Here is a 42831-nt window from a genome sequence, read left to right on the forward strand (position 1 = left end):
AATACCGAATACCGAATACCGAATACCGAATACCGAATACCGAATACCGAATACCGAATACCACATGCAGTCATAACCTTTTTAAAACGAAATCTCTTTTAAGGGAGATGGCATGCTTAAATACCTTTACGCTCAACAAAAGAGCAAACTAATATTCTTTGTAGTCTTCTCTCTTTTAAGTAGTTTGTTTGAAATTGCACTTTCATTTGTAATGCTTCAATCCGTTAATCTTGCCATGGATGGCAATTTGTCGGATGCACTGAATGATGGACTCTGGTTTGGCCTTTATATATTCTGCTATTTTGTTATCGACTTAATTTGCAGACGTTTGCGCTGGTCAGTTATACAGGGCTGCCAAACGCATCTGCGTGATGAGCTGATAAAAAAGATATTCAATCGTTCAATTCCTGAGTTCCACTCATTCAATACAAGTCATTGGCTCTCAATCCTTACTAACGACCTTGATTTACTTGAGGAAACATATTTCCGCGTCTTTATTGATCTCTTGATAGATGTCTTTTCTGGTGTAGTAAGCCTAATAATCTTGCTGTTTATTTCGCCGTGGCTCGTACTGTTCATTTTATGCATGATAGCTGTTCAGATGTTTGTTCCCAACACAATGTCCGGAATCATTTCTAATAAACGAAAAGCACAATCTGAGTCAGCTGAGCATTTTATAGCTACAGCAAATGAGCATCTTGAAGGGTTTGATTTGCTTAGAAGCTTTCATCTAACAGAGGCCTCACGGGTTGCCATGAGCAGTGCGAATCAGGCTTGGGAAAAGCAGAAATTTGGTGCTCGGTACTTTAGTTCCTTGGCACGTTTGCTTTCATTTACTGTGGGACAAATTATTTACATTGGAATTTATTTTATTGGCGCCATTCTTACCCTTAATGGATTGATGACAGTAGGAATGATGGTGGCCGCATCTCAGCTTGTTGTCTACATAGCAAATCCTATTCAAAACATAAGTGATTCAATTACTGATATGAGAAGCGCAAAAGAGATAATTACTAAAATACAAACGCTTCTTAATGAAGCCCCAGCTACAGAAAGTGGGGCAGAAAATACCCCTGAGCGTTTTGCAAATCTAACGGTCAATCATGTTTCGTATGGCTATGACAAGGACAAATTAGTTTTATCGGATATTAGTTTTAATTTGGAACGTGGCGGAAAATATCTTCTTGAAGGAAGTTCGGGAAGTGGAAAGACAACACTAATTAAGCTGCTGACAGATGCTTTGAGCCCAGATAACGGAGACATTTGTTTGGATGGCGTGCCAATCAAGCAATTCAAAAGTGAGCAATATGCTCGATTCATAATCCCTTGCTCTCAGCAAACGTTTATTTTTAATGCAACTATCAGGGATAACGTAACGTTGTTTTGTCATGACTTTACTGATGAAGAAATTATTGACGCTATTACGAAATCGGGCTTTTCTGAGATTCTTACCAGATATCCAGACGGAATTGATCATGTGATTGATCAAGCCGGAAGCAGTCTTTCTGGTGGAGAACGACAGAGACTTGCTCTTGCACGAATCTTTTTGTTTAAGCCACAAATTGTGATTTATGACGAGAGCTTTGCTCATTTGGATGCCGACTCAGTTCAGAGCCTCATTGATTTGATCTTAAAAGATAAGGAAAGAACCGTTATTATGACGTCTCATCAAGTGACCCCTGAAATAAGAAATCGCTTCCACTCTCTTGTTTTAAAAGACGGAAGCATCCAGTCAGAAACCGTTTAATCAGCGCTCCTTGACCTAGTTGTAATACGTGAATACAATGATATAACTAGGTAAAGGAGTGGCTATGGACAGCATTGTAACTGCTCGTATTCCTGTTGAAGTCAAAAATCAGGTTTCCGAGGTTCTTGAATCGCTTGGGTCAAACACCACCAAGCTGATTAATGCAGCGTTTGAATATGTGCTGGTAACAGGCAAGCTTCCTGATGCTCATGAAAGCGCTTCGCTAGAATCTCCTGCTAAAGGGTCTTCTCGTCAATTGAGCGAGAAGGACAAAGAGCAGCTTGCGTCACTTTTTGGAAAGATTTCAGTTCCCGCGCCGGCGTCGTTTTGGAATGATTTAGGCGATAGCACCTACAAAGAAGCAATCAGCGAGTGGAGGTCACATGACTATGAAGCTCTTGATTGATACTAACGTTTTGCTGGACGTCTTTTTGTGTAGGGAACAGTTTGTTGCTGATGCAAAAAAGCTTTTCATAATGAAGCAGTTTAGAGATGCCGAACTGTGGATAGCAGCTCAGTCATACACAGATCTCTACTATGTGGGTGCTAAGGCTCACGGCTCTGCTCACATGCAAGAAATCCTTAAAGAAGTATCTCCGCTGCTTAACGTATGTTCTATTGATGGAGCGGATATTTCAAATGCGCTGTCTGAGCAGTGGGAAGACTTTGAAGACTGCCTTATTTGGCGCGCTGCTAAGAAGATAAAGGCAGATTATATCGTCACAAGAAATACGGCAGATTTTGTTCGCTCGGATATACCAGTACTTACACCTCATGAGTTTTTCTCGACAATAGAAGCTAAGCAAAATCTTGTCTATGAAGAGGCTGAATTTTAGAAGTAATAAGGCGCGGGGTAGGGCTGAAAAAGTTCAAAGCTGGGTAACGCAAAAGCTCAGCATAGTGCGATAAGAAAATCTACTACAAACACACTTAGATATGTATTAAAAGTCGTGCTTGGGGGTATATAGAATCCGATGAAGATTCAGTCCCCGGCACGATTTTGTTTGGGGTAGGAGGGTGATTTTATGAGACTAGATAAATGGGCCGTAACCGCCCAGGAAGCACTGCAGGCAGCTCTTGGTATTGCTGGTGATGTAGAGGCTTCCGAGGTTGCACCAACGCACCTGCTCAAGGCGCTGCTGGACAGCAATGAGCGCAACCTGCGTTCTATCTTGGAGAAGATTGGCGCAGATTCTGACACCATTGCCACGCAGGTAGACCAGGCAATTTCCAAGGCTCCAAAAGTAAGCGGAGCACAGATTGGCATTGGCAACGACCTTCTCAAGGTTATCAATGAGGCCGAGAAACTTGCCACTAAGCTGGGAGATTCCTACGTTACCTCTGAGCACCTGCTCACTGCGCTGGCAAATGACAACACCGACGCAGGCAGGATTCTTCGCGATGCCGGCGTTACCGCTAAGCGTGTGGAAGAGGTCTACAACGACCTTCGTGGTGATGAGCGCGTAACCTCTCAGGATGCAAAGCCGCAGTTCGAGGCGTTGGAGCAGTACGGTCGTAACGTGACCGACCTTGCTCGTCAGGGAAAGCTTGATCCAGTTATTGGCCGCGTCGAAGAGATTCGTCGCACCATTCAGGTTCTGAGCCGTCGCACCAAGAACAACCCTGTTCTTATCGGCGAGCCTGGTGTTGGTAAGACCGCAATCGTGGAAGGCCTGGCAGAGCGCATTGTTTCTGGCGACGTTCCAAGTACCCTGCGCGACAAAGAGCTTGTTGAGCTTGATATGTCCGCCCTGGTAGCAGGTGCAAAGTACCGTGGTGAGTTTGAGGACCGCCTGAAGAGCGTGGTAAAAGAGGTGGCCAAGTCTAACGGCCAGATTATCCTCTTCATTGACGAGCTTCACACCATCGTGGGCGCTGGCGCTTCCGAGGGCTCCATGGACGCTGGCAACATCTTAAAGCCAGCACTTGCCCGCGGCGAGCTTCGCGCAATTGGTGCCACTACGCTGGATGAATACCGCAAGTACATCGAGAAAGACGCTGCTCTTGCACGTCGTTTCCAGACCGTACTTGTCTCCGAGCCTACTGTTGAGGACACCATCTCTATTTTGCGTGGCCTTAAGGAGAAGTACGAGCAGCACCACCGCGTCCGTATTACGGACTCCGCCCTGGTTGCGGCAGCAGATCTCTCTAACCGCTATATTTCTGACCGATTCTTGCCAGATAAGGCAATTGACCTGGTAGATGAGGCAGCGTCAAGGCTTCGTATGGAGCTTGATTCCATGCCAGCAGAGATTGATGCGGTTGATCGTCAGCTCACTCAGATGCAGATTGAGGAGCAGGCTCTGATGAAGGAGGAGGACGCTGCTTCAAAGGAGCGCCTGGAGAATCTCCGCGCAGAGATTGCTACGACGCAGGAGAAGCTTGATGGCATGAAGGCCAACTGGCAGAACGAACGTGGCGCAATTGATCTGGTACAGGACTTGAAGTCCCAGATTGAGGATGCAAAGACGCAGATGGAGCGCGTGACCCGCGAGGGAGATTTGGCGCAGGCATCTGAGCTTCGTTACAGCACTATTCCAGAGCTTGAGCGCAAATATGATGAGGCAGAAAAAGCCCTTCTCGCCAAGCAGGAAGACGGTGGAATCCTCAAGGAAGAGGTCACCACAGACGAGATTGCCGAGGTAGTTTCTTCGTGGACCGGCGTACCTGTTTCTAAGATGATGCAGGGCGAGATGGACAAGCTCAAGAACCTTGAGGACCAGCTTCACCTGCGCGTTATTGGTCAGGACGACGCTGTTTCCGCAGTTGCCGCAGCAGTCCGCCGTTCTCGCGCAGGTCTTGCAGATCCAAACAAGCCTCTGGGCAGCTTCTTCTTCCTGGGCCCAACCGGTGTAGGTAAGACTGAGCTAGCAAAGGCACTGGCAGAGCTACTGTTTGACGACGAGCGCTCACTGGTCCGCATTGATATGTCTGAGTACATGGAGAAGTTCTCGGTCCAGCGTCTTATTGGCGCACCTCCAGGATACGTGGGCTATGACGAGGGCGGCCAGCTTACCGAGGCAGTTCGTAGGCATCCATACTCCGTCATCTTGCTGGACGAGATGGAGAAGGCTCATCCTGACGTCTTCAACATCTTGCTGCAGGTTCTGGACGACGGTCGCCTGACCGACGGTCAAGGTAGGGTAGTGAGCTTCAAGAACACCATCATTATCATGACCAGTAACGTTGGCTCACAGTTCATTGCTGGTGCCGGCGCGGAAGGCTTCAACGATGAGTCTAGAAAGCAGGTCATGGAGGCGCTGCGCAGCTCCTTCCGTCCTGAGTTCTTGAACCGTATTGATGACGTGGTAATCTTCCAGCCTCTTGGCCTTGAAGACATTGAACGCATTGTGGACATTCAGCTCAAGGATGTTCGTAGCAGGCTTGCTAACGAGCGCATGACGCTGGAACTTTCTGAGGCTGCAAAGCAGTCGCTGGCTCTTGACGGTCTGGACCCTGTTTACGGCGCTCGTCCTCTGAAGCGACTGATTCAGCGTCGCGTTGTCGACCAGGTAGCAAACTTGATTATTGCAGGTGAGCTGCATGAGGGTGATACTGTTCTGGTTGATACTGACGAGAACGGCAACTTGGTTGCTCGCAAGAAGTAAGTGAGGCTGCACATGTGCGATAAGGCAAACAGGGCCGAGAAACCCGAGCTGCAGGTCGCGGCACGCGAGGACGCTACGACGGCCGCGACGCAGGTCACAGCACGCAAGGACGCGGATTCCAAGAAAGCGCAGGTTGTTGACCCGGAGTTTGCTCGCGCAGAAAACGAGGACGATGACGGCTACGATCCGTATTCTGATCGTCGTCCCGTGAGTGAGCCTCTCTTTGAGCGCGATCCCTGGAGCTAGACCACCGGGTTTTTCGCCAGGCGCTTCTCGGCACACGCAAAACTATACAAACGAAAGCCGCTGGTACATGACGTATCAGCGGCTTTTTTGTGTGGCTCGGCGTTACGTTCACGATTGCGAGCCTGAAAAGCTCATCATGTCTGAGTAAATTTACTCAGACATGGTGAGAAAAATCGGCAAATAGCTCAGACTTGGTGCACTTTTCCGGCAAATCATTCAGACATGGCGAGAAAAACAGGCTCCATGTGAGCGCCAATGGAGCCGTCAGAAAAACGCTTCAAAATCCGCCTGAAAAGTACAAAGAATCTGTGTTTGAGTCACCGATTCTTTTGCAAAATCAGGCAAATCCACAGATTCTTTGATGCTTTTAGGCAAAAGTTACAGATTCTTTGCAGAAATCAGGCGCGCACTGGATGGCTCAGCTGCTGACACACCGCACGACATCGCGACTTTGCAGCTACCGCTGGCGAACAGCGCGTTTAGCGAATCGCAACGCCCCAGTTGGTGGACATCCAGGTCCAAAGGAAATAGAAAACTGCGGCAATGATGGCCAAAACGATGATGGCGGCAATCAGCGAGCCTGCATTTGAGCGGCGCTCTTTCCTGACAAAAATGTCGCGCTGGCCCTTAGGAACCTGCAGGTATTGGCCATAGTGAACGTCTTTGCGAAGGTGAGCAATCTCGTTCTTTGGCTTGCGCCAACCCTTCTTCGCATAAGCGCCCTTGCTGGATTCAAAGCCAGCAGCTTGGTTCTCTGGAATTTCGAGTTTCTCGCCCGGCATTGTAAAGTCGCTGATAGGTTCCACTGTTTTGTGATGGCGATGCTGGCGGACGTATGGCTGCTTTGCAGCGTCCTCGCTCGCATGCTCAGAAATCTCAGATGATGAGAAGTGCTGTGCACCAGTTGCGTGAAGCTCGGCATCATCAGCTGGCTGGGCTTCCTGCTCAAAAGATTCAGCGTATTCAAACTCCTGCTGAGCGTCAGAACGAGGGTCCTGATTCGCAGGTGAAACGTTATTTTCAAGGTTGTTCGAGGTGTCCACGATGGTCCTTTTGTCGTAGTCTCGCAAAACATTGATATAAAACATGATACCGCAGCGCGCACAATCCTGCACAGTTTTGCTTGGATATTTACGCGACTGCGTCAGACAGACGTGTGAGACGGACGAGTGATTTGGCGTCGACTCACGCGCATCTACGTGGTACATAACTGCAGGATAATCTTAGTCATTAAGACTTAAAAATTTTATAAAAAGTTGTATAAATTCGTGCAAGCAGGGTACAACAGATGATGAACAACGAAGTGCCAATAACGGCATCTACCAGTAAAAGAGTGGTTACTATGAAGAATGTAGTTCCCTATGATCGTATTGCAAGGAATCTGAGCACGTGGCCATTTGGTTCATTTGATTCTTTCTTTGACGCGCCTTATTCCGCTCTGTCTTCCGTATCGTCCGATGCATTTGTTATGAACGTTGAGGATGCAGGTCAGTCTTACGTGGTAACAGCCGAGCTCCCTGGCGTTTCTAAGGAGAACATCGACGTCGAGCTCAATGAGGGTAGGCTTTCAATCACCGCTACTCGCAAGGAGTCCGAGGAGGAGAAGGCCAAGAACTACCTGCACAAAGAGTCTTCTGAGTGGCAGGCAACTCGTGGCGTGTATCTGAAGGACGCAGCTCGAGAGGGTCTAACTGCAAAGCTTGATGGCGGCATCCTGACCATTACTGTTCCAAAGCAGGATCAGCAGGCTAGCGTCACAAAGATTGTAATCGACTAATACTAGTGCTCTGAGCGGCGGCTTTGACGGTCAGTCAAGCTGCTGCTCAGGCAGTAAGGTGCCTGGTAGTTGACCTGCCAGGCACGTATAGCTGCAGCCGAGCGTACGGCTAGACGTGCCTGTTCAACGCCCGATTACAGGCACCTCGCATAGCGAGAAGATCTTGGAACTCCAAGGTTTTCTCGCTTTTTTGTTGTCTCGAAACCGGGACGCGCGGTGTGTCAGCGTACACGCGCAGCTTAGAGCGACATCGTCGAGAGGCGCGCAGCTTACAGCGACATTGGCCAATCTTGACTGGCAACACAGACGGCAAGGGAACCGTCGGGAGTCTGCGCCTCGGTGAACGCATCGTTGAGCGGCTGCGCACCAACCGCTTCAGCAAGCGTTCTAACTGCGATGCTTGGACGGTTATTCTCGTGAGAAAGATGCATGCCAACCACGCAGCGTGTATTTGGGCCAACAAGCTGCGGCAACGCCTGCGCGGTGTACTCGTTTGATAGGTGACCGGAGTCTCCGTGGACGCGCTGCTTGAGCATGTAAGGATAGGGTCCCGTGAGCAGCATGTGCTCGTCATGATTGGACTCGATAGCAAGAATGCGCACGTCAGAGAGGCACTCGAGAGCCTTGGGCGTCAGAATACCCGTGTCGGTGCAGTAGCCCACGGAGTCCACGATGCGCCTATCAGGACCAGCAAGATAATCAAAGCGCATGCCCATAGGCTCGCAAACATCGTGCGAGGTGGGGAAGATGCTTACCTCAATGTCTGGAGCGGCGTCAATATGGACAGAACCTGCCTGGTCAACAAGGGTAAAGGTGACGTTGGAACAGGGCTTTCTTGAAAGTACGGCAGCAGTTCCTGTTGTAGCGAACACGGGAACATCAAAAGTTTTACTTACTACCGAAAGGCCCGCGACGTGATCGGTGTGCTCGTGCGTAATAAAGATGGCCACAAGCTCAGAGAGGTCAACGTTCAGCTCTTTAGACCGACGCAGAATTTCTTTTCTAGAGATTCCGCAATCAATCATAATGAGACCATCAGGCGTTTCTAGCAGGCTGCAATTACCTTTTGATCCGCTGGCAAGAATATGTAGGTGAAACGTGGGATTCATGAATTTCTTTCTACTGAGTAACTTTCGGGTATAACTGTAACAAACACACCGGACAGAAATTGGTGCTAAGTGCCATCCGTACATGCATACTTCAATAAAAAGAACGTTCTCGCCGCAAAAGACCAGGCAGAAGGCTTGCGCCGAGACCAGGCAGAAGGCTCGCGCCGAGGCCAGGTCGCCGCGCCCGTTATCCTTATGGTCTCGGGCGGAGCCGACTCGATGGCACTGCTTCACATGGTGGTAACGGAGCCGCTTGATCTTGGCGACGGCGCAGGACTTGCGCGCATCGCAAAAGAGCGCCTGCATGTGTTGCACGTAAACCACCTGCTTCGCGGAGACGATGCGGACGCTGACCAGCACTTTGTTCAAGAGACTTGCGACTCGCTAGGCGTTCCCTGCACCGCGTTGCGCGTGGACGTGGCAAAGTTCGCGCAGGAGCGTGACGGCAACGTGGAAGATGTTGGTCGTCGGGTGCGGTATGACGCTGCGCGAGAACTCACTCAAAAACTTTGCACTGAGCAGGGGGTTTCTCGCCAGAAGGCAAAGATTTTGACGGCGCACACGGCGGACGATCGCGCGGAGACGTTCATGATGAACGTGATGCGCGGGTCCGGCATGAGCGGCCTGGCGTCGATTCCTAGGCACCGCGGGCTGATTTATCGTCCGCTGCTCGACTACACGCATGACCAGCTCAAAGACTGGCTGAAGGCTCGCGGCCTGGACTGGCACGAGGACGCCACCAACACCGATACCCACTATTTACGTGCGTATATGCGCCATAACGTTCTCCCTCTGCTGAAGGCGAGAAACCCGATGTTGGTGCAGACGGTGTGTAAAATTGCAGATCTGATGACTGACGAAGACGATTATCTTGAGGCGAAGGCCGCTCGCAAGCTGAGGCAGATTACGCTGCGCAAGAGCGAGTCTTCGCTGGTACTTGACGCGTTGAAGCTCAGTTCTACCGACGTAGTGATTGCTCGTCGCGTGGTGAGGATTGTGGCTCGGCAACTAATCCCCGAGGCATGGCTAGAGTTCAGGCACGTAGATGCCGTGCTCGAAGCGGTTTCTGCGGGAGTTGGCGTGGCTAACCTGCCGCAAAACCTTGAAGCGCGCGTTCGATTGGGCACCGTGACATTCTCGTTCACGGGCGCCGCGAGAAGTGCGGCTGCGGTCGCGGGCGGCGTGGTCGCAACCAACGGCGAACCCGCAGCTACGTCGCATGCTACAGCAACGTTTGGCGAGCACCTTGCGGTCCCGGGAACACTGGAGCTGGCAGACGGCCGAGTGCTTTCGGCGCGCATTCTCCCTGTGGAGCACGGCTTTGACGTCGTGTCCTATGCAACTGCGCATAGCCAGGAATGGTTGGGCGAGTCGGTTCTTCTCGACGCAAAAGCCTGCGGGGTAGATCCGGTTCACGGCGGCAGCCTGTGGGTCTCGGGGCCCGAGGCTGGAGACACCATGCAGCCTCTGGGCATGCACGGGCAGTCAAAAAAGATCTCTGACCTGCTGGGCGAGGCGGGCGTTCCCGTTGAATCCAGGAGCATGATGCCTATTGTGCGTACAAATATTCGTGGACATGTAGTGTGGGTTGCGGGAATTCGTCCCGATGAACGAGTAAAATGTACGCAAGATACAAAACAGCTGCTAGAATTGAACATCTATTCTGGTCACAAGCCATTTGAGAGGAGCCAGTAATGGCGGAGCTTCACCCTGATATTGAAGAGATTCTACTTGACGAACAAGACATCAAGGACATCGTCAAAAAGGTGGGTGCAGAGATCACGCGTGACTACGCGGACAAGAACCCCCTGGTCATTGCTGTTCTTCGCGGAGCCGTTGTATTCATGGCCGACATCATGCGTGCCATTGAGTGCCCACTCTCCATCGATTTTATGGCTGTTTCCAGCTACGGCGACGGTGTTAAGAGCTCTGGCGTCGTGCGCATTGTAAAAGATCTTGATACCAAGATTGAGGGCCGTCACGTCATCATTGTTGAGGACGTCCTGGACTCCGGCCTGACCCTCTCTTACCTGGTCCGCATGCTCCAGTCTCGAAACCCCGCTTCCATTGAGATTGCCGCTTTCCTGGTCAAGGACATTGAGGGCAAGCGTCCAGCTGTTGATCCTCGTTACGTAGGCACTCACGTACCCGACAAGTTTGTTGTTGGTTACGGCCTGGACTATGCAGAGCGCTACCGCAACCTGCCATTTGTTGGTGTTCTGAAGCCTTGCGTGTACGAATAGGCTGAAGTTACGCGGTCGAGCTCGCAGTGAAGTCACGCGGTCAAGCCACGCGGTTGAACTTGCGGCCACGCGGTCTGCTTCAAAAATTTGCCGCAAGACCGTGCAATAGATACAAATTTGTTAAAACTTTTAAAGTTGGGCGAGAAGATCGATCTTCTCGCCCAATATGCTATCTATCAAAGGTTGTGTGAGGCCAGATGCGCGGCGGCGTCATCCACGCCTCTACCCAACGTTTTACCAGGTAGGCATTGTAGGCTTCGAGAGAATTGAGAAACCATGGTCAATCAGACAAGTCTTGCATACGGATCAGAAAAGTCTGCAATCCGTGAGATTGCAGGTTATGCGATGCAGCGTCGTGCTGAGATTGGCGCTCAGAATGTGTTTGATTTCTCGATTGGCAATCCTTCCGTACCTGCTCCTGAGTCTGTTCGCACCTCTATCGAGGCCGCCATGCAGCTGCCTCCCCAGCAGGTTCACAGCTACACACCTGCAATCGGCATTCCCCAGGCCAGGGAGGCAATTGCTGCGTCGCTCCGACGTCGCTTTGGAGATCACGCAGCACAGGCAGACGATCTTATCTTGACTTGCGGAGCTGCAGCTTCCGTTTCTATGGCGCTCAATTCCATTGTTTCTCCAGGTGAAGAGGTTATTGTCATTGCACCATACTTCCCGGAGTATCGCGTGTGGATTGACCACGCTCAGGCTACCTGCGTTGAGGTTTTGGCTGACGAGAAAACCTTCCAGATTGATGTTGACGCTGTTTGTGCAGCTCTTACGTCTAAGACTCGCGCGGTGATTATTAACTCTCCAAACAATCCTGTTGGTGCTGTGTATACCAGGGAAAACCTTGATGCATTTGCCAATATGCTCCGCAAACGCTCCACTGAGCTGGGAACTGACATTTACGTCATCTCCGACGAACCTTATCGCGAGATTGTTTTTGGCAACATTGAGGTTCCTTGGGTTCCTGACGTCTACGAGCGCACTATTGTGTGCTATTCCTACTCCAAGTCACTTTCGCTTCCTGGTGAGCGTATTGGTTGGGTGCTGGTTCCCGCTTCTAATCCGGAGCAGAAGGAGATTTACGCAGCTTGTGCGGGTGCCGCTCGACTGTTGGGCTTTGTTTGTGCGCCAGCGCTTTTTCAGCGCGTCATTATTGACTGCGTTGACGAGCCAGCGGATGTTGAGGCCTATGCAAAGAATCGAGAAGTTCTGACCGAGGGCCTCACCAAGCTTGGTTACGAGTACATCCAGCCTGATGGTGCATTCTACCTGTGGGTTCGTGCTCCTGGTGGAGATGCTCAGGCGTTCTGCGATGTGGCTAAGCAGTTTGAACTGCTCCCTGTTCCATCCGATTCGTTCGGCTGCCCAGGTTGGCTGCGCGTGAGCTACTGCGTTGCGTACCAGACCTGCGTGGACTCGCTTGCTGCCTGGGAAAAGACTCTTGCTGCAATGAAATAAGCGCTGCAACAGGCGAGAAAATCACCTGGAGAAGGCCAGCCGTCAATGGCGAGAAACTCAATCGACCTCAAACGACAAAGTGAATTACCTCCCATTTCTTATGTCCAAGAAATGGGAGGTAGTTCATATGCAGGTGATTATGATTCTGCAGCGCGTTAGCGTAGGCTTTTAGGCCTGGCGCACAAAATAGCTCAGCTTTGGTAGGTTCTGCTGAAGAATCGACTAGCTCTTAATCAAGATAGCAGGCAGCTAGGCGGTCGCACTACCTGATATGCGTCTCTATGCATAAACTTCATCTAATATGCTTAAACATGAATAGCGTCATATAAAAGATTTAACTATAGGTAAATTCCGCACCTACGGAACACACCTAAGTCGGATATTCTGCTCAGATAAGGGCATTTTACACATCTAATGACGATAATCTGCATGTTTGTGGTAATTTCAGCGTCATGTATACGTCTTTTTGACAGATTATCCGACTTAGGTGTGTTTTGAACTGCCTCCCATTTCTCGTGTCCAAGAAATAGGAGGCAGTTCAAAGCCGCGTAAAAAACGCGGCTTTGTTTCTTTGTGCGATGTTGTTGTGAGCTGCAGTTTTCCGTCTTAATATCCCTGCTTAGAGGCTGGAATCTTTGCGTCAGCGATGGTGTCCAAAAACGTCTGGGCATCGCGACAAGCCATAAGCTCCTCGGGGAAGTCAACCTCTTCAAGCAGCTTAATAACAGAATGCGCATCAGCAATGCGGGTTGCAATGTGAGCATCTGAGCCAAAAGAAATCTTGCATCCCAGTTCAGCGCAGGTCTCAGCGATCACACGACAACGCTCAATAGCAACCTCACGCTGGCCTTCGTCGTGTGTGGCCTCGTTCATCTCGATGAGCTTACCGCGATCGCGGCACTCTCTGACAAGTGTAGGAACATCAAAATCTAAACCACTGCGACCAAGGTGGCCAAGAATCAAAACATGTGGATTATCCAGCGCATTTACGTACATCTGGGTAATCTGCTTCTGCGAGGCGCCAGCTGCCCACTGCTTGCTATGAATGCTTGCAACCGCATAATCGCAGGTACCTAGGATGTGCTCACCAAGAATATGAGGCTGGCGGAGTTTATCGCCATTAATACCCTGGTCAAACGTAATATCGTAGGCAAACAGATTGCCCTCAAGGTCAACAATATCCACCTCAGCACCGTGGAGCAGCCTGACGCCGTACCAGGTTTCTGGCCAAATGGCGGTGTTCATAAAGAACTGGAAGTTCTTAATGGTCTGCTGGTCATACAGCATGGACGAGAAGTGATCGGTGATTCCAAGTAGCTCATAACCACGCTCAGAAGCTGCGCGAACGTTCTCCTCAACGGTTGAATAGGCGTGCCTTGAGTACAGGCTGTGAGTATGAACGTCGCAAGTAATGCGCATGACGTGCTCCTTCGAATCTCAAACGACAACTCTAGTTAATCATGGCCGCCATCATGAGGCAGCCCTGGCGAGAAGACCGGTCTTCTCGCCATCCGCGCGATCTACAGATCAATGCTCAGCTCAACGGGGCAGTGGTCGCTGCCGTAGACCTCGCTCAAGATGGATGCGCTTTTGACCTGCTCAGCAATGCGATCGGAGACCAGGAAGTAGTCGATGCGCCAGCCGGCGTTGTTCTTGCGAGCGTTGAAGCGGTAGCTCCACCAGCTGTAAGCGCCGGTCATGTCGGGATGGCGATACCTAAATGTATCGGTAAAACCCGCGTCCAAAAGCTTGGTAAAGCTCTCGCGTTCCTCGTCAGAGAAACCTGCATTTTGCCTGTTGGATGAGGGGTTCTTAAGGTCAATCTCGTTGTGTGCAACGTTAAAATCACCGCAGGTAATCACTGGTTTTTGCTCAGACAGCTCTGCCAAGAACTCACGATAGCGCTGATCCCACTCAAGACGCTCATCCAGGCGTGCAAGCTGGTCTTTTGAGTTTGGCGTGTATACGCACACAAACCAGAACTTCTCAAACTCCAGCGCACAAACGCGACCCTCGTCGTCAGCAACAGGGCATCCAATCTGGCGAATCACCTGCAAAGGGGTTTCTCGCGAGAAAACCGCTGTACCCGAATAGCCTTTTCTTTCTGCGTAGTTCCAGGTTTGAACGTAGCCGGGAAGATCCAGCTCAACCTGGCCTTCTTGCAGCTTAGTTTCTTGAAGGGCAAATACATCAGCATTTATGGTTTCAAAAATTTCCGTGAACGAAGGCTCTTTCTTGAGCACGGCGCGCAGACCGTTAACGTTCCAGGAAATCAGCTTGTACTCTCGAGTATCGCTCATAACTCCTCTTTCATACTGTGACCTGGTGGTTTAGACCACAGTGGATATATATCACAGTAGCCGCGAGTGGCGCGCGTTCCACGCTCCAGTTACGGCGCCAAGCGGTGCGTTTGCGGCAATAAACTTTCAATAAATCCATGGTATACGACTAGTAGCCACCAATACCGCTACAATAGAAACATTCATAGCTGGCAAGGAGGATTCATGCTTCGTCAAAGCTACAACACCTGGCAATGTGGAACTCACACTATCTCGTTGGCGCGTCCTAGGATTATGGGCGTTCTCAACGTCACTCCAGACTCGTTCTCTGATGGCGGAAAGAACTTTGATCCAGAGGCTGCAATTGCACGCGGTCTACAGATGCTGGATGAGGGCGCTGACATCATTGACGTTGGGGGAGAGTCTACTCGCCCAGGTCACACGCCTGTTCTGCCTACAGAAGAGGCTGAGCGTGTAGTGCCTGTGGTGCGTGCGCTGGTGGCTGCTGGAGCAATTGTCTCCATCGACACGCGCCATGCCGAGGTAGCAAAGATGTGCGTCCGTCTTGGAGCCTCTATCATCAACGACGTTTCCGGCTTCACCGATCCAGAGATGGTTGCCGTAGCTGCGGAGTCTGACTGCGGCTGCATTGTGATGCACTGGAATAAGGACGGCCTTGGAGCTCGTGTTGAGCGCAAGCAGGTGCAGCTGGACGACATGCGCCCTTCTCGCCCTACTGGTAGCGCAGCTGCTCGAGCCGCAGCTACAGGAGCTGAGACACGCACGCTGAGCTCGCAGCGTCGTTTTACCCTGCCAGAAGAGGCGCCTATTATGCGCCAGATTATGGGCTTTTTGGGCGACCAAGCTCGCGGTCTGATGCGTGCTGGCGTTTCCAAGGACCGCATCTGCATTGACCCAGGTCCGGGCTTTGACAAGTTTGCCGACGAGGACGTTGTTATTCAGCGTGCCACTCGTTCGATGGCTTCTATGGGATATCCGCTGCTCTGTGCCGTGTCCAGAAAGCGCTTTGTCGGCGCTGTTTCTGGCGTAACTGAGGCTACGCAGCGCGACGCAGCTACGCATGCAATTTGCATTGCCGCAATCACCAACGGTGCCCGTATCCTGCGCGTTCACGATGTTGCGGGAACCGCTCAGGCTATCAACGCTTACTGGGCTATGACCGAGCGTGATCCTCGTCAGGGATTTGTGGCGCTTGGCTCTAACGTGGGTGACCGCGTGGGTTATCTGGCCCGCGCAACGCAGCTCATCGATGAGATTCCGCTGACCTGCGTTGTTTCTCTCAGCCACGCCTACGAAACTGAGCCTGCATACGGTATTGCTACACCCGTGGTAAATGCTGTTGCCGAGATTAGAACTGAGCTCCATCCTCTGGTGCTGATGGATAAGCTGCTTGAGGTTGAGAACGCTCTCAACCGCACACGCAAGAAAGGCGAGGAGGGCCATGGACCTCGCACTATCGACTGTGACCTTCTGTGGGTTGAGGGCGAACAACACGCAGGTAAACACCTCACTCTGCCTCATCCACGCATGGGTGAGCGCGATTACGTACTTGTTCCTATGGAGGACCTGATGCATGATCCGGTGCGCTTCTTCTCGCACGGTGGCGTAGAGATTGCCCCTCCTGACCAGCGTGTTGGTCACGTAACTGAGGACTTGGGAGCTATTACGTGGGAGTAGCACAAGAAGCTCTGGAGCTAGCACGCGACGGTGCCCAAACGGGCGAGTTTGTGTATCGCATCTCTGACGTGCAGGAATGCACTGACCAGAGCCAAGACGAGCGCTCTGAACTGACCTTCGATCCAGCGTCCGCATCAGTATCCCCATCATCTGGCGAGAAACCCTTTGAGGTTGCAACTGTTGTGCGCTTAGGGGTCTCGATGCCCTATGTACCAGCGGTTCCATACGTTGTGGCGCTGGGGCTCTGTCAGTTCTTGCGAGCCGCAGATGAGGACTTTGGTATCCGCTGGCCTTACGATATCTGCTATAAAGACCAGGTTGTTGCCTCAATCAAGGCAACCGCAGGCTATCAAGAGGGCATGTTTGCTGTGGTGAGTATCGCAGCAGACCCCAAGGTGCTTTGCTCAGCGTTTGACGTTGCGGACAACACAGAACTTCTCGCTAATAAGGTCTCTGCGCTGGCGGTTCAGAGCGTAAGCGTGTGGGAGCAGCAGGTTAAACGCGCAAGGAGTTTTGCGGGACCAATCGCACTGATTCTGAGCGACTACTTTGATATGGTTCCTCTGCTTGGACAGCAGGTCAATAAGGTATACCCCAGTGGTAACGTTGCGCTGACCGCTCGATTTGGCGGCATTGACGTGTGGGGTCATGCCATCCTTGTTGACCAGGACGGTAAAGAAATCCTTGTAAGCGAGGAAGAAGCTTCTGTTGTGCCAGCGGTTTAACCGCTGCTCTAGCTGTCAATCTAACTGCTGCAATGCAGCTGCGGAGTCAGTTACTCGGCGGCTTGAGCAGACTGCTTCCAAATCAGATAAATGCCACGCATAGTAAGCTGCGGATCAACCACATCAAAGACATCTGTTGCTTCGCTAACGGTGTTTGCCAGGCCACCCGTTGCAATAACAGTCGCGCCCTCAATACCAGGCTCTTTGAGCGTTCTGGCAACCAGGCCCTCTGCCTGAGCAGCTGCGCCTACTACAATACCTGCCTGAACAGCGCTTTCGGTGGTGTTGCCCAAGACAGTCTCGGGCGCCTTAATAGGAATGCTGGAGAGCTTGGCTGCACGCGCAAACAGTGCGTTTGCAGAAATCATAATACCTGGTGAAATAGCGCCTCCGCGGAATACGCCGTCCTTATCAACAACGTCCAAATTAGTTGCGGTGCCAAAATCAACCACAATAACCGGATAGCCATAGCGCTCAGTTGCGGCAACGGAATTTGCTACGCGGTCGGCACCCACAAGCTCGGGGTGGGGGATATTGAAGCGAATCTTATCTGTGGAAAGCGCGTTAATGCGGGTCAGAGGCTTGTTAAGCAGCAGCTCAAAGCAGCGCTGCCAAGCACGTGTGATAACAGGAACCACGCACGAGAGTCCGCCTGCCTCAACGTCGTCTAGACTCAGTCCATCTTTTTGGAAGAACGTGAAGAGACGGCCGTGCAGAATGTCGGAGGTGTCGCTTTGATCGGTAGGCATTCTCCAGCCGCGCACCATAGTACCTTCGCTGTCAAATAAACCAATGGCAGTTTGCGTGTTACCTACATCAATCGATAAAAACATTATGCCTCCGAAGAGCTCCAGACCGGCTTTGTATGTTGTATTGGATTTTAGCGCATCAAGGGCTTCTCAAAAGTTGTCACACACAAGAATTATCTGCACAAAATGTGAATTTCTCGCCAACTAGTTATAGCAACAGACGGTTTGTTCTGCTATACTTTTTCAGCTTATTGTCTTGATTGAGCACGTGCTCATAAAGACGCCCCTGCTCTGGTCGGAAACCAGGGCCGATGTAAGGAGTCCTGCATGAAGCAAGGTATTCATCCAGAGTACGTAGAGTGCACCGTTCGTTGCACCTGCGGAAACACCTGGACCACACACGCAACTGTTCCAGAGATGCGTCTTGACCTCTGCGACAAGTGCCACCCATTCTATACGGGTCAGCAGAAGCTTGTCGACACTGGTGGGCGTGTCCAGCGCTTCGCCGACAAGTTCGGTGGCGCAGCAAACGCTGCTCTCGAGGCTGCTAAGGCTGCCAAGGAGGCAAAGGCTGCTAAGGCTGCTGAGCAGGAGGCTGCTCGTAAGGCTGCTGCTGAGGCTAAGGCTGCTGAGAAGGCAAAGCGTGCTGCTGAGTTCGCAAAGAACGCACCAGCTGCAGAGCCAGAGGCTGAGGCTGAGGTCGAGGCACCTGCAACCGAAGAGGCTGCAGAGTAGCAGGTATTTGCTCGCGCAAAGACCGCAGAGTACAGAATCGGGGTAGCTTCGGCTGCCCCGTTTTTGTTTGGCGAGAAACCCTCTCAACTCAGAGGGTATACTTGAAAGTGAAAAATCTGCCGTCGGAGGACGAATGGAATCACTGTATACAAAGTATCGCCCGCAAACGTTTGAGCAGGTAGTTGGCCAGAAGCATGTGGTCGGCACTCTTGAGCGAGCGGTCTTGGAGCAAAAGCTTAGCCACGCATACCTGTTCTGCGGACCTCGCGGCACAGGTAAGACCACTATGGCTCGTTTGCTGGCAAAGGCCATCCTCTGTCACGAGGCGCCTGGTCATCTGCCCGACGGCACTTGTGAGGACTGTCAGTTGATTGCCGCTGGTCAGCATCCAGACGTCTTTGAGATTGACGCCGCTTCTAACACCGGTGTTGATAACGTACGAGAAGAGATTATTTCTCGCGCTAGTTACGCTCCTGTGCGCGGCAAGGGCAAGGTTTACATCATCGACGAGGTGCACATGCTTACCTCGGCGGCGTTTAATGCCCTGCTTAAGACGCTGGAGGAGCCTCCTTCACACGTGACGTTTATCATGTGTACCACCGACCCTCAGAAAATTCTTGCAACTATTCTGTCCCGCGTGCAGCGCTTTGACTTCCGCTCCATTGCCGCTGACGAGATGGCAGAACATCTGGTCAACGTTTGCAAAAACGAGGGCTTTACCTACGAAGACGCAGCTATTGATCTTATTGTTCGTCATGCACGAGGTGGCATGCGTGATGCTCTTTCTTCTCTTGAGCAGCTCTCCGTTTATGGCGGCGGCGTCATTTCTGAGCAGACGGTTCGCGACGTTTTGGGTCAGTCGTCCGGCTCTCTTATTAACAATGCCGCGATGGCTCTGGCTCAGCGAGACGTTTCTTCACTCTTTACCACGGTAAATACGCTGTTTGAAGGCGGCAAAGATCTGCTGCAGTTCACGCGCGAGCTTGCCGTTCACATAAGAGATCTCTACATTGCCGCAGCTGTAGGCGTTGATTCTCCTGCTCTGTCAAATTCCACCGCTTCGACCGAGCAGCTTACCAAAGAGGCTCAGGCCTTTGGGTCGGTTGACCGACTTTCCAGAGTTCTGACTGTTCTGGGTGACGCCGCAAATCAGATGCGCACCGCCGTGAATCAGCGACTTGTTCTAGAGGTTGCGTTCACCAAGCTGGCGCGTCCTAACACGGAGCTTTCATTGGAAGCACTGGCCGACAGGGTAGCAGTTCTTGAGCAGCAGCTTGCAAACGGTATTGTTGTAGCTTCAGCTGGCGAGAAACCCGCAGCTCCCGCGCCTGTCTCGGCTCCGGCGCCGCAGCCAGCTCCGGCGACTGTGGCGACTCCGGCACCGCAGACAGCTCCTGTTGCCGCGCCGGCTCCCGTCCCTGCACCCGCACCAGCGGTGGCTCCAGCACCCACACCACAGGCGGCTCCCGCTCCAGTTGCAACCCCAGCGCCAGCTCCAGCTCCGGCTCCGACACCAGTAGCTGTGCCTGCACCAGCTCCTGCACCAGCACCCGCAGCCGCGCCAGCTCCGCAACCGGCACCTGCGCCTGCTCCAAAGGAAGTTGACCAGGCAGACGCACTTCTCGTCAGACAGTGGAAAGAAGTCGGCAAGGTTTGTGCCTCCAAAAATGCTGCTCATGCAGCCCTGCTGGTCAGCTCAACGCTTGAGTCCGACGACGGCTCTGAGCTGGTAGTTACGCTGCCCAAGGGCTCCTCGTTTGCAATGAGGATGCTCAATGCGCCAGCAGTTTCCGAGTTTGTAAAAGAGTGCGTTGCCCAGGTCATGGGCCCGCGCCGCATCAAATATGTTGAGTCGAGCCTTGCCGCAACGGCAATCTCTCGAGAAAAACGTGCAGCTCAGACAGCTCCGGCTCCTGCCACAGTTGCTCCTGCGGTTCCAGCTTCAGCACCGGCTCCGGCTCCTGCACCTGCAATTCCAGTGGCTCCTGCTGCGCCCGTCGCACCAGCTCCTGAGCCAGTTGCGCAGCCCGCTCCTGCCGCTGTTCCCGTTCAGTTACCTGCGCCTGCTCCAGCACCTGCAGCTCCCGTTGCACCAGCGTCAGAGGCGTCGTATCCAATGCCTTGGGATGAACCTGCGTCTGGCAGTGCGCCTACTGAGACTCTCGACTACGATCAGGTACCTTACAGCGATGACGATGTAGCTGCAGTTTTGGACAACTCCGCTGAAGATGTCGCTTCAGCTCCAGTCGCGCCTACGCCAGCATCCGCAGCTCCAGTTGTACCTGCGGCTGCGCCTGCACCCGCGCCGGCGCCTGCACCCGCACCAGCGCCTGCACCCGCAGCGCCTGAACCCGAACCAGTTCCGGCTCCAAAGCCTGCTCCAGTACCAGCTTCACCAGAGGATATTGCTGCTCGTTCAGCGCTTCCACCAGAGCTCAACAGCGTGGCAGACATGCTTGAAAAGGTATTTGGACCAGCGGTTTCTTTGTCGGTAGAGAAGAAGTCGGACGCAGGCGCTCTTTCGGACGCAGGTATCCCTTCGGATGCTGAGGCTCCCGCAGATCCTGCAAGTAACTAGTACTTCTCGCGATATGACGCTTTGGTGCATGGCTTCTCATGCGCCAGCGCAAAAAGCGCAACTTGTCTAAAATAGATACGACGATAGGAGAACATATGGCACGTGGTGGATTTAACATGGGCGGCATGAACCGCAATCAGATGATGGCTCAGGCTCGCAAAATGCAGGAGCAACTGCTGGAAGCTCAGCAGAAGGCTTCTCTTATGCAGGCAACTGCAAGCGCTGGTGGTGGCGCTGTTAAGGTAACTGCATCTGGCGACCTGCGCTTGACCAACATTACCATTGATCCTGAGGCAATTGATCCTGAGGATATCGAGATGCTCCAGGACATGATTCTGGCTGCTGTAAACGATGCTCTTGAGTCTGCAGAGTCTCAGGCATCTGCCCAGATGAGCGCAGTAACCGGCGGACTGAATATCCCAGGACTGTTCTAATCCATGGCGTTTGATACCACAAACGACGGTCGTGCGCTGCAGCGCTTGCTTGACGAGCTAGGTCGTCTACCAGGCATTGGTCCAAAGTCGGCTCAGCGCATTGCCTACCATCTTCTAGAGGTTGATTCCGAGGAGGCTCGCCGTTTGGCGCAGGCTATCTTGGAGCTAAAGCAGCAGGTGCATTTTTGTCCTATCTGCTTCAACTACGCAACGCGTGACGAATGTGACATCTGCCTGGACTCTTCCAGAGATCGCAGCAAAATCTGCGTGGTCTCCGAGCCTAAGGATGTCTCGGCAATTGAGCGCACCGGCGCGTTCCACGGTCTCTACCACGTCCTGGGCGGCGTTATCTCGCCTATGGACAAGATTGGCCCCGAGCAGCTCCACGTGCGTGAGCTGCTGTCCCGCCTGGCTGACGGCGCCGTAACTGAGGTTGTCCTGGCAACAAATCCGGACGTTGAGGGAGAAACAACCGCAACGTATCTCTCCAGAACTATCAATCCGCTTGGAATGACGGTTACCCGATTGGCAAGCGGACTTCCCGTAGGCGGAGACCTTGAGTACGCAGATGAGGTAACATTGGGACGTGCAATTGAAGCACGTCGGGAGGTTTAAGCATGGCAAACCACATGAGAACAAGTTCATCTGGCGAGAAGACCCCTGAGGCTTCATCGGTTGACTTGAAGAATATTTCAACGCTTCGTGCAGGTCAGGGTGCTCAAATTCCTCAGAGCCCACGACAGGCCGATAACACGCCTGAACCTCCAAATAGAAAATCGGTCATCATTTTGGTGGTCGCGGCTATTGTCGCACTTACTGCTCTGTTCTTTATTGTTCGTTGCGCTACAAGCACTAAGAGTGAATCTGCAAGCCAGCAGCCAAAGCAGACCCAGTCCGCCTACGCTGACGAGAAACAGCAAGACGAGCAGGCGGTTGACGGCTCAGTTACCTTCCACGGCATGAAGTACTCTCTGGAGAAGCAAAGCGACGGCAAAACTGCTGTTGTTCGTACGAGTGACTCGGGAACTAAGAGTGTTCTATTTGAGGTTGAGGGAACTCCTACCAGCCTGATTCTTTTTAACGACACCATTTTGGTTCCAGAGAATCGCGATTCTGGCTGGGATGTTGTGGCATGTGCTCTGGTAGACGGCTCGCTTCCAACCCTTATTGCCGATAAGGACGGCAAGGCTGTTGGCGGAAACGGAACCATCACTGCAGCTACGCTTGACGGAACTACACTTAAGGTGACCGATTCCACGGGAAACACCACCAGCGTTGCTCTTCAGTAAAAGCAACGCGAAGAAATTGTGGATTTCCAGTGGGCGTTCATGTTTCTGAGCTGCGGATATTCTCGCCAAGTGGTTATTTTCAAGAAAATTTTCAAATTCGTTGGAAATAACGCTAGACAAGAATAAAAGTTCCCTGTATTATTTCAATTCGCAACAAGGCGTCCGGGGTATTAGCTCAGCTGGTTAGAGCGCCGGCCTGTCACGTCGGAGGTCGCGGGTTCGAGCCCCGCATATCCCGCCATTGCATGTTCAAGCCCTCTTCGGAGGGCTTTTTCATTACCAAAAAAGTCCAGCATAAAAGATTTAAATTACATCTTTAATTTATTGAAACCAAGTCAGAAAATAGAGCATTGTGTGATATCTTTACATCAGAATGTGTCTAAGTGCTTCTGCTACAGAAACATTTAAAAGCAGAGGTAAAGTGAGGTGGATTGTGCGGAATCAGAATACTTTGGATGCGCTGTCGCAACGCGATAGCGTAAGTTCCATATCCGCAGAATCTTCCAATACGGAACACACTTCAGATTTGATCAAGAAAATTGCTGTTTTTGATTTTGACGGAACCGTCATTTCTGGACAGTCAGGACTCTTGTTCTCTGCGTATTTGCTTCGCCGTCATCTGTCCTCAATTGCACGCACGCTCAAGCTTGTGTGGTGGGGAGCTCGCTACAAGCTGCATCTTCCTCAAAGGCAGGAAGAGGCGCGTGAGCTGGTTGTTGGTGCACTTACGCAGTATAGCGTTGAGTTTGCAAATGCTGTCATGCACGATTTTCATCGCGAGGTAATTGAGGGGATGTATCGCCCTCAGGCGCTGGAAGAGGTGCGTCGTCGGCAGGCAGAGGGTTGCTGCGTGCTGTTGGTTTCAGCAACGTTTGAACCTATCGCGGATTTGGCCGCCCAGAAGCTGGGAGTGGACGCGTTTCTCGCCACAAAGATGCAGGTGGGAGCCGACGGGCACTATACCAGCAAGGTTGACGGTCCTGTGATTGAGGGCGCTCAGAAGCTGGTCTCGGCAACTGAGTGGTGCAACCAGCGTTTTGGCCAGGGCAACTGGGAGATTGCGTACGCGTACGGTGATCATTACTCGGACGCAACGCTTTTGTCGGCAGCTCAAACACCGTGTGCTGTTTGCCCTGGTCCAACGCTTGCCAGACTTGCAAACAAGCGCGGCTGGAAAATTTTGAATTGGTAGCAACGACTGAACTAAGAGCAATATCTGAACTAAAAGCAGCACCTGAACTAAGATCAACATCTGAACTAAGAGCAACATCTGAACCGATAGCAAGAATCAACCTGTAACAATGACTGGCCCGGTCACAAGCCAGATAAGTGAGAAAAAGCAGTCCCTCAAGCGGACGCACGAGGGGTACTTGGAGAACCAATGGAAATTTCGCGCAAAACTGACTATGCAATCCGCATGCTTTCTTCGCTGGTGAGAAGCCCAAAGAAGCTTCTTTCTGTTCGCGATGCCGCAGAAGAAAACGATATTCCATACTCCTTTGCTCGCTCAATCCAGCATGACTTGGTTATTGCAGGCGTAATTGTCAGCACGCGTGGCGCTCACGGTGGCATGATGCTGGCTATTGATCCAACTGAGGTGAGCGTTCTTGATATTGTCGAGGCAGTTCAGGGACCTGTTTTCATTTCTAGCTGTGAGTGGGCAGGTCCTAATAATGAGCCATGCCCTCGTCATAATTCGTGCTATTTTGGACCTCTTTGGTGCAGTGCCGAGAAAACCTTGCGTAATTTCTTTGCGTCCGTGACTCTGCATCAAGTTGTTGTAGAGGGCCTAATGCCAGAGATGGTGGGCGAGTTTCAGCTGGTAAAGAACGAGAATGCCCAGCGTAACGAGCAGATTATCCAGAATGCCGCTGCCGCTATTGAGGCTGAGGTTACTGCCGGCACGTTTGATAACCTGCTTGATGGTGAGGTTATTTCTGCTGAGAAAAAGCCTTACGAGTTTAATATTGGTCGATAAGAAAATCTCACATACAAAAATGAGTGGCGAAGTGGAACCCGCATCAGAACTCACTCCGGAACTGCGTGCATTTGTCGAGTTCGTAGCCAAGAAAGGCCGCGAGTTGTATCGCGATTTGCCTTGGCGTCGCACGTATGACCCGTATGCTATCTGGATTTCTGAGGTTATGCTCCAGCAGACGCAGGTTAGCCGTGTAGATGGTCGTTGGCAGAGGTGGCTGGAGCGCTTTCCAACGGTCGATGCGCTGGCAGCCGCCGCGCCTTCGGACGTGCTTGAAGAATGGCAAGGCCTGGGCTACAACCGTCGCGCTTTGTCCGTGCATCGAGCTGCTCAGGCAATTTCTGAGGCTGGCGGCATCTTTCCACAAGATCCAAAGGAGCTGGTAAAGCTTCCAGGCATTGGTCCGGCCACTGCTGCGGGTATTCGTGCGTTTGCGTTTAATCTGCACGGTGTTTACCTGGAGACTAACGTGCGCACGGTTTTCCTGCACGAGCTGTATCCGCAGGCAGAGGGTGTGCCAGACTCCGAGCTTGTCCCGCTGGTAGAGCTCACGTGCCCTGCGAGTGTTGAGGATGCGGCGGACGTCGCAGACGCTGCGAACGTTGCGAACGCCGATAGCACTGCGAACGCCGACGAGACGGAGCTCACGCCACGTAGCTGGTACTACGCCCTTCTCGACTATGGTGCGTACCTGAAGAAAACCATTCCTAACCCTTCGCGAAGGTCAAAAAGTCACGTCAAGCAGTCGCGCTTTGAGGGATCTCATCGACAGAAGCGAGCCGAGCTCTTGCGCGTCCTTCTCGCCCATAAAGATGAGGGTGGAGCGGAGTTTGATACGCTTCACCAGGAGCTTTGTCAGATCGAGGTCAACGCCGGGCGAGAAACCCTTGATGAGCAGGTTACCCTTGGCTTACTTGAAGAACTTGCGAAGGAAGGCTTTTGTCAGAAAAATGATGAATACTGGTTGCCCTAAATGGTTATAATTCATAGTGCTGACGAAGGGGTCAGTATATGAACATAAGTGCTAATAATTATCATTTGCATTTGTTCACCACAGGTAACACGGCGCTACCCAGGCGCTTAACATCGCGCTCACAAGCGCTTTGACATGCGTTAACGTGCCACTCGTTAGCGCGGGAGAGGAGAAAAAATGGCAGTAGATTTTGAGAATTCTCAGACAAAGAAGAACCTCGAGGCAGCTTTTGCTGGTGAGTCCCAGGCTACCAACAAGTACAGCTACTATGCTTCCCAGGCTGCAAAAGATGGTTATCAGCAGATTTCCAACATTTTCACCGAGACTTCTGGCAACGAGAAAGTTCACGCTAAGCTTTGGTTCAAGTATCTCCACGGTGGCAAGATTCCAGAGACTGCAGAGAACCTCAAGGACGCAGCTGCTGGCGAGAACTACGAGTGGACCACTATGTACGCTGACTTCGCTAAGGTAGCTGAGGAGGAGGGCTTCGCAGAGATCGCTGCTAAGTTCCGTCTTGTCGGCAACATCGAGAAGACTCACGAGGAGCGCTATCAGAAGCTTCTTGAGCGCGTTGAGTCCGGTGAGGTCTTTGAGCGCGAGGGTGTCAAGGTTTGGAAGTGCCTCAAGTGCGGTCACCTGCACGTTGGCGCATCTGCACCAAAGGTCTGCCCAGTCTGCGGTCACCCACAGGCATACTTCGAGGAGCAGTCCCTCAACTACTAAGTTGTAGGTGCTCTGAGCTGTGACGATGCGCAACGACGCGAAGCTGCAGCTCAAACTTCTAGTGCGTTAAAAATGTACCCGCCAGCAGGTCATCGGCTTGCTGGCGGGTATTTTTGTGCGTAGATGTTGCGGTGAGATTGGGTTTCTCGCTATATGCTCGTTGCGCGCCTGATTTGCTCAAAGAATCTGTAACTTTTGCCTAAATGCTTCAAAGAATCTGTGGATTTGCCTGATTTCATCAAAGAATCTGTGTCCAAAATACAGAATCATTGCACTTTTCAGGCTCGCTTTTCAGGCAGAGTTTAAAGCGCATCCGAGCTCGCGCTTTCATGAAGCCTGATTTTCTCGCCATGTCTGAGTAATTTGCCGGAAAAGTTTACCAAGTCTGAGCTATTTGCCGGTTTTTCTCGTCATGTCTGAGTAAATGTACTCAGACTTCATGCACTTTTCAGGCTTATTGCGGTGCTTGAGTCTGGACTCGCAACTCAGAAGCATCTGGCGAGAAGCCCGCGCACTTGCGGCACCCGCGCGCTCGTAGCGTGCGCGCCTGGTGAGAAACCCGTGCGCTCGCAGGTCAGCACCAGGTCCGCTCGCACCCGCCCACCCGCGCTTACCCCTTGAACCAGCGATTGGGCTGCTCGTAGGAGGGGCAGATGTCGCTCATAGGACAGCCGACACACTTGGGGTTGCGAGCAGTGCAGGTTTCTCGCCCAAAGTGAATCCACTCTTCGTTGACGTCTTTCCAGAGCTCGTGGGGGAGAAGCGCGAGCAGGTCCTTCTCAGCAGCCAGCGGCGTGGAAGCCGAGCTCAGGCGCATGCGCTTGGAGATCCTGTACACGTGCGTGTCCACCGCGATGCCGTCGACCACGTTAAACATCTTGTTGAGCACGATGTTTGCGGTCTTTCGACCAACGCCCGGGAGCGTGACCAGGTCTTCCATGGTGCCTGGAACTTCTCCGCCGTACTCCGTTAGCAGAATCTGCGCCGTCTCTACGCAGTGCTTGGCCTTTGCGCGCCAGAAGCCGATGGTTTGAATGACCTCTCCGACCTCGATAGCATTGGCGGCCGCCATGGATGGTGCGTCGGGCCAGCGGCGGAACAGCTCGGGCGTGACCTTATTTACCGCCGCGTCAGTAGTCTGCGCCGAAAGCATAACGCTGATGAGCAGGGTAAACGCGTCGTGATAATCCAGAGCGCTCTGGACGCTTGGATAGAGCTCGTGCATGCGTCGGCACAGCTCAATGCCACGTTCTACCTTGACTTTCTTTGATTCTCTGGGCATAACCTCTCCTCAATTCCTTCTATGTGTACCCAGTATGTAGTTACGTTATCACGTGAGGCGAGAATAGCAAAATAGCTGCATAACAGCTACAATAACAGCCCAATTGAAAAGTTATCAAACCTGCGCTTGCGCGGCGGACGTCGCTGGCAAGCGCGCCGGACGTTGTGCGCCAGACGCAGCAGCATCCAGCAAGGTTTGGTGTAACCCGCATGTGTTTGCATGTGGGTTTAGCGGCATGGCGGGAGACTGTGTGTTTATCAATAGAGTTGCAGCTCAACTACTGAGCGCACCCGAGCTAGAGAAGCTGAAACGAGAGCTTTCGCGTGGATCAGACGCCACGCTGTCCCTCTCGCAAAGCGCTCGTCCGCTGATGTTAGCTGCACTTTGGGCGCAAAATCCCCGCCCATGCCTGTTGGTTGTTGCGGGCGAGGACGCCGCGGACCGCACGGCGCGCTCACTTGCAGCGTGGCTGGGAAACGACGCTGTGCTGCGCTATCCCAACCGCAAGGATCGTCCCTGGTCGGATACCACGCCAGACGACGCCCTTATTGGAGCTAGGTGCCGTGCCATCGCCAAGCTTTCCGCTGGCGAGAAGGTCATTGTAGTTGCAAGTGCTCACGCGCTGATGCGCAGAGTTCCCCCTGTTGGTTCGGGCTATTTTCTTCCTGCAACGTTTACCGTTGGCGACGACGTCCCCTTTGAGGACGTGGCTTCGCTGCTCGTCGGCATGGGATACGCGGACACCGGCGAGGTAGATGCGCCAGGCACCTTCCACATTCACGGCGATACAGTTGATATCTTCCCAGCTCAGGCTACAAGTCCTGTGCGCATTGAGTTCTTCGGAGACGAGATTGACCGTATCAGGCGCATGGTGGCGGCTACCGGACAGACTATCGGTGCCATTGATGAGGTAACCGTTGCCCCAGCTAGAGAGCTTGCGTTTACCAAAGAAACTATCCGCTGCGCAGAAGAAGCGCTCTACACACGCGCGCAAGAAAACTCTGCACTCGCTGCTGACCTGGAGCTTATTCAGCGCGGAGCTCAGGCTCCTGCACTTGAGCGCTATCTTCCCGTGTTATACGGAGGCACTGCCAGCCCGCTTGCGCACATCTCTTCAGAGACGCTGGTAGTTCTTGCAGAGCCACGCTCACTGTTTGACGATTGTCAGCGTGCCTTTGACGAAATCTCCGCATCCGCAGTAGCATCAAAAGTGAAACTAGATGGTTTGTACACGGACCCCAAGGCTATGGACTTTGGCTCGCAGCAGCGCTTGTCCTTCTCGTCACTTCTACGTACGGGAGCTGCGGTAACGTCAGAACTTTCTGTGGTGCAGCCGTCTATTGCGGGCTCGGACACAAAACTTTTAGGCCGCGTCAGGCAGCTGGTGCAAGATCGAGATGTGGTGGTGTTTGCGGTGCCAGATCGTGCAGCTCGCGAGCACCTTAAGTTGCTTTTCTCGGATGAGTCTATTCCGTTTGAAGAGTCGCTGGGAACGGCGCTTGAAAACGAGCCGGATCAAAACGGCGTCTACGCACCACTCAAGCGCGGTCGTGTCACGTTTACCGACGCGCCCGTTCCTGCAGGAATCATCATCCCAACAGCCAATCTAGCAGTGCTTTCTGTCTCGGACTTGACGGCCAGAAGCGCGCGCAACAAAAAGCGCTCCAGACGTATTGACCCCACAACAGTGACGTTCCCGTTTAAGCCGGGCGACTACGTTGTCCACGCAACGCACGGTATTGCGCACTTTACCGCTATTGTGCGTCAAGAAGTCGCAGGTAGAGAGCGTGATTACTTCCTGCTTGAGTACGCCAATGACGATAAACTCTATGTGCCTCTGGAGCAAGTTGACCGCATCACGCGCTATGTGGGACCCGACGGCAACAATCCACGCCTGACCAGGCTTAACACGGCAGATTGGTCGCGCGCTACTAACAAGGCAAGAAAGTCCGCCAAGAAACTGGCATTTGACCTGGTAGATCTCTATACACGTCGCGCTTCAGTGCCGGGCTACGCGTTCTCGCTTGATACTCCTGCTCAGGAAGAGATGGAGTCTAGCTTCCCGTATCAGCTGACACCAGACCAAGAAAGCGCAGTTGCAGACATTAAGCTGGACATGGAAGCGCGCAAGCCAATGGACCGTCTGCTTTGCGGCGACGTGGGCTTTGGCAAGACAGAGGTGGCGCTTAGAGCTGCATTTAAGGCGTGCCAGGATGCTCGTCAGGTTATGATTTTGTGCCCAACTACCATCTTGGCTCAGCAGCACTACGAGACGTTTTTCTCGCGATTTGCTCCGTTTGATTTGAAGGTAAGCGTGCTTTCGCGTTTTGTGACTCCTGCTCAGCAGAAAAAAGCGCTTGAGGGATTTGCGGATGGAACCGTAGATGTGCTGGTAGGAACGCATAGGTTGCTCTCAGCTGACGTCAATCCGCACGACTTAGGCTTGGTTATCATCGACGAAGAGCAGCGCTTTGGCGTACAGCACAAAGAGCAGCTCAAAAACATGCGCGAGCAGGTAGACGTGCTGACGCTCTCGGCAACGCCCATTCCACGCACCATGCAGATGGCCATGAGCGGCGTTCGTGACATGAGCCTGATTCTGACGCCACCGCCTGGCAGAAAGCCTGTTCAGGTAATGGTGGGCGAGTACAACCCGGATCTTGTTTCTGCAGCTATTAGAAGTGAGTTGGAGCGAGAAGGACAGGTGTACTACGTGTCCAACCGCGTGACCACTATTGATGAGGCGGTGGCTCGCGTGGAGGAAGCTGCGCCGGAAGCTCGCGTGGGTGTGGCTCACGGCCAGATGAGCGCTCGCGAGGTAGAAAACGTCATGCTTGCCTTCCAGGAGCACGAGATTGACGTTTTGGTGGCCACCACCATCATTGAGTCCGGCATTGACAACTCGCACACTAACACGCTGATTATCGAGGACTCACAGCGCTTGGGACTGGCTCAGCTGTACCAGCTCAAGGGCCGTGTTGGCCGCGGTAGACAGCAGGCGTACGCGTACTTTATGTTCCCAGCGGAGTTGCCGCTGACGGAAGAGGCAACCGAGCGTCTGACGGCAATCAACGAGTTCCAGGATCTGGGCAGCGGCATGCGTATTGCCATGCGTGACCTAGAGATTAGAGGCGCCGGCTCCCTTATGGGCGCTGAGCAGCACGGAAACCTTTCCAGCGTTGGCTTTGACCTCTTTACGCAGATGTTGGGCGAGGCAGTTGCTGAGGCTCGCGGTGAGTCCGCTGAGCTGGAGCAGGCTGAAGTTACCATCAATCTACCTGCAGATTTCTATCTCGATGAGGACTATCTGCCAGAGGTTGACCGCCGTGTTCTGGTGTACCGTCGTCTTGCCGCTGCTACAGAGCTTTCCGATGTGGATGCCCTGCAGCAAGATACCGAGAATAGCTTTGGCGCCCTGCCGCTTGCAGGTAAGAACTCGTTTGATCGTGCTCGCGTGCGCATCCGCGCGCAGCGTTTGGGTGCAACGTCAGTGAGTCTGACAAATGGACGCCTGGTATATCTGGGTGTAGAAATTCCTCGCGAACAAGCCCTTAAGTTGAAGGGCCGCGGTGCTATTGTGTATCCAAAGACGCATAAACTGGCGTATCCGTTCCACCGAAATGAGGAGCAGCTGATGCCCGCCGCTCTGGGGGTTCTTGAAGAGCTTGGTGGCGACGACGAGGTTGAGGAGTAAATATGAGCCAAACAGCAGGTCAGACGTCGCAGAACGCTGCGAGTGCCGCGCAGGATGCTGCGAGTGCCGCGCAGGATGCTGCGAGCGCCGCACAGAACGCTGCGGACACGATCTTTAGCGCACCACACCTCAGGTGGGGTGTTATTGGCTGCGGAGTCATTGCAAATCAGATGGCAGAGGCGCTGGCTTCGGTTGGTAGAACCATTGACGGCGTAGCCAACAGAACGCAAGAAAAGGCCGTCGCATTTGCACAAAAACACCACGTCAAGCGCGTGTATGACAGTATCGACGATCTTCTCGCCAGCGACGAGATTGACGCGGTGTACCTGACCACGCCTCACAATACGCACATCATCTACCTGCGCAAAGCACTTCAGGCGGGCAAGCATGTGCTGTGCGAGAAGTCCATTACGCTCAATTCTGCTGAGCTGCTTGAGGCCGAAGAACTTGCTCGTCAAAACGGCGTTCAGCTCATGGACGCCTGCACCATTTTGCACATGCCGCTCTACAAAGAGTTGGTCAGCCGCGTGGAGGCGGGCGAGTTTGGTCCAGTCAACCTGATTCAGGAGAATTTTGGCAGCTACAAAGAGTTTGACATGGAGAATCGCTTCTTCAATCCCAAGCTTGCGGGCGGCGCGCTTCTGGACATTGGCGTCTATTCGCTGACACTAGCGCGTCTTTTCTTGAAGAGCCAGCCTCATGACGTGCTCTCTATGATGAATCCGGCTCCTACCGGCGTTGATCAGACGGACGGCATTTTGCTCAGAAACGCCGAGGGTCAGATGGTTGTCTTGGCGTTGACGCTTCATTCCAAGCAGCCAAAACGAGCTATGATTTCAGCTGATAAAGCCTTCATTGAGATTATGGAGTACCCACGCGCCGACGTTGCCACAATCACGTGGACTGACGACGGCAAGCAGGAGAAAGTCCAGGCAGGTCGCACAGCTGACGCTCTGGCGTACGTACTGGCAGACCTGGAAGCTGCTGTTGCAGGAGACGCTTCTGCTCAAGCGCAGCTTGAGGTCTCAAAGGACGTTATGGAGCTCATGACCGGTCTGCGCAACGACTGGAATTTCCTGTACCCTGAGGAGCAATAAATTACATGACATCTGACGAGAAGATCGCCCAGCTAGCAGCTGTAGTTGACGAAGAAACAAAGGCTCGTCCCGGAGCGCCGCAGACGCATCCGGAGTTTGACCGCCTGATCAGAACCATCTGGCGTCTTCGTCAAGAGGACGGCTGTCCTTGGGATAAGGAACAGACGCATCAGTCCATCTCAAAGAACATGATTGAGGAGGCCTACGAGGCGGTTGAGGCGATTGCTGAGGACTCTCCTGAGCACCTTGAGGAGGAACTTGGCGACGTGCTTGAACAGGTAGTTCTTCACTCGCAGATTGAGGCGGACAGCGGCACCAGTGCGGGCAGTGGGGTGCGCGGCCGCGCAGCGGATACGGCTGACACGTGCGACCGCGCAGCGGGCTTCGACATCGACGACGTATGTCGAGCGCTCAATCAGAAGCTGATACGCAGACATCCGCACGTATTTGGGCCAGAAGCGGGTTCTACGTCGTCGGCCGCGGCCGTCTTGGACGTGTGGGAGAGCGTCAAGGCTGAGGAGCGCGCCAGTGCGGAAGATACCGTGCACACCGAGGGTCTTCTCGACTCGGTTCCACAGTCTCTACCTGCGCTCATGCAGGCTCAGAAGATCTCAAAGCGCGCTGCAAAGATGGGTTTTGAGTGGGCGTCAGTTAGTGACGTGTGGGACAAGGTTGCCGAGGAGCGCGCGGAGTTTGACGCTGAAGGCTCAGGTACGCAGCAGAAAACGGACGAGTTTGGTGACATCTTGTTTGCGCTGATAAACGTTGCTCGCTGGGAAGGCGTTGATGCGGAAGAAGCGCTGATGAGCGCCTGCAGAAAGTTCCGCGCTCGCTGGTCGTACATGGAGAAAGCTGCTGCTGAGAGAGGCTTCTTGCTTGACGAGAAACCCGAGCTACAAGAAGATTTGTGGCAAGAGGCAAAACGTCATCTTGATGCGTAAGCAAGCTGCACAGATTGCAGTGAAGACGTGCGACGTGCCGCAAAGCTTGCGACTTGCCGTTGGAGCGACGACTTCTATTCGGTAAAACGATGAAATTCCAAACTGAGGCAGGGCTATCGGCGCTGCCTCTGCCATAATAAAGATGTTGCAATTTGTTGCGACGCATCACCAAACAAACCAGAAATGAGATCCGTGATGAGTCAAGACACCACTAAAAAGAGTGGTACAAAAAGAAAAACAACGCCCACCAAGCGTTCCGTTGAGCCTCTTAAAGAGACTACCGCGGAGCATGCCTCTGGTGCTCTCAAATTATTTTCAACTAAAAAAGCCGAGAAACCCCAGGTAACTGAGAAATCTCAATCTGATCAGAAGTCGGCCGTGGCAAAGAAAGCTGCAGTGACTCCAAAAGATACAGCGTTATCAGAGGGCACGGTGCCATCAAAACAAGCATCTTCCCAGGAGAGTTCCAAGGACACCAAGTCTAAAAGAACTGTTCAAGTTAAGAGGATTGATAGGACTCAGAAGTCCGAGCATGACCAGAAGTCCGAGCGCGGACAGAAGGCTGAAAAAACCAATAAACCGCAGTTCAGCGTAGCTTCTCTGGTAGAGCTTAAAGACAACGCACTTGACTTCGCGCGTAACCACACCAAGCTTGTCGTTTTTCTCGGCGTTGTAATCTTCCTGCTTGTGGGTCTGTATCCGCCAATTCGTGGCTACTACCACGCTGTTCGCGAGCATGACGAGTTGCTGCTAAATCAGCAGAAGCTCGAGGAAGATCAAAAACGACTTGAGTCTGAGGTTCAGGGTCTGCAGACAAAAGAGGGCATCATAGATGAGGCTCATAAGCAGGGCTTGGTTTCTAGCGACGAGGAATCTGCGCGGGTAGAGGGCCTTGATAAAAAGAAGGACGAGAATACCGTTCAGCATCCTGACTATCCGTGGTACATCAAGGTTGGGGATTTTGTTTTTGGATTTACACCAGGCGATTCCGGCAATACTGAGGCTCCTAAGAGCGCAAACTCTGACGATTCTACATCTGCACCAGCTCCTGGAGAGTCTCACGAGCAGAAGAACTCCGGAGAAGGCGGATCTTCTGAGGGGTCCGGCGCCGACAATTCAAAGTCTGATAGTGGGAACTCACACTAATGCTTCTAGCTGCAATTGATATTGGAACCGTAACTGCTCGACTTGCACTTGCGCAGGTAGAGGACGGTCGCGTCATTCGCATGGCCAAATACACCGAGATTGTCAATTTGGGCGAGGGTGTTGATACGGCAAAGCGCCTGCTACCTGAGGCAATTCACCGTTGCGTTGGTTGCGTTTCTTCTTATGTTGATCATGCGAGAAAAGAGGGTGCTGAGGCGGTTGTATGCACGCTCACAAGCGCTGCTCGCGATGCAGAAAATGCTCCTGACCTGGGAATGGGTCTAGCTTCGCTGGGACTTGAGCCCATGATTATTCCAGGTGAAATTGAAGGTGCGCTTACATTTTTGGGTGTCTCTCACGATTTTGAGAATCATCGCATTCTTGTTGCCGACAGCGGTGGCGGCTCAACTGAGCTGGTCGTTGGCACGCTGGCGGGCCAGCCTGCAGCCCAAAGCGCAGGCCAGCAGCTTGAGGGGCAGCAGTTCGGAGGGCAGCAGTTCGGAGGGCAGCAGCTCGAGGGGCAGCAGCTCGAGGGACAGCAGCTCGGAGGACAGCAGCTCGACATCAACTTTGTCGAGTCCGTTGACCTTGGCTGCAGACGTCTGACTGAGCGCTTTAATCTGTCTTCGGATCACCCATCAGCTGAGGACATTGATGGAGCTCACAAAATGGCAGCTCAGATGATGTCTGAGGCTATTGGGCGAGCTCAACAGCAGTGTGTAGCGCCTGAGCTTCTGGTTGGTGTTGGAGGAACCGCAACCAGTCTCATTGCCATCAGGGATCACCTTGATCCGTACGATCCGTCAAAGGTGCACCTCAACCACATCTCGCTTGACGAGGTGTTGCAGATAGAGGGGCTTCTCGCCGGCAAAACGCTAAAGGAGCGAGAAGACATAACGGGATTGCAGGCAAAACGTGCGCCTGTCATGCTTGCGGGAACTATTTTGCTTGCAGAATTGATGAAGAATTCAGGCTTCAAACACCTGGTAGTAAGCGAGAGTGACCTGCTCTTTGGCCTGGTGGTAACTGCAGCTGCCGTTCACCAGGGAAAGCAGTCGCCTGTGATTTGGCAGCCAATTTTGCGCGCGCTGAATTAAAAGTAGTGGCATAATAGCTAGACATATCCGGGGGCGTGGCGGAATTGGCAGACGCAGGGGACTTAAAATCCCTCGACTTCGGTCTTGCGGGTTCGAGTCCCGCCGCCCCTACCATTTTTGTTGCAGAATAAATAGCGTTTTAGCTGTGTATTTTTAGAAAATATTCAAGTATTAGTCGTTTTTGAGCGCGAAGAGTACATAGCTCTTGACCTGGTAAAACTTAACTCGACATTCAGCTCATGGGACAAAAATAGGACAATATTCAGTTCAACTATTTATTCTTTATCGACGCTGATAAATTGCTTATGGGTGTTAAAAACCCAAAGAAAACCCCGCTTGTAGCGGGGTTAGGAGTTACTAGTCAAGTTTTGCCTTATGTGATTAAAGGCAGTTATTTTCTGGATAACGCCTGAATTCAACATCTTTATATTCATCCTTTAGTTCTTCTGGAGCTGAGTCTTTGACGCCATTCTCGTCAAAGAAGTGTTCCAGAACATAGTCTGGACCATACTCATCACATAGTGCTATAAAAACAGGTCTATCAGGTAAATGGATCATTGTCCAATCTCCTTAAAGGCTAATTTAATCAAGAGTAAATTTATTTAACAAAGTAATTATATTTAATTCTGAAATACAAACTGGTAAAAGTTATTTCCATACCTATTCTGTTCTCTTTCAGAAACTTGTATACTACTTGTCTTGTATTTAACATATGCATGACTAATTTCTTACTCACTTCGGAGGACCTATGTCATTTGAGACAGGAGTTTTTCCGGTTTTAGTTTCTGAAGATGCGACCACTGAGTCACTATCTCCGCAGGTCAGAGGTGGGCTCAATACGTCGTCCGCTACACCTCTTCATGTCCAGCTATCAGATTTGATGCGAGTCAAAATTCTGTCAGAAGACTGGAAGGCGGGAACGTACATTCCGTCTGAGGCCGAATTCATGACGCAGTATGGTGTCAGCCGAGGAACCATCAGAAAAGCCATTCAATCCCTGGTCAAAGAGGGTTTGCTGCTTACTCAAAAGGGTCGAGCAACGCAGGTTATTTCTAACACCGTCCGACATGCGGCGGGAAATACTGTGCTTTCATTTGCAGCCGCACTCAGAGATGGCGGCTTTGAGTATCGAACTGAAGTCCTCTTTAAGCAGGTAGTTCCTGCAGATCAAGCCGTTGCCGAGCACCTGGAGATTCCAATTGGCTCTGACGTGCTCTTTTTACGTCGTGTCAGGAGTGTCTCGGATAGGCCGGTGGTATGCCAGGAATCGTGGTCTAACCTACTTGTTTGTCCGAAGCTTGAAGAGGCAGACTTTGAGAATGAGTCGCTCTTTGACGCGGTTGAAAGAACTTCTCAAAAAGAGATTGCGCGCTCTCGCATGCGCTATCAGTCGCAAATTGCAGGCAAAGATCATGCCGACTACCTGCAATGTTCTCCAAACGAGGCTTTGCTTGTACTTGAGCAGGTAATTGAGCTGTCCGACGGCAATTGTATTGAGTGGAGTCAGACTTGGCTTGCTCCACATCAGAGTGTTGTTGGCGTATCTGAGCAGGTAGATGGCTCTATGGGACCTCTGGACATCTCTTCTGTTCGTCAGTCAGAGCACGTGGACGCATCGCCGACTTCTACAGAAATAGACTATGATCAGCGCGCGCAGCTTGAGTTTTATCTGCGTCACGAAGCGCTAGAGGTGCGTCGAGGTATCATCGAGCTGGCACATCGCTACAGCTCAACGCCATTCCATATTGGCGGCGCATGCTCCGTGGCAGACATTGTTTCCGTGCTTTTGAGCAAGGTTATGCAGGTGGGCCACAGGGATTGCGAGTGGGAGCTCAGGGACCGCTTGATTCTCTCCAAAGCTCACACATCGCTGGCGCTGTTCCCAGCTCTTCTGCGTGCAGGAATGATCTCTCAAGAAGACATCGACCGCGGAGTTTTTGGGCCCGATGCTGTTCTCTTTAAGCATCCACTGCGAGATCCTCAGCGCGGCTTTGAAATCTCTGGCGGCAGCCTTGGTATGGGCTTGGGCTACGCCGCTGGCCTGGGGCTGAGTCTTCGCCGAAAAGATCTTCCTTCTCGCGTTTTTTGTATTTTGGGCGACGGCGAGTGCGACGAGGGCTCCATTTGGGAGAGCGCCGCGTTTATCGGCCACAACCAGCTCTCCAACGTGACGGTCATTGTTGACCAGAACCGCATGCAGCTGGATGGCCCTTGCGCGTCCATTTTGGACACCGGGTCAATTGCAAGAAAGTTTGATGCGTTTGGCTTTGAGTCCGTCGAGGTAGATGGCCATGATGTGCTCGCGTTGTATGACGCATTAAAACAGCAATCTTCCAGACCTCGTGCGATTATCGCGCACACTATCAAGGGCAAAGGACTCTCGTATGCCGAGAATAACGTCTCATTCCACGACGCGTGCGTGACGGACGACCTCTATGAACAGGCATTGCTTGATTTGAAAGTCGCAGAGGAGGCATGCTCATGTTAGATACATCTTTGCAGCCATCGTGCATTTCGGCTGAAGAGTCGCAGATGCTTGCGGGTATGAATACAAAGGAAGTGTTCGGCTGGGTTATGGGTAAGCTTGCCGAGGATGACGAGCTGCTGACTGTTGCCGTTGCCGACTATGGTCGTCGTTTGAACCTAGATCACTTTCGAGAGCTTCGACCAGACGGCTACATCCAGTGTGGAATTGCAGAGCAGAACCTTATTGAAGTGGCGCCTGCCTGTGCAAATGAAGGCTTTCATGTTTTTGCGCCGTGCTATGCCACGTTTGTGACATCACGAACGCTGGATCAGATTCGAGTCAACCTTGGCATGATGAAGTCGCCCGTGGTGCTTGTGGGTGTTGCCGCTGGCTGCGAATCCGCAGCTACAGGACCCTCTCACATGGCTGTGGAGGACATTGCGGTCACCAGGACCATTCCGGGGCTTTCCGTGTTCAGCCCGGTCGATAACGCCCAGCTTGCAGCCACGCTCATGGAGCTTGCAAAGCATCCACGACCAGCTTACGTGCGTATGACCTCGTGCGATGGCGTCAACCTACATCCAAATGGTTACGTTTTTGATGCCTCAGGTGTTGAGAAACTCTTTGAGTCATCACGTGCGGCGGACACGGCAAACGTAGACGACGTGGCGGTCGCCGAAGCAGCGGCTACCACTCAACCAAAAAACGTGACGGTTCTTGCAACAGGCGCTATAACCAGCCGAGTCATCGAGGCTGCTCAGCGAGCTGCAGAGCAGATTGCCGCTGAGCAAGCTGCTGCCCAAACGAACATCGAGGTCTACGGCGTGTCGATCGTCAAGCCACTTGACGCATCTCTGACGGAAATCTGTCAGAACTCTGACGTGATTATCACCGTTGAAGAGCACAGCGTTTTGGGCGGATTTGGCAGCGCAGTTGTCGAGCAGCTCAGCGCATCAGGCCCATGTCCGCAGGTAATACGTTTAGGCATGCCAGATACATACCTCGAAGCAGACGTTCACCACAATATTCTTGCGCGCGCTGGACTATCGGTTGAGGGTCTACAAGAGGTTATTCTCGCCAGCTGTTAAATAGAGGTCCAACAAAATAAAAACCCAAGGGAGCATGCGCTGCCTTGGGATTTGCGTTCTATGGTGCCCCCAACGGGAATCGAACCCGTATTGCCGCCTTGAAAGGGCGATGTCCTAACCGTTAGACGATGGGGACGCGAAGAAAAAGTATAGCAAAGATGCTGCAGATTTCTAGGGCTAAACGGCGCGATTTTGGGCTTTCATTTATTCTTCGTTTTCCCACCAGTCCAGCCCGGCCTTAAACGCGTAGTCGCGAGCGCTCTGAGTCACGCCAGGTACCGACTCTGCCCACGAAATAAATTCCGGCACGTCGGCGATAATTGCCTCGGCCTCGTGAACTGCGATAACGTTCTCGGCAAAGGTGTCAGGCGTGAAAGTTATCCTGCACGGAATGTAAAGATCCACAAAGGACGGTCTGAGCAGCGCATATGCCGCTCCCTCACCAAGGTTAACAAAACCTTTGAGCGCACGCTTTGCCGCGGGCATGCGATTCAACTTGAAGAACAGCAGCGTAAACGCCAGGCGCATCCAGGCATTTGACTGATACCCGCAACTCTCGTCAAGCTTGTGAAGCCCCTCCTCATCTTCCAGGCGAGCAAGAACATATGCCAAGGTAAAACGCGCACCCAGTAAATCTGTTGGCGAGAAGAATAAGAGATCTTCGCAGGCTTTTTTGGAGAGCTTGAAGCAGGCGCAATCTGTTGCTACCTGGGCGATCTGTGCATAGAGGCGCAAAAGTGGTCGAGCTTCAGCGCAGGCCCAAGTGTCGCCGTGATTTTGCTTTGCTTGTTCCAATTTTGGCCTAAAGATAGGGTCGAATTCTTTTTGCAGGTCAAGCAGGTCGTTGAGGATTGCTGCAGGATGATTGTTGGAGATTTGCGCCAGGATTCTCTGTGCTTCTAGGTTGATGCTTGTGTTGGACAGAGCTTGGTTTTCAGTAATATTTGTCATCTGATTATGCAAAAGGTTAAGCAGGTCCATGCGGCGTGAGAAGAAGTCAGCATCGGAATCAATTTCTTTAGTAATTCCATCCTGATACTTGCTAATGACATTGACGTATTGAGCAAAAGTCTTTTCTTCTTCATCGGCAATAAAGTTTTCAGGCGAAGCTTCTACCGCAAGTTTCAACTCATAGAGAGCAGCCTCAGATACGATGTTCTTTTCTTGCGCATGCTTGGTTACCAGACGGTCTACCTGCTCACTGACCATATCGTTAGCGGAATGCTTAATCACTTTGCATCACCACCCGAGTATGGATTATTTGGCCCATCAATATGCGGTCCGCTTGGTCGCGGGCCAGCAGGGCCTCCGGGGAAGTCGGGGCCGACCGGGCCGCCAGGGAAGCTGGGGCCAGCTGGGCCGTCGGGCACGCTGCCGCCGGATTCACCAGGGAACGAATCTGCCGAAGCGAACAACGCATTTGCCTGCATTTGAAGTTCTTTTTCTGCCAGCTCAACGGTTTTTGGGTCCCTTGCCCTAACTTGATCTGCAAGCCAACGGCCAAGAACACCGCGTCCTATCAGGTCATTTCCTTCTTGCAGCAGCACGGTGGCCTCTGCGATGGCAATGATGAGCTCGTCTTCAGAATAGGGAAGTACGTTGAGACGAGAGAATTCTCCCTCGGGCAAATCTTTCTGCACAAAACAGCAAAGCGCTGCCTCAGGATAGCGCTCAATCAGCAGGTCAAGGTAGTGTTCAGCTTCAACTAACTCACGCTTCTTGAAGTGAATAGCCAGGCGAGCCAGCAAAATCCACGGGTCATCTGCCCCGCGAGGCGGATCTAGCTTGCGGTACTGATCCATGAGGTTGTCGAGGGCGTCTTCGTCCTCGAGTTTTGCGTATGCAAGCGCAAGCGTAAAACGAGCATCTGCTGCGTCCGCAGCGTCAAGCTCCAGGAGTTTCTCGCCATATGCAATGGCGTCTTTGTTACGGCCGCAGATAAGCGCGCGAGAAGAAAGCGTGGCTAACCAGCGCTTATAGGGGTTGATGGCCAGGCGCTGGGCAAGTTCTGCCTGCTCGGCGGGAAGCCCCTGCGAGGACTCTTGCGCCTTCTGGTAGCACACGGCCTCAACCTGGGGGAGCTTCTCAACAAGGAACTGGTAGTAGGCGTCAAAAAGCCTGCTATTTGAGGCGTGGAGCATGCGCTGGGCATCAAAACAATTTGGGTCCAGCTGAATGGCCTGATTGAGGAGGCGTTTTCCCTGGTCAATAAGGGCCTGCGCCTGAGATTCTTCGACAAACGGCAGGCGATAATCAACAATCTCGGCCGCTTGCGCAACTAGATTGAACGCGCGGTCTTCGTCGGTTTGGGGGAGGGAATTGCGGTCGTTGGAGAATCGCCAGTTGAAGTCCTTCATCAGCGTAGCAATGCTGTCCTCGTCGCCGACTTGCGTGCGAGCAAAGCGGAGGATAAGCCGCTGGTAGTCTTCTTTTACCGGGTCAAACGCCACAGGATTCCTTTCTCTCTTACGTAATGATATCGCAGGTTATTGAGGTGTGCGGCGCAACTCCGCGAGCGTCGTAAGAAGATTGCGAACGGCAGACGGAAACGTTTGGAGTGGACGGGTTTCTCGCCAGAAGGGCGTCAGTTTCCTGTCAGATACGTGCATAAATTTTGAACGATATTGCATAAAATGACACTTTAATTTTGGTGCAGGTGTCCAAAATGAGCTAGAATAGAAATGTTGAGAAGAAGTAACTGCGAAGAATGGCTTCGCTAGCCGCTTAGGGAAGCGGCACATAGTTAAGGAGAGGTTTTATGGGACGTTTTACAAATCCACGCGATCTGTATTTTGGCGAGGGCGCTCGTCACGAGGTTAAGAACCTCAAGGGTAAGAGGGCAGTTATCGTTTCTGGCGGCAGCTCCATGCGCCGCGGCGGCTTCCTTGATGACATCGAGAATGACCTCAAGTCCGCAGGTTTTGAGGTTTCTCACATTGAGGGCGTCGAGTCCGATCCTTCCGTCGAGACCGTTATGAGCGGCGCTGCTAAGATGAGCGAGTTCCAGCCAGACTGGATTATTGCTATCGGCGGCGGCTCCCCAATCGACGCAGCTAAGGCTATGTGGATCAAGTACGAGTATCCAGAGACCACTTTTGAGGATATGTGCAAGGTCTTTGGTCTTCCTGAGCTCCGCACCAAGGCTCACTTCTGCGCGATTTCTTCTACTTCCGGTACCGCAACTGAGGTAACCGCATTCTCCATCATTACCGATTACCAGAAGGGCGTTAAGTACCCACTGGCTGACTTCCAGATCACTCCTGACGTCGCAATTGTTGACCCTGAGCTCACTTACGGCATGCCTGTTAAGCTTGTTGCTCACACTGGTATGGACGCACTGACCCACGCTATCGAGGCATACGTTTCTACCGTTGCTTCCATGTACACCGACGGCGATGCTCTGCACGCAATCCGCGAGATTGTCGAGTGGCTGCCAAAGTCCTACGCAGGCGACAAAGAGGGACGTCAGCACATGCATGACGCACAGTGCCTCGCTGGTATCGCATTCTCCTCTGGCCTTCTGGGCATCGTTCACTCCATGGCTCACAAGACCGGCGCTGCATACTCCGGTGGTCACATCATCCATGGTTGTGCAAACGCTATGTACCTGGGCAAAGTCATCCAGTTCAACGCTCGCGACGAGCGTGCAAAGACTCGCTATGCATTC

The 42831-nt window shown here is 52.5% G+C and carries 37 protein-coding genes and 3 tRNA genes; 30 read left to right on the top strand and 10 right to left on the bottom strand.

The features are described from left to right. Positions 1 to 112 precede the first annotated feature (112 nt). The 5 genes from RWJ43_RS00765 (at position 113) to RWJ43_RS00785 (ending at position 5601) form a co-directional block, all read left to right on the top strand. Entirely contained in the window at positions 113 to 1747 is a 1635-nt protein-coding gene (locus RWJ43_RS00765) for an ABC transporter ATP-binding protein (RefSeq protein WP_314006732.1), read from the top strand. A 64-nt stretch (positions 1748 to 1811) separates the two neighbouring features. Further along, the gene (locus RWJ43_RS00770) at positions 1812 to 2153 is read left to right on the top strand and encodes a hypothetical protein (RefSeq protein WP_314006733.1); all 342 of its coding nucleotides are present in this window, start codon (positions 1812 to 1814) and stop codon (positions 2151 to 2153) included. Next, the gene (locus tag RWJ43_RS00775; protein ID WP_314006734.1) at positions 2131 to 2583 is read left to right on the top strand and encodes a PIN domain-containing protein; all 453 of its coding nucleotides are present in this window, start codon (positions 2131 to 2133) and stop codon (positions 2581 to 2583) included. The genes RWJ43_RS00770 and RWJ43_RS00775 overlap by 23 nt, the downstream gene beginning before the upstream one ends. Before the next feature lie 189 nt (positions 2584 to 2772). Continuing rightward, entirely contained in the window at positions 2773 to 5355 is a 2583-nt protein-coding gene (gene clpB, locus RWJ43_RS00780; RefSeq protein ID WP_314006736.1) for an ATP-dependent chaperone ClpB, read from the top strand. A 12-nt stretch (positions 5356 to 5367) separates the two neighbouring features. After that, positions 5368 to 5601 (top strand): hypothetical protein, encoded by a 234-nt coding sequence (locus RWJ43_RS00785; RefSeq protein ID WP_314006737.1) that lies wholly within the window; start codon positions 5368 to 5370, stop codon positions 5599 to 5601. Between the two features lie 479 nt (positions 5602 to 6080). Here the strand turns inward: RWJ43_RS00785 and RWJ43_RS00790 are convergent, their stop codons facing one another. Beyond that, entirely contained in the window at positions 6081 to 6644 is a 564-nt protein-coding gene (locus RWJ43_RS00790; RefSeq protein ID WP_314006738.1) for a hypothetical protein, read from the bottom strand. A 299-nt stretch (positions 6645 to 6943) separates the two neighbouring features. Between RWJ43_RS00790 and RWJ43_RS00795 the strand changes: the two genes are divergently transcribed. Next, on the top strand, positions 6944 to 7378 hold the full coding sequence (locus RWJ43_RS00795; RefSeq protein ID WP_314006739.1) for an Hsp20 family protein: 435 nt from the start codon (positions 6944 to 6946) through the stop codon (positions 7376 to 7378). 269 nt (positions 7379 to 7647) lie between these two features. Here RWJ43_RS00795 and RWJ43_RS00800 read toward each other — a convergent pair whose 3' ends face one another. Beyond that, the gene (locus tag RWJ43_RS00800) at positions 7648 to 8487 is read right to left on the bottom strand and encodes an MBL fold metallo-hydrolase (protein WP_314006740.1); all 840 of its coding nucleotides are present in this window, start codon (positions 8485 to 8487) and stop codon (positions 7648 to 7650) included. Between the two features lie 69 nt (positions 8488 to 8556). On the opposite strand from RWJ43_RS00800, the gene tilS reads away from it, so the two are divergent. The 3 genes from tilS (at position 8557) to RWJ43_RS00815 (ending at position 12191) form a co-directional block, all read left to right on the top strand. Then, the gene (gene tilS / locus RWJ43_RS00805) at positions 8557 to 10182 is read left to right on the top strand and encodes a tRNA lysidine(34) synthetase TilS (protein ID WP_314006741.1); all 1626 of its coding nucleotides are present in this window, start codon (positions 8557 to 8559) and stop codon (positions 10180 to 10182) included. After that, complete coding sequence (gene hpt / locus RWJ43_RS00810) at positions 10182 to 10730, top strand: hypoxanthine phosphoribosyltransferase (RefSeq protein ID WP_314006742.1); 549 nt, start codon at positions 10182 to 10184, stop codon at positions 10728 to 10730. Before tilS ends, hpt begins: the two co-directional genes overlap by 1 nt. 276 nt (positions 10731 to 11006) lie before the next feature. Continuing rightward, positions 11007 to 12191 (top strand): pyridoxal phosphate-dependent aminotransferase, encoded by a 1185-nt coding sequence (locus RWJ43_RS00815; protein ID WP_314006743.1) that lies wholly within the window; start codon positions 11007 to 11009, stop codon positions 12189 to 12191. Positions 12192 to 12797: 606 nt separating this feature from the next. On the opposite strand, the gene RWJ43_RS00820 is transcribed toward RWJ43_RS00815, so the two are convergent. Both RWJ43_RS00820 and RWJ43_RS00825 read right to left on the bottom strand, forming a co-directional pair. Then, on the bottom strand, positions 12798 to 13610 hold the full coding sequence (locus RWJ43_RS00820) for a phosphatase (protein ID WP_314006744.1): 813 nt from the start codon (positions 13608 to 13610) through the stop codon (positions 12798 to 12800). A gap of 101 nt (positions 13611 to 13711) precedes the next feature. Then, entirely contained in the window at positions 13712 to 14491 is a 780-nt protein-coding gene (locus RWJ43_RS00825; RefSeq protein ID WP_314006745.1) for an exodeoxyribonuclease III, read from the bottom strand. Between the two features lie 204 nt (positions 14492 to 14695). On the opposite strand from RWJ43_RS00825, the gene folP reads away from it, so the two are divergent. Then, entirely contained in the window at positions 14696 to 16168 is a 1473-nt protein-coding gene (gene folP / locus RWJ43_RS00830) for a dihydropteroate synthase (protein WP_314006746.1), read from the top strand. Next, on the top strand, positions 16159 to 16893 hold the full coding sequence (locus RWJ43_RS00835) for a hypothetical protein (RefSeq protein ID WP_314006747.1): 735 nt from the start codon (positions 16159 to 16161) through the stop codon (positions 16891 to 16893). The genes folP and RWJ43_RS00835 overlap by 10 nt, the downstream gene beginning before the upstream one ends. Positions 16894 to 16943: 50 nt before the next feature. Here RWJ43_RS00835 and RWJ43_RS00840 read toward each other — a convergent pair whose 3' ends face one another. Beyond that, positions 16944 to 17726, bottom strand: a complete 783-nt coding sequence (locus RWJ43_RS00840; RefSeq protein ID WP_314006748.1) for a type III pantothenate kinase — start codon at positions 17724 to 17726, stop codon at positions 16944 to 16946. Positions 17727 to 17969: 243 nt separating this feature from the next. On the opposite strand from RWJ43_RS00840, the gene rpmE reads away from it, so the two are divergent. From rpmE to rbr, 10 genes are all read left to right on the top strand, one after another. Then, positions 17970 to 18377 (top strand): 50S ribosomal protein L31, encoded by a 408-nt coding sequence (gene rpmE, locus RWJ43_RS00845; protein ID WP_035433039.1) that lies wholly within the window; start codon positions 17970 to 17972, stop codon positions 18375 to 18377. A 133-nt stretch (positions 18378 to 18510) separates the two neighbouring features. Beyond that, complete coding sequence (dnaX, locus tag RWJ43_RS00850) at positions 18511 to 20955, top strand: DNA polymerase III subunit gamma/tau (protein ID WP_314006749.1); 2445 nt, start codon at positions 18511 to 18513, stop codon at positions 20953 to 20955. A gap of 95 nt (positions 20956 to 21050) precedes the next feature. Further along, positions 21051 to 21389 (top strand): YbaB/EbfC family nucleoid-associated protein, encoded by a 339-nt coding sequence (locus RWJ43_RS00855; protein WP_012808212.1) that lies wholly within the window; start codon positions 21051 to 21053, stop codon positions 21387 to 21389. A gap of 3 nt (positions 21390 to 21392) precedes the next feature. Continuing rightward, positions 21393 to 22004, top strand: a complete 612-nt coding sequence (recR, locus tag RWJ43_RS00860) for a recombination mediator RecR (RefSeq protein ID WP_314006750.1) — start codon at positions 21393 to 21395, stop codon at positions 22002 to 22004. Positions 22005 to 22006: 2 nt separating this feature from the next. Beyond that, positions 22007 to 22678 (top strand): hypothetical protein, encoded by a 672-nt coding sequence (locus RWJ43_RS00865; RefSeq protein WP_314006751.1) that lies wholly within the window; start codon positions 22007 to 22009, stop codon positions 22676 to 22678. Positions 22679 to 22842: 164 nt separating this feature from the next. After that, positions 22843 to 22919, top strand: a tRNA-Asp gene (locus tag RWJ43_RS00870). Positions 22920 to 23204: 285 nt separating this feature from the next. Then, complete coding sequence (locus tag RWJ43_RS00875) at positions 23205 to 23870, top strand: HAD family hydrolase (RefSeq protein ID WP_314006752.1); 666 nt, start codon at positions 23205 to 23207, stop codon at positions 23868 to 23870. Positions 23871 to 24059: 189 nt separating this feature from the next. Then, complete coding sequence (locus RWJ43_RS00880) at positions 24060 to 24656, top strand: Rrf2 family transcriptional regulator (RefSeq protein WP_314006753.1); 597 nt, start codon at positions 24060 to 24062, stop codon at positions 24654 to 24656. A 19-nt stretch (positions 24657 to 24675) separates the two neighbouring features. Then, positions 24676 to 25629: an adenine glycosylase gene (locus RWJ43_RS00885; protein WP_314006755.1), complete on the top strand. Its 954-nt coding sequence runs from the start codon at positions 24676 to 24678 to the stop codon at positions 25627 to 25629. Between the two features lie 177 nt (positions 25630 to 25806). Then, entirely contained in the window at positions 25807 to 26352 is a 546-nt protein-coding gene (gene rbr / locus RWJ43_RS00890) for a rubrerythrin (RefSeq protein ID WP_035433052.1), read from the top strand. 610 nt (positions 26353 to 26962) lie between these two features. Here rbr and nth read toward each other — a convergent pair. Further along, positions 26963 to 27634, bottom strand: a complete 672-nt coding sequence (nth, locus tag RWJ43_RS00895) for an endonuclease III (RefSeq protein ID WP_314006758.1) — start codon at positions 27632 to 27634, stop codon at positions 26963 to 26965. A 250-nt stretch (positions 27635 to 27884) separates the two neighbouring features. Here nth and mfd point away from each other — a divergent pair, with 250 nt between their 5' ends. From mfd to RWJ43_RS00925, 6 genes are all read left to right on the top strand, one after another. Next, positions 27885 to 31328, top strand: a complete 3444-nt coding sequence (mfd, locus tag RWJ43_RS00900) for a transcription-repair coupling factor (RefSeq protein WP_314006760.1) — start codon at positions 27885 to 27887, stop codon at positions 31326 to 31328. A 2-nt stretch (positions 31329 to 31330) separates the two neighbouring features. Then, entirely contained in the window at positions 31331 to 32425 is a 1095-nt protein-coding gene (locus RWJ43_RS00905; RefSeq protein ID WP_314006762.1) for a Gfo/Idh/MocA family oxidoreductase, read from the top strand. Positions 32426 to 32430: 5 nt separating this feature from the next. Beyond that, the gene (locus RWJ43_RS00910; RefSeq protein WP_314006763.1) at positions 32431 to 33366 is read left to right on the top strand and encodes a MazG family protein; all 936 of its coding nucleotides are present in this window, start codon (positions 32431 to 32433) and stop codon (positions 33364 to 33366) included. A 195-nt stretch (positions 33367 to 33561) separates the two neighbouring features. Then, positions 33562 to 34512 carry a hypothetical protein gene (locus RWJ43_RS00915; RefSeq protein ID WP_314006765.1) on the top strand — a complete coding sequence of 317 codons (951 nt, stop codon included), beginning with the start codon at positions 33562 to 33564 and terminating at the stop codon, positions 34510 to 34512. Beyond that, positions 34512 to 35609, top strand: coding sequence for a phosphatase (locus RWJ43_RS00920; protein WP_314006767.1), 1098 nt, complete (start codon positions 34512 to 34514; stop codon positions 35607 to 35609). The genes RWJ43_RS00915 and RWJ43_RS00920 overlap by 1 nt, the downstream gene beginning before the upstream one ends. A gap of 29 nt (positions 35610 to 35638) precedes the next feature. Continuing rightward, a tRNA-Leu gene (locus RWJ43_RS00925) sits at positions 35639 to 35723 on the top strand. 267 nt (positions 35724 to 35990) lie between these two features. Here the strand turns inward: RWJ43_RS00925 and RWJ43_RS00930 are convergent. Beyond that, on the bottom strand, positions 35991 to 36167 hold the full coding sequence (locus RWJ43_RS00930; protein WP_314006769.1) for a hypothetical protein: 177 nt from the start codon (positions 36165 to 36167) through the stop codon (positions 35991 to 35993). A 190-nt stretch (positions 36168 to 36357) separates the two neighbouring features. Between RWJ43_RS00930 and RWJ43_RS00935 the strand changes: the two genes are divergently transcribed. Continuing rightward, positions 36358 to 38097 carry a UTRA domain-containing protein gene (locus RWJ43_RS00935; protein ID WP_314006771.1) on the top strand — a complete coding sequence of 580 codons (1740 nt, stop codon included), beginning with the start codon at positions 36358 to 36360 and terminating at the stop codon, positions 38095 to 38097. Further along, complete coding sequence (locus RWJ43_RS00940) at positions 38091 to 39164, top strand: transketolase C-terminal domain-containing protein (protein WP_314006772.1); 1074 nt, start codon at positions 38091 to 38093, stop codon at positions 39162 to 39164. The genes RWJ43_RS00935 and RWJ43_RS00940 overlap by 7 nt, the downstream gene beginning before the upstream one ends. Before the next feature lie 61 nt (positions 39165 to 39225). Here the strand turns inward: RWJ43_RS00940 and RWJ43_RS00945 are convergent. From RWJ43_RS00945 to RWJ43_RS00955, 3 genes are all read right to left on the bottom strand, one after another. After that, a tRNA-Glu gene (locus RWJ43_RS00945) sits at positions 39226 to 39300 on the bottom strand. A 68-nt stretch (positions 39301 to 39368) separates the two neighbouring features. Beyond that, entirely contained in the window at positions 39369 to 40397 is a 1029-nt protein-coding gene (locus RWJ43_RS00950) for a hypothetical protein (protein ID WP_314006774.1), read from the bottom strand. Then, a complete protein-coding gene (locus RWJ43_RS00955; RefSeq protein ID WP_314006776.1) occupies positions 40394 to 41614 on the bottom strand; it encodes a hypothetical protein in 1221 nt (406 codons plus the stop codon). Before RWJ43_RS00955 ends, RWJ43_RS00950 begins: the two co-directional genes overlap by 4 nt. A 308-nt stretch (positions 41615 to 41922) precedes the next feature. On the opposite strand from RWJ43_RS00955, the gene RWJ43_RS00960 reads away from it, so the two are divergent. After that, positions 41923 to 42831: iron-containing alcohol dehydrogenase (locus RWJ43_RS00960; protein WP_314006778.1), on the top strand; the 909-nt coding region annotated here is incomplete at its 3' end.

Source organism: Lancefieldella parvula (assembly GCF_963530955.1).
Taxonomy (GTDB): Bacteria; Actinomycetota; Coriobacteriia; order Coriobacteriales; family Atopobiaceae; genus Lancefieldella; species Lancefieldella parvula_A.

Excerpts from the sequence above, each read along its gene's own strand:
- RWJ43_RS00840 (WP_314006748.1), bottom strand. The coding sequence starts at position 17,726 with ATGTTTTTATCGATTGATGTAGGTAACACGCAAACTGCCATTGGTTTA.
- hpt (WP_314006742.1), top strand. The coding sequence starts at position 10,182 with ATGGCGGAGCTTCACCCTGATATTGAAGAGATTCTACTTGACGAACAA.
- RWJ43_RS00935 (WP_314006771.1), top strand. The coding sequence starts at position 36,358 with ATGTCATTTGAGACAGGAGTTTTTCCGGTTTTAGTTTCTGAAGATGCG.
- RWJ43_RS00910 (WP_314006763.1), top strand. The coding sequence starts at position 32,431 with ATGACATCTGACGAGAAGATCGCCCAGCTAGCAGCTGTAGTTGACGAA.
- RWJ43_RS00880 (WP_314006753.1), top strand. The coding sequence starts at position 24,060 with ATGGAAATTTCGCGCAAAACTGACTATGCAATCCGCATGCTTTCTTCG.
- RWJ43_RS00770 (WP_314006733.1), top strand. The coding sequence starts at position 1,812 with ATGGACAGCATTGTAACTGCTCGTATTCCTGTTGAAGTCAAAAATCAG.
- dnaX (WP_314006749.1), top strand. The coding sequence starts at position 18,511 with ATGGAATCACTGTATACAAAGTATCGCCCGCAAACGTTTGAGCAGGTA.
- rpmE (WP_035433039.1), top strand. The coding sequence starts at position 17,970 with ATGAAGCAAGGTATTCATCCAGAGTACGTAGAGTGCACCGTTCGTTGC.
- RWJ43_RS00905 (WP_314006762.1), top strand. The coding sequence starts at position 31,331 with ATGAGCCAAACAGCAGGTCAGACGTCGCAGAACGCTGCGAGTGCCGCG.
- nth (WP_314006758.1), bottom strand. The coding sequence starts at position 27,634 with ATGCCCAGAGAATCAAAGAAAGTCAAGGTAGAACGTGGCATTGAGCTG.
- RWJ43_RS00815 (WP_314006743.1), top strand. The coding sequence starts at position 11,007 with ATGGTCAATCAGACAAGTCTTGCATACGGATCAGAAAAGTCTGCAATC.
- RWJ43_RS00915 (WP_314006765.1), top strand. The coding sequence starts at position 33,562 with ATGAGTCAAGACACCACTAAAAAGAGTGGTACAAAAAGAAAAACAACG.
- RWJ43_RS00785 (WP_314006737.1), top strand. The coding sequence starts at position 5,368 with ATGTGCGATAAGGCAAACAGGGCCGAGAAACCCGAGCTGCAGGTCGCG.
- RWJ43_RS00885 (WP_314006755.1), top strand. The coding sequence starts at position 24,676 with ATGAGTGGCGAAGTGGAACCCGCATCAGAACTCACTCCGGAACTGCGT.
- folP (WP_314006746.1), top strand. The coding sequence starts at position 14,696 with ATGCTTCGTCAAAGCTACAACACCTGGCAATGTGGAACTCACACTATC.
- RWJ43_RS00820 (WP_314006744.1), bottom strand. The coding sequence starts at position 13,610 with ATGCGCATTACTTGCGACGTTCATACTCACAGCCTGTACTCAAGGCAC.
- rbr (WP_035433052.1), top strand. The coding sequence starts at position 25,807 with ATGGCAGTAGATTTTGAGAATTCTCAGACAAAGAAGAACCTCGAGGCA.
- RWJ43_RS00775 (WP_314006734.1), top strand. The coding sequence starts at position 2,131 with ATGACTATGAAGCTCTTGATTGATACTAACGTTTTGCTGGACGTCTTT.
- RWJ43_RS00855 (WP_012808212.1), top strand. The coding sequence starts at position 21,051 with ATGGCACGTGGTGGATTTAACATGGGCGGCATGAACCGCAATCAGATG.
- RWJ43_RS00800 (WP_314006740.1), bottom strand. The coding sequence starts at position 8,487 with ATGAATCCCACGTTTCACCTACATATTCTTGCCAGCGGATCAAAAGGT.
- recR (WP_314006750.1), top strand. The coding sequence starts at position 21,393 with ATGGCGTTTGATACCACAAACGACGGTCGTGCGCTGCAGCGCTTGCTT.
- RWJ43_RS00825 (WP_314006745.1), bottom strand. The coding sequence starts at position 14,491 with ATGAGCGATACTCGAGAGTACAAGCTGATTTCCTGGAACGTTAACGGT.
- RWJ43_RS00920 (WP_314006767.1), top strand. The coding sequence starts at position 34,512 with ATGCTTCTAGCTGCAATTGATATTGGAACCGTAACTGCTCGACTTGCA.
- RWJ43_RS00940 (WP_314006772.1), top strand. The coding sequence starts at position 38,091 with ATGTTAGATACATCTTTGCAGCCATCGTGCATTTCGGCTGAAGAGTCG.
- RWJ43_RS00865 (WP_314006751.1), top strand. The coding sequence starts at position 22,007 with ATGGCAAACCACATGAGAACAAGTTCATCTGGCGAGAAGACCCCTGAG.
- RWJ43_RS00930 (WP_314006769.1), bottom strand. The coding sequence starts at position 36,167 with ATGATCCATTTACCTGATAGACCTGTTTTTATAGCACTATGTGATGAG.
- RWJ43_RS00765 (WP_314006732.1), top strand. The coding sequence starts at position 113 with ATGCTTAAATACCTTTACGCTCAACAAAAGAGCAAACTAATATTCTTT.
- RWJ43_RS00795 (WP_314006739.1), top strand. The coding sequence starts at position 6,944 with ATGAAGAATGTAGTTCCCTATGATCGTATTGCAAGGAATCTGAGCACG.
- clpB (WP_314006736.1), top strand. The coding sequence starts at position 2,773 with ATGAGACTAGATAAATGGGCCGTAACCGCCCAGGAAGCACTGCAGGCA.